This window comes from Xanthomonas chitinilytica, from assembly GCF_026107455.2.
Taxonomy (GTDB): Bacteria; Pseudomonadota; Gammaproteobacteria; order Xanthomonadales; family Xanthomonadaceae; genus Stenotrophomonas; species Stenotrophomonas chitinilytica.
Genome location: NZ_JAPCHY010000016.1, coordinates 1 through 57671 on the forward strand (window position 1 = coordinate 1; position 57671 = coordinate 57671).

41 protein-coding genes (1 of these 41 running past the window's edge) are annotated in these 57671 nt (G+C 68.5%); 14 read left to right on the forward strand and 27 right to left on the reverse strand.

Annotated features, from left to right (window positions below):
- Positions 1–81: 81 nt before the first annotated feature.
- The 15 genes from OK345_RS15675 to OK345_RS15745 all read right to left on the reverse strand — a co-directional run bounded on the left by OK345_RS15675 (position 82) and on the right by OK345_RS15745 (position 26513).
- Positions 82–1821 carry a hypothetical protein gene (locus OK345_RS15675; RefSeq protein ID WP_265128949.1) on the reverse strand — a complete coding sequence of 580 codons (1740 nt, stop codon included), beginning with the start codon at positions 1819–1821 and terminating at the stop codon, positions 82–84.
- Positions 1818–3326, reverse strand: coding sequence for a site-specific integrase (locus tag OK345_RS15680; RefSeq protein WP_265128950.1), 1509 nt, complete (start codon positions 3324–3326; stop codon positions 1818–1820). The genes OK345_RS15675 and OK345_RS15680 overlap by 4 nt, the downstream gene beginning before the upstream one ends.
- 1 nt (position 3327) lies before the next feature.
- Entirely contained in the window at positions 3328–4440 is a 1113-nt protein-coding gene (locus OK345_RS15685) for a tyrosine-type recombinase/integrase (RefSeq protein ID WP_265128951.1), read from the reverse strand.
- A gap of 351 nt (positions 4441–4791) precedes the next feature.
- Positions 4792–5112: a DUF2149 domain-containing protein gene (locus OK345_RS15690; RefSeq protein ID WP_265128952.1), complete on the reverse strand. Its 321-nt coding sequence runs from the start codon at positions 5110–5112 to the stop codon at positions 4792–4794.
- A complete protein-coding gene (locus OK345_RS15695) occupies positions 5112–5588 on the reverse strand; it encodes a MotA/TolQ/ExbB proton channel family protein (protein ID WP_265128953.1) in 477 nt (158 codons plus the stop codon). Before OK345_RS15695 ends, OK345_RS15690 begins: the two co-directional genes overlap by 1 nt.
- Positions 5585–9505, reverse strand: coding sequence for a cobaltochelatase subunit CobN (gene cobN, locus OK345_RS15700; RefSeq protein WP_265128954.1), 3921 nt, complete (start codon positions 9503–9505; stop codon positions 5585–5587). The genes OK345_RS15695 and cobN overlap by 4 nt, the downstream gene beginning before the upstream one ends.
- Before the next feature lies 1 nt (position 9506).
- Positions 9507–11474 carry a TonB-dependent receptor domain-containing protein gene (locus OK345_RS15705; protein ID WP_265128955.1) on the reverse strand — a complete coding sequence of 656 codons (1968 nt, stop codon included), beginning with the start codon at positions 11472–11474 and terminating at the stop codon, positions 9507–9509.
- A gap of 771 nt (positions 11475–12245) precedes the next feature.
- On the reverse strand, positions 12246–12950 hold the full coding sequence (locus OK345_RS15710; protein WP_265128956.1) for a basic secretory protein-like protein: 705 nt from the start codon (positions 12948–12950) through the stop codon (positions 12246–12248).
- Complete coding sequence (locus OK345_RS15715) at positions 12950–16306, reverse strand: GH92 family glycosyl hydrolase (protein WP_265128957.1); 3357 nt, start codon at positions 16304–16306, stop codon at positions 12950–12952. The genes OK345_RS15710 and OK345_RS15715 overlap by 1 nt, the downstream gene beginning before the upstream one ends.
- A 96-nt stretch (positions 16307–16402) precedes the next feature.
- Positions 16403–19084: a beta-mannosidase gene (locus OK345_RS15720; RefSeq protein ID WP_265128958.1), complete on the reverse strand. Its 2682-nt coding sequence runs from the start codon at positions 19082–19084 to the stop codon at positions 16403–16405.
- 128 nt (positions 19085–19212) lie between these two features.
- Positions 19213–20424 carry an AGE family epimerase/isomerase gene (locus tag OK345_RS15725; RefSeq protein ID WP_265128959.1) on the reverse strand — a complete coding sequence of 404 codons (1212 nt, stop codon included), beginning with the start codon at positions 20422–20424 and terminating at the stop codon, positions 19213–19215.
- Positions 20408–21415 carry a carbohydrate kinase family protein gene (locus OK345_RS15730; RefSeq protein ID WP_507232783.1) on the reverse strand — a complete coding sequence of 336 codons (1008 nt, stop codon included), beginning with the start codon at positions 21413–21415 and terminating at the stop codon, positions 20408–20410. Before OK345_RS15730 ends, OK345_RS15725 begins: the two co-directional genes overlap by 17 nt.
- Positions 21412–22704 carry an L-fucose:H+ symporter permease gene (fucP, locus tag OK345_RS15735; RefSeq protein ID WP_265128961.1) on the reverse strand — a complete coding sequence of 431 codons (1293 nt, stop codon included), beginning with the start codon at positions 22702–22704 and terminating at the stop codon, positions 21412–21414. Before fucP ends, OK345_RS15730 begins: the two co-directional genes overlap by 4 nt.
- Before the next feature lie 100 nt (positions 22705–22804).
- The gene (locus tag OK345_RS15740) at positions 22805–23965 is read right to left on the reverse strand and encodes a LacI family DNA-binding transcriptional regulator (protein WP_265128962.1); all 1161 of its coding nucleotides are present in this window, start codon (positions 23963–23965) and stop codon (positions 22805–22807) included.
- 76 nt (positions 23966–24041) lie between these two features.
- Positions 24042–26513 (reverse strand): GH92 family glycosyl hydrolase, encoded by a 2472-nt coding sequence (locus OK345_RS15745; protein ID WP_265128963.1) that lies wholly within the window; start codon positions 26511–26513, stop codon positions 24042–24044.
- A 576-nt stretch (positions 26514–27089) separates the two neighbouring features.
- On the opposite strand from OK345_RS15745, the gene OK345_RS15750 reads away from it, so the two are divergent.
- Positions 27090–30230: a TonB-dependent receptor gene (locus OK345_RS15750; RefSeq protein ID WP_265128964.1), complete on the forward strand. Its 3141-nt coding sequence runs from the start codon at positions 27090–27092 to the stop codon at positions 30228–30230.
- A 287-nt stretch (positions 30231–30517) separates the two neighbouring features.
- Here OK345_RS15750 and OK345_RS15755 read toward each other — a convergent pair whose 3' ends face one another.
- The 9 genes from OK345_RS15755 to OK345_RS15795 form a co-directional block, all read right to left on the reverse strand.
- Positions 30518–31270 carry a copper homeostasis protein CutC gene (locus OK345_RS15755; RefSeq protein ID WP_265128965.1) on the reverse strand — a complete coding sequence of 251 codons (753 nt, stop codon included), beginning with the start codon at positions 31268–31270 and terminating at the stop codon, positions 30518–30520.
- Complete coding sequence (locus OK345_RS15760) at positions 31267–32277, reverse strand: glycosylasparaginase (protein ID WP_265128966.1); 1011 nt, start codon at positions 32275–32277, stop codon at positions 31267–31269. The genes OK345_RS15755 and OK345_RS15760 overlap by 4 nt, the downstream gene beginning before the upstream one ends.
- A gap of 71 nt (positions 32278–32348) precedes the next feature.
- On the reverse strand, positions 32349–33293 hold the full coding sequence (locus OK345_RS15765) for a hypothetical protein (protein WP_265128967.1): 945 nt from the start codon (positions 33291–33293) through the stop codon (positions 32349–32351).
- Between the two features lie 146 nt (positions 33294–33439).
- Entirely contained in the window at positions 33440–34504 is a 1065-nt protein-coding gene (locus OK345_RS15770) for a glucokinase (protein ID WP_306332103.1), read from the reverse strand.
- A 281-nt stretch (positions 34505–34785) separates the two neighbouring features.
- Positions 34786–35181, reverse strand: coding sequence for a fluoride efflux transporter CrcB (gene crcB, locus OK345_RS15775; protein ID WP_265128969.1), 396 nt, complete (start codon positions 35179–35181; stop codon positions 34786–34788).
- A 63-nt stretch (positions 35182–35244) separates the two neighbouring features.
- On the reverse strand, positions 35245–36543 hold the full coding sequence (locus tag OK345_RS15780) for a replication-associated recombination protein A (protein ID WP_425510979.1): 1299 nt from the start codon (positions 36541–36543) through the stop codon (positions 35245–35247).
- A gap of 154 nt (positions 36544–36697) precedes the next feature.
- On the reverse strand, positions 36698–37339 hold the full coding sequence (lolA, locus tag OK345_RS15785; RefSeq protein ID WP_265128971.1) for an outer membrane lipoprotein periplasmic chaperone LolA: 642 nt from the start codon (positions 37337–37339) through the stop codon (positions 36698–36700).
- A gap of 105 nt (positions 37340–37444) precedes the next feature.
- Positions 37445–39367: a DUF3857 domain-containing transglutaminase family protein gene (locus tag OK345_RS15790; protein ID WP_265129004.1), complete on the reverse strand. Its 1923-nt coding sequence runs from the start codon at positions 39365–39367 to the stop codon at positions 37445–37447.
- Between the two features lie 71 nt (positions 39368–39438).
- On the reverse strand, positions 39439–41796 hold the full coding sequence (locus OK345_RS15795) for a DNA translocase FtsK (protein ID WP_265128972.1): 2358 nt from the start codon (positions 41794–41796) through the stop codon (positions 39439–39441).
- Positions 41797–42083: 287 nt separating this feature from the next.
- Between OK345_RS15795 and trxB the strand changes: the two genes are divergently transcribed.
- From trxB to OK345_RS15825, 6 genes are all read left to right on the forward strand, one after another.
- Complete coding sequence (trxB, locus tag OK345_RS15800) at positions 42084–43052, forward strand: thioredoxin-disulfide reductase (protein WP_265128973.1); 969 nt, start codon at positions 42084–42086, stop codon at positions 43050–43052.
- Positions 43053–43076: 24 nt separating this feature from the next.
- The gene (locus OK345_RS15805; RefSeq protein WP_265128974.1) at positions 43077–43265 is read left to right on the forward strand and encodes a hypothetical protein; all 189 of its coding nucleotides are present in this window, start codon (positions 43077–43079) and stop codon (positions 43263–43265) included.
- 11 nt (positions 43266–43276) lie between these two features.
- Complete coding sequence (locus OK345_RS15810; RefSeq protein WP_265128975.1) at positions 43277–44395, forward strand: GNAT family N-acetyltransferase; 1119 nt, start codon at positions 43277–43279, stop codon at positions 44393–44395.
- Between the two features lie 121 nt (positions 44396–44516).
- On the forward strand, positions 44517–45263 hold the full coding sequence (gene aat / locus OK345_RS15815) for a leucyl/phenylalanyl-tRNA--protein transferase (protein WP_265128976.1): 747 nt from the start codon (positions 44517–44519) through the stop codon (positions 45261–45263).
- An 85-nt stretch (positions 45264–45348) separates the two neighbouring features.
- Entirely contained in the window at positions 45349–45567 is a 219-nt protein-coding gene (gene infA / locus OK345_RS15820) for a translation initiation factor IF-1 (RefSeq protein ID WP_005409596.1), read from the forward strand.
- A gap of 254 nt (positions 45568–45821) precedes the next feature.
- Entirely contained in the window at positions 45822–45986 is a 165-nt protein-coding gene (locus tag OK345_RS15825; RefSeq protein WP_265128977.1) for a hypothetical protein, read from the forward strand.
- Between the two features lie 64 nt (positions 45987–46050).
- On the opposite strand, the gene clpA is transcribed toward OK345_RS15825, so the two are convergent.
- Positions 46051–48330: an ATP-dependent Clp protease ATP-binding subunit ClpA gene (gene clpA / locus OK345_RS15830; RefSeq protein ID WP_265128978.1), complete on the reverse strand. Its 2280-nt coding sequence runs from the start codon at positions 48328–48330 to the stop codon at positions 46051–46053.
- A gap of 111 nt (positions 48331–48441) precedes the next feature.
- Positions 48442–48762, reverse strand: a complete 321-nt coding sequence (gene clpS / locus OK345_RS15835; RefSeq protein ID WP_265128979.1) for an ATP-dependent Clp protease adapter ClpS — start codon at positions 48760–48762, stop codon at positions 48442–48444.
- 93 nt (positions 48763–48855) lie between these two features.
- Between clpS and OK345_RS15840 the strand changes: the two genes are divergently transcribed.
- From OK345_RS15840 to OK345_RS15865, 6 genes are all read left to right on the forward strand, one after another.
- The gene (locus OK345_RS15840) at positions 48856–49323 is read left to right on the forward strand and encodes a YbjN domain-containing protein (RefSeq protein WP_265128980.1); all 468 of its coding nucleotides are present in this window, start codon (positions 48856–48858) and stop codon (positions 49321–49323) included.
- Positions 49324–49333: 10 nt separating this feature from the next.
- Positions 49334–49786, forward strand: coding sequence for an NUDIX hydrolase (locus tag OK345_RS15845; protein ID WP_425510980.1), 453 nt, complete (start codon positions 49334–49336; stop codon positions 49784–49786).
- Positions 49783–50919: a tRNA 2-thiouridine(34) synthase MnmA gene (gene mnmA, locus OK345_RS15850; protein ID WP_265128982.1), complete on the forward strand. Its 1137-nt coding sequence runs from the start codon at positions 49783–49785 to the stop codon at positions 50917–50919. The genes OK345_RS15845 and mnmA overlap by 4 nt, the downstream gene beginning before the upstream one ends.
- Positions 50916–51530, forward strand: a complete 615-nt coding sequence (gene hflD, locus OK345_RS15855) for a high frequency lysogenization protein HflD (protein WP_265128983.1) — start codon at positions 50916–50918, stop codon at positions 51528–51530. Before mnmA ends, hflD begins: the two co-directional genes overlap by 4 nt.
- 425 nt (positions 51531–51955) lie before the next feature.
- Positions 51956–53146 (forward strand): methyl-accepting chemotaxis protein, encoded by a 1191-nt coding sequence (locus OK345_RS15860; RefSeq protein ID WP_265128984.1) that lies wholly within the window; start codon positions 51956–51958, stop codon positions 53144–53146.
- Positions 53147–53224: 78 nt separating this feature from the next.
- Positions 53225–53488: a hypothetical protein gene (locus tag OK345_RS15865; RefSeq protein WP_265128985.1), complete on the forward strand. Its 264-nt coding sequence runs from the start codon at positions 53225–53227 to the stop codon at positions 53486–53488.
- 723 nt (positions 53489–54211) lie between these two features.
- Here the strand turns inward: OK345_RS15865 and OK345_RS15870 are convergent.
- On the reverse strand, positions 54212–57004 hold the full coding sequence (locus OK345_RS15870) for a bifunctional diguanylate cyclase/phosphodiesterase (RefSeq protein WP_265128986.1): 2793 nt from the start codon (positions 57002–57004) through the stop codon (positions 54212–54214).
- 144 nt (positions 57005–57148) lie between these two features.
- Here OK345_RS15870 and OK345_RS15875 point away from each other — a divergent pair, with 144 nt between their 5' ends.
- Positions 57149–57671: the start of a PAS domain-containing sensor histidine kinase gene (locus OK345_RS15875; RefSeq protein ID WP_265155152.1), read on the forward strand. It continues 1580 nt past the right edge of the window; 523 of the gene's 2103 nt are visible here — the first part of the coding sequence; it begins with the start codon at positions 57149–57151; the stop codon falls past the right edge of the window.

Genomic DNA, 57671 nt, shown 5'->3' on the forward strand with positions numbered 1-57671 from the left:
GCGACCCAAGAAGGTGCTCGGCGGACTGACCCCGAGCGACTACGCCAGCCAGCTGGCATCCGCTACGATTGATCCCGGACTCTAAACCGCCGTGCTACTGAAGGCGGGGGGACGTCGCAGGTGACGCAGGGTATGGGAGGTGAGTACCAGGTCCTTGTCGTCGTCAGATTGCCCATACCGTTTGAACAGCGTGTCGCGGGACTTCTGCTCGCCGAGGGAAAGATTGACCAAGCTTGTATCGGGCCGACCAACGGAGATGTATCGGGTGACATCGCAGACCCCATTGTTTCGCTCCTCGGCTAGGGACCGTTTCGGATGCAGGAAAAGGAATTCCCAGGAAGCAAAGCTGCGATCGGTCAGACTGAAAAGCTCGGTGTCCGGCAACTTTGAGCTGGCCGCGACACGAAGGTAACTTTCAAGATCTCCGATTCTTACGAAGACCTTGCTCATGTCGCGCTTGCCGTTGGGTGAGACCGCCCTGCCTTCGACGTCTCTCAGCACCAATGCGCCACCATCTTTGCCCTCGAATCCCGCCATCCGGCGAAAGTACATGCGAGCGGTCGCACTCATTTCACCTTGAAGACTGGCATTCAAGCTCTCTTGAACTTTCTGGAGCTCGTCGAAGCAATCAGCGGAATAGTTCTGACGGCACTTCTGCATCCAATACTGTTTCTTGTCCTCGGCCAGGTCTAGCCAGAAGGCGTTTCCGGAAAGGCGAGAGTAGATTTGCGTGGTCGGCACCAGCTCACCGAGCGCAAAGTCTGGCAGAACGCGCCCTGTTTCAGTCTGCTTCCTCAGCGTGCTTCGTAGCGGATTTGTGATTGCCTCAGCACGGGTCAGGGTCTCGCTCACGATCTCCTCGAACATCTGGGGAACGTAGTGAGTCTTGGCGACTAGCACCTTGCTATCGGCATTCTTTGCCTGCTGCTTTTCGGCGAAGTGCCTAATCATGAGCGATTTGGAGTAGCCACCTAGCTCCCCTGCAGGCCGCTGCTTCGAGTCGTAATAGTGCCGGTCCGTCCGCCACTCAGCGGGGAGGAGCGTGGCCTCACCAATTCGGAAGCCCGTCAAGATCATGATGCGAATGGCTGCAAAGCGCAGTTCGTCCATGAAGGTCAGGGGCTGCTCGGTCATAACGATCCGGACCAACTCCCAGAACGCGCGACGTTCTGGCAGGCGCTCAGCGCGCTTGCGATCTTCCAGGTTGTGCCGAATCTCCGCTTGAGAATTGAGAAATTTGGACCGCCGAGTGGCTCTAGGCTGGAGACGTGCGGCGGCGAGGGCAGGGTAGAGCGGCCCCACATCGGCCAAATGGTTGGCATCAAACACCACCTTGGTCAGACCCGCGATCAAGTCTCCAAGCTTGCCCGACGCCTGGATGCTGTTGCCGGTGCGAACCGCGAGAGCCATCTCGTCGACGGTGACACTCCACGGCTCAGCGTCTCCCGCGCATGTAGCGATCACGCGCAAGGGGCGTGCCACATTGTTGGCGATGTGACCGAACGAGTTGCGGCGAACAAACAGCTGTTCCATGACGGCAGCTTTGATGAGGTCTTGCCATGCGGGCGAAAAAGTGCGCGCATGCAGAACCGGTAGCCCGTTCGAAGAGTGGGCTGCGTTGAGCGCATCAAGTGCCGAAGGTTCCGAACTGAAGTGGCGCAAGCGATGCTTGGGTGCAACGCCTCCTGCTAGCGCAGTGAGGTCCCAGTCGTACCCTTTGATCGCCGTGCCGCTCTGGTCCAGAGGAATTCCCCAAGGAACCCCATGCGTCGCGGCCAGTTCCATTCCGAGCTTGATGAAAGCGGAGAAGTGGGGATTCAAGACGGCGTACCTTCGAGCTCAACCACCACTGCCTGAACCTCTGCGATCGTCCGTTCAAGCTGTAGATAGGCCGGCGAAACCGCGTCGCCACGAGACGAGTTGTGGAAAAACCGCGCCACATCCCGAAATTCGGCTAGAACTCTCGAGTGGATCTGAACGTCGTGAATCGGCATGAACTTCCTGCAGCCATAGCAGGACAAGATCGGGTTGTAGGGACACGCAGCCTGCCCGGAGGTGCACCCACCGATCCCCGCGATCGGAACACCGTGTGGCGCTCCGCCTATCTGCTGGGACTCCTTCAATTCAGCGAGCTCTTCTGGACCGATAAACCGATCGTGGGCGATTCGAGCCACGCGTTGATATATCTCGGAGATTCCCAGTGCCTTGTTCACCCGCTCAGCCTGGTTGGCCGATGTTTCGTAGTACACAAGCGCAGTCGTTACATCCGAGTGCCCAAGGAACTCGGCCAGTTCCTCTTGGCTTGCGCCTGCGTCAACGAGGCGTTGAGCGGCTGTGTGCCGCAGATTGACGGCAGTCGCGCCGATCTCGAGAAGGTCACGAAGTAGGGAGCTGATGCGACGACTTGCTTCATTAGCGGATGTGGCGCCGAACACCCTAGCGCCCGCATCATCGCCACCAGCCTGAAAGTGCCGATCGATTTCGACGAAGAGTGGGGTCCACTCGCGTTTCACGCGCCTAAGCAGCGGCTTGGCGGCACTGGAACTCCTCTGCTTCGCCATCCGGAATGTGATATGGACAGACGCGAGCATGCCGACATCTTCTCGACGAACTTTTACGTCACGAAACGTGAGCATTGCAATCTGAATAGGTCGCATTGCGAACTGATACGCACAAAGCAACATCGCTGCGTCTTGCACATCCTCGAGAGCCAGCAACGACATGTTTGCCTGGACCGCCGCCTCATCCAAGAACCGAACTACTGCAGCTTCATCGTCAACCGAAATAAAGGCTTCTCCCGATCGGACGACGGCATACTTGTCCTTGAAGGGTAGGGGCAGAGCAGATATGACATCGTGATAAGAGTCTGACCAGCCATTGATGCGATGTTGGCAGAGCAGCTTGAGGATCGATTTAGCGCAGGAGTAGGCGTCTCTAGGCAAGGTCTTCGCGAGGAGGGCGGTCCATACGGAAGATATTCCTGTGGGTCCAGAGCCCAAAAGCCCAGCAAGATCTTCGTTTCCAAAGTGCTTCCCTCCGAGCGTGTACATTGCGGCGGTTCTCGGCGCGAAGCCCTCTCCAATAATGTGCAGAAATACGTGCTTAAGAAGGGTTCCAAATGCCTCTTCAACCAGAGCGAACTCGATGTTGACAACGCTTCCATTCGCATGAACTGCGAAGCGGTTGGCTGTCGCAGGACTTCGAATGGAACGAGTCGTGTCATCGAAATCGTCGTAGTACCTAATCACGGGCGGCAATGGCGGAAGCTGCGCAGCGACTTCGCTCAGCATTGACGCGTCGAGCCGACGATGATGATCACGTTGCATATCAGGAAGGAATTGCTCTCAGAACCTCTACTCGGTCGTCAAATGCGTTGTTCCAAACCGACGATAGACGGTCTTCGAACACCGCTCTTGCATAGCGAACGGGCATCTGTGATTCTCGCGACCAGCCGAAGAAGGCCCTGAGCTTCTGCAGTGCTTCATCCATTGAGTCCCCATGGTGAAGAAGTTGATTCAGTCGCACTACGGCACACGTATGACGAAGGTCGTGGGGTGTGACTGAATGTTTTCCGCTCCGCTCCTTCAGCTCCCGGAGAACGGAGGGGGGTAGGGCCGCGGAAATTTTCAGGAACATCTTCGTCAAGGATTCAGTGGACAGTGGGCTATCCTGCTGTGTGTTCAGCAGAAAGGCGTGACCTGGCCTACCTCGATAGTTTTCAACATAGGTTTGTACTAACCCCGCGACCGCTTCGCTCACCGGCAGTTGGCGGACAGAGTTCGCCGACTTGATGCTGGGTCTGGAATACCGCGGATCATCGCCGTCATCGGAATACAGGCTCTCTTGCACATTCATCCAGCAGCGAGACCTCTGTTGCCCTTCATCAAATCCGTCCTTGATCACGTCCGCAGTAAGCAACAGGAGCTCGCCGCGTCGAAGCCCCTGATGGAGCATCAACAGGAAGGAAATAAAGGCGAGCCATCGCGTGTGCTGTCGTGCAAAAGGATTGGTAGCCGATGCCGGGTCTAGCATTTCGTAGAGCGCCTTGATCACGCTCGCCGGCAATGAACGGATCTGACTCGGTTGGCGGCTCCTGCGGACGTGGAGCTGCCCATACAGGTGGGATAGGCGATGCAGGCGAGCTTCAATCTGCCGGAGACGGTCGGTTGGCAACGTTGACTTGGACAACCAGGTGACCACGGACCCGACAAATGCTAAGCCGGTGCGCCAACGTGATTCGTCCGCAGGACCAACGGAAGGTTGATTGCGGATCGATATGAACCAGGACTCTAGGATCTCGGCGAGCACGACCTCGTTCAGGTGGCCCAAGGCGTCATCCAGCGCGTGGGCGCCGAACTGACGATCCGCATGGCCGTACAAACTCTCGATGTACCGAAGCTTCTTTACCTGGCTAGATGCGGCGAGGTCATGGTTGGACATCAACGCCCAGACGCTAGCCCAGTAACGAGGCAGCCTGTGAACATCGTCAACGAGTAAGGCGCCCCGTAGTGAGGCTGGAACCTGAGGATCCGTAAGCACGTTGAGCAAAGGCTATTTCCTGTTGAGGAAGCAACACCATATGTACCATCGAACAAAGGCTCTGTTGCGGACGGAAGGCTCCAATCTAGGACTTCCACGCAACACCGGGAGAAGTACTAGATTTTCGCATAATGTATATTATGTCATGTCCATGGCATGCCTTAGCACGTGCCATGCGCTACTACGCCAGCCTGCTCAAGCCGCTGCTGGGCATCGTCTCGCCTCCCCGCGTGTTCCCGCGTCGATTTACATCTACGGCGCGGATTCGGCTTCGGGCACGTAGACCATCCGCCCGTCGTCCAGACGGTACGTGATGCCAGCGCGGACGCCACCGCCTTCGCCCATTTCCCCGGTGGATTCGTAACGGGTCAGCGTTTCGCCATTCTTGACGATCATGCGCATGTTGGCCTGCCCGGGGTTCTCCACCACGACGACGTCGTCCTGCGAGAACGGATTGAGCGGATTGCGCACGATGACGATCATCAGGATGCCGATGACCACCAGGAACAGGTCGACGAGGTTGACCACGGACAGGATCGGGTCGTCGATTTCGTCGTGTTCGAGGAAACGCATCAGCCGTTCTCCCTGCGGCGCTCGATGTCGCGCAGTTCCTGCAGTGCCCAGCGGCGGCGGATGGTGAGGATCAGGAACGTGATGCTGGCCGCGACCAGCGCCAGGATGACCGCCGAGAACGCCACGACCAGGTTCTCGCCGACGCCTTGCGCGTCGTTGCGGGTCAAGGCCAGCAAGGCCGGCCCCATCGGGATCATGGTCGCCACCAGCCCCAGCATCGGTGCGGTGCGCGAAGTGACGCGCAGCCATTCCAGGCGCTTGAGTATCCACAGTTCCAGGTCGTCGCTGTCGCCGCCGACACGGGCATGGTGGATGGCCAGGCGCGACCGGTAGCTGCCGCGCCAGCGCTGCCAGACTTCCAGCAGGAATGCTCCCAGGCTGACGAACGCGTACGCCAGCGCGGCGACGATCAGCAGCAGGACCGGCAGCAGGAAAAGATGGGAAAGGTCGTAGAGGCTGGTTTCCAGAAGATTCATCGCGGGGTTCGCTCTTGGGAAGGCTGTAGGTTGTCGCGCCATTGCCGCCAGGCACCGATGGCCAGGAACAGCGACAGCAGCGCCAGGCCCAGCCAGGTCCGCCATCGTGGCGGCGCGGCATGCCCGGTGGCGGCAACTTCCTGCATCACCCGGCCGCGGACCTGTGGCGCCGGCGTGTCCGGGGGGCTGGACGGCGAAGGCTCGGCCTGCTCCATCGCATCGGCGGCCGCGGCGTCGATCCCGGCCGCGGGCGCGTCCAGCCCGAATCCGCCGGCCGCCGTCGCCTGCCCGGTATCCGGCTTCGCGGGAGTGTTCAACGCCCGCAGGCGCTGCTCCAGTTCGGCGACGGTGCGGTCATCGGCGTGCCAGTAGCCGCGAGCGATGGCTTCGCGCATGCGTTCGATCAGTTGGACCTGCGCAGCGGGATTGTGGCGGTCGAACCATGCATCGATGCCCATGTCGCGGCTGTCGCGGATGTAGGTGTCGTGGATCGCCTGCCACTGCTCGCCGCGCACGCTGGAGGGATCGGTGACCTGCCAGCCGAACAGGTTGTTGACCGCGTTCAGGACTTCCAGCGTGCCCGCATAGCCTTCCTGCTGCATCGCGCCGATCCAGTGCGGATTGAGGTAGCGGCTGCGCAGTTCCCCGGCCAGGAACCGTGCGGCACTGGTGGTCCGGGGCGTTTGTTCGCGCAGGTCGGCCACGTACAGCGACGGGCTGGCGCCATCGAGGTGGCGTACCGCCAGCGACAGGCCACCGAGGTACTCGAACGGATGGTCGGTCGACAGCAGCCCATGGGTATTGGACGAGCGCGCCAGTACCGCCGCCTGCACGCCGCGCAGCTGTTCGGCGAACAGGTTGCTGCCCTGCACCGCCGCGCCCCACTCCCGCGCGCCGTAGGCGTACTGCAGGCGCGAGAGGAATTGTTCGGCCAGCGCGGCATCGCCCTTGTCCTGGCGTTCGTCCAGTACCGCATCGGGCAGTCCGCTGCCGTACTCGCCGGGCGCGTTGCCGAAGATGCGCAGCCGCGCCAGCTGCGCGGCGCGCTCCGGCGCCAGGCCGGCGGCGACAAGTCTGTCCGCGAGCGCCCGGCTGTTGCGCGCCACGGCATTGGCGTCGCCTTCGATGGCGGCGAGCCGGTCGATGGCGTCGGCCAGCAGGCGCATGAAGCCGTCGAACTGGTCGCGGTACACGCTGGTGACCTGCAGCACCACGTCGATGCGCGGCTGCGCCAGTTCGGCGTCGGGCACGATCTCCAGCGCGGTGACGCGCCCGCCCTCGTCCCAGAGCGGCCGCAGCCCCAGCGCATGCAGCACTTCGCTTTCCAGCACGCCCAGGTGGCGGATGGCCTCGGACGACCACAGGCTGAAAGCGAGCTTCTGCGGCATCTGGCCGGCATGCTCGTCGCGGTAGGCCGCCAGCAGCTGGCGCAATGCTTCGGCGCCGGCCTCATAGGCGGCACGGGTGGGAATTTTGTCCGGCTCGAACGGGAACAGGTTGCGGCCGCTGCGTATATCGGGATTGCGTATCGGGTCGCCACCGGCGCCGGGCGCCACGAAACCGCCGGCAAGGCCACGCAGCAACGATTCGATCTCCCGGGTGTCGGCCAATGCGCGATCCAGTTCGATCGCACGCGCCAGCTGCGCGCGCAGCGTCGGGTCGGCGACGTCGTCGAGCGCAACGCCTTCGCGCAGGTGGCGATGCAGCAGGCGGTACGGCCCGCTCTGCTGGAGCTGGCGGAAATCCTCGGCGAACAGCTCCTGCGGATCCAGCCCCAGGGCGCGGTAGTACGGTTCGCCCAGCTGCTGCATCACCATGCCCAGGCGATGCTCCGCCGCCGCCGGCTCGCCGAAGGTGTGCAGGCCCAGCGGCATCGCGCCGCGCGCCAGTTCGTGCAGTTGGTCGTGCAGCGCGCCGAAGAAGGTGGCGAAGTCGGCGTCGATGGCGGCGCGGTCCCAGCCCATGTCGCCGGCGATGCCCGCCGCCATCGCGGCATCGGCGATGGCATCGGCGGTGCGCCGGCGCACCCCGCCCTCGTCCAGCTGCATGTATTCGTGCACCAGCGCATGCAGGTCGCGCAGTTCTTCGTACAGCCCGGCCGGCGCGAACGCCGGGGTCTGGTGGCTGACGATCACCGCGCGTCCGCGGCGCTTGGCCTGCACCGCCTCGCCGACGTTGTCCTGGATGTAGGGATAGAACACCGGCAGGTCGCCGACGGCGAGGAACGGATGGTCGTTCGCCCACAGGCCGCGGTCCTTGCCCGGCGTCCATTCCTGGGTGCCGTGGGTGCCGAAGTGGATCAGTGCGTCGGCGCCGTAGCCCTCGCGCAGGAACTGGTAGGCGGCCAGGTAGTAGTGGCCCGGCAACGAGGCCTGGTCGTGGGTGGCTTCGCCTACCCTGCCCGTCCGCGGCGGCTGCGGCATCAGCAGCAGGTGGCCCAGCCGCAGGCGCGGAATCAGGAAGACCTGCTCGCCGTCGAGGGTGCGTACCGCCGGGTGCGATTCCGGCTCGCCCCAACGCGCCAGCAAGGCGTCGCGCTGCGCGTCGGGCAGGGTCTGCAGCCATTGCCGGTAGCGCCGGACCGGAAAGGCCTCGGCCAGGTCGCGGTCCCGCAGCGAATCCAATGTCTCCGGGCGGTAGTAGCCGCCCAGCATCGCCTGCCCGGCGGCTATCAGCTGCGCCTCGGTCGAAGGCCTGACCTTGTAGCCGGCCTCCTGCAAGCTCCGGCTCAATGCTTCCAGGCTGCGCGGCACGTTCAGGTGCGAGGCGGAGAGGTTGTTCTCGCCGGCCGGGTAGTTCCAGAACATCAACGCCAGCTTCTTCTCCACCGCCGGCTTGTGGCGCAGCGCGGCCAGCCGCGCCAGCTTGGCCGCCAGCGCGTCGACCTGTTCCGGTATCGGGACCTGTTCGCCGCGCTCCACTGCCGCCAGCACCAGCGGGTCGCTCATGCCCCAGCCTTCCGGCACGGCGATGAAGGTGGCGACCAGCGACGTCGGCACGCCGCTGCCGGCGGCGCGCCAGGCAGCGACGCCGCCCTGGCGGTAGTTCAGCGTCTGCAGCACGGGAACGTCCAGCGCCCGGAATTCCTCGCTGCGCGCGCCTCCATTCTGCAGGTGGGTGAGGTTGACGATGGCATCCACCTCGATCCCGTCCAGTGCCCTGCCCAGGCCCTGCGGATCGGCGGCATCGAACCAGAGGCCGAACGCCTGCACGCCATGCGCCTGGCTGCGCGCGATCACCGCGTCCAGCACCGCGGTCTGCATCGACGCCACCGCCCCCGGCGACACGACGACGGCGACCTGCGGCGGGGTCGTGCCGGCGTCGTCACCGCGACCCGCCTGCCAGCGCCGGTAGTCCGCCGCGCTGGCGAACAGCATCGGCGCCTGCGGATGGTAGTAGCCGATATCCGGCATCGGTTGCGGCGGCGGCACGGCGGCGGTGTCTTCGCCACGATGGCGGCGCGCCAGGTAGTCGACCAGACGGCGGAAGTTCGTTTCCCCGCCCGCGGCGTAGTAGCCGGTCAGGCGCCGCGCCACGTCGGCCGGCAGTCCGCCGGATGCCGGCGGTCCGCCACCGATGCGGATCCAGGGCTTGCCGCTGGCGGCCAGCGCCGCACCGACCCGTTCCTGCACCTCGATCGCGTCGGACGGACGCGGCGTGTCCAGGATCAGCAGGTCCGCCGGGTGCAGCCACGCCTCCGGCGCGGCGTCGCCGGCCACCACGACATGCTCGAACACGACGCCGGCTTCGGCTCCCCACCCTGCCAGCCGCGCCGTCTTGCCCGGCAGGACGAAATCGTTGGCCAGCACCTTCACCCGCAGCGGTGCGCTGGTCGATGGAGCTGCCGGTTCGGCCGCCGCCAGCGGCAGTGCCGCCATCGGCAGCCAGGCGGCAAGCAGGAGGAACCATCGCCGCATCTCAGAAGCCCAGGCTGATGCCGACGTTGTAGTAGCGTCCGGTTTCCGGATAGGCGTACAGCGCCGAGCTTTCGTTCAGGCGTTCGTCGCCCAGGTTCTCGATGCTGCCGCGCAGGCTGACACGATCGCTGATGCGGTAGCCCAGGTCCAGCGACCACAGCGTGTAGGCCGGAAGCTCGACCAGTGCCGTGTCGGCGGTCTGCCACTGCGTGCCCTTGTATTCGCTCCGCAGGCCGGCGCGGAAATTCCGGTGGTTCCAGGCCAGCGTGGCGGCTCCGCTGTGGCGCGGGCGCTCGGTCAACGGCAGGCCGGTGCCCAGGTCGCGCGGTTGCAGCCAGGCATAGTTGGCGTCGAAGGAGAAGCCCGCCGGTAGTTCGAGCCTGCCCGACAGTTCGGCGCCGCGGATGCGCGCTTCGGCGACGTTGACGTAGTTGCGCACCTCGCGGCCACGGATGCCGCAATCGGCCACGCAGAGGGTCTGGATCAGGTCCTCCAGGCGGCTCTGGAAGGCCGTGGCCTCCAGCGACCAGCCCTGCCCGCGCCAGCCGGCGCTGACCTCCCAGGTGGTCACGGTTTCCGGCTTCAACCCGGGATTGCCGTAGATGGTGAAGCGCCCGCCACCGCCCACCGCCGAGTACTCGGGCGACAGCTGCTTCAGGCTCGGCGCCTTGAAGCCGCTGCCGACGCCGCCCTTGAGGGTGAATCCCTCGCCGAGGTGATAGACGGTGTAGGCGCGCGGACTCTGGTGCCAGCCGAACTGCTGGTGGTGATCGGAGCGGTTTCCGACCACCAGCGACCAGTCCGCCGTCAGGTCGATCTCGTCCTGCACGAACAGCGCACGCTGGATGCTCCCGGCATGGCCGCTGGCGGCCACCGAGCTGTCGTCCAGCTGCTCGCGCCGCCATTCGCCGCCGATGGTCAGGCGATGGCGTTCGCCCAGGCCGACGCTGGCATGGCCGTCGACCGTGTCTTCGCCCAGGTCCTGCGGCCGCGTGGCTTCGCCGAGGGAGCGGCGGTTGGTCCGCTCCAGCGTCGAGCGATAGGCGCGCAGCAGGCTCTCGCCCCATTGCCAGCGGCCGCGATGCGACAGCGAAGTCTGGGTGCGGTCGACGTGATCGACGGTCTCGTAGACGTAGGGCGCCGCGCCGGCCTGCAACGCATCGCGCCAGCGCTTCTCGTTGCCCTGCAGGTGGCCGAAATCGATGCGCTGGGCCTCGCCGGGCGTCCAGGTCAGCACCAGGTTGCCGCTCCGCGAGCGCCGGCCCTCCTGCTCGGACAGCCGTCGGTCGAGCGGGTCGGCGATGTCGTCCCGGCGCCGGGTTTCGCCGTAGAAGCTGAGCCCCAGTTCGTCCCGGATCAGCGCGCCGCCCGCGTAGATGCCCGCCTGGTAGCTGCCGCCGCCCAGCCCGCCCTCGACCACGCCGCCGTTGTAGGTGGCGCTGCCCTTCCATTCGTCGGTGGCGCGCCGGGTGATGATGTTGACCACGCCGCCCAATGCCTCGGAGCCATACAGCGAGGACATCGGGCCGCGCACCACCTCGATGCGTTCGATGGCTTCGACCGGAATCCAGCCCAGGTCGAAATCGGCATGGGCGATGGCGTCGCTGGCCGCGTTGACCCGGCGGCCGTCCACCAGGGTCAGGGTGTATTCGCTGTCCATTCCGCGGATGCGGATGCCGCGCCGGGACAGGCCGATGCCGCCCACGGTGACGCCGGTCGTGCCGCGCAAGGCGTCGGACAGGTCCTGGATCGGGCGTTGCCCGAGCTCTTCGCGGGTAATGACCGTCATCGACGCGGGGGCGTCGTCCAGTTTCCTTTCGGTCGCCGTGGCGGTCACCACCACCGGCGCGATATCGACGGGTTCCGCGGCGATGCCGCCGGCAAGCAGATGCGGGGCGGGCAAGGCCAGCAGGCCGCCCAGGGCCGCGCTCAGGCGGCGGTGCACGGGAAACCGGGGACGCGCGATCACAAGGACTTCTCCAACGGATGAGGGCGTCTGTCGCGCCCAGGTTGGGATGTATTTAATGTGATGATATAACATTTTATCAAGTCCCTTTTTCCACTTGTGCTCCTGCTCGAAAGGCACGGGATGTCCGTCGGCTTCGAGTCGCCCCTGCATGCATGGCGATGATCGAAAGCGCGGCAGGTGGCAGCTGGAGGGGTGTTGGCAGGGAGCCGGGCAAGAACAGTCCGGCTGCATCAGCGACCTGAGCGCGCTTGAGGAATTTCCTCTGCCGCACCGGCTCTTGCGCCTTGAGCGGCTGCGCGCCGTATTCCAGGGCGCGCTACCCCATGGGGGCTGGCAGCGGCGGGATCATGCGGGTGCAGCCGTTCGGCATGAAAGCGTCCAGTCCGCTGCGATGACGTGCGCTGCCTTACGGGTTGCCGGCACTGGAGGACAGCCGGTCATTGACTGGATTGGGGCTGGATTGGCTACCGTGGCCAGCGGGCAAGCGTGAGAGCCGCCGCTCCCGGCAATCGCATCTGCAGGGGGCTTTTCTGTCTCCACCGATCGAGTTGCGGGTTGCCATCTGCGGAACTCCACCGACGGAACCCGATTCCGTCGCTGCCGACAGTGGCCAAGCCTCATGGGCATGGGAACGGCCAAACAAAACGGCGCCAGCTGTTCGCCAGCACCGGTGCATTCCTGCACGGCTGGATTGCCTGGCCGGATTGGGAGGGGCGCGCCCAGCGCACCGGCAAGGGCGAACCGTTTACCGATCGCCCCCTGAGGGGTGGGTTACGGCGCTGCGCGGGTTTCCCCGGCGTACTCGTCCCACAGCGCCTCCACGTCCTTTCCCGTCGCCTGTCGCCATGTCTTCGACGTGTAGCGTCCCTCGCGCAGGTCCGTGTCGAGCCGCATGACCAGTCCCGGGTGGCGCGATTCGCTCCATTTCAGGAAGGCCGCCGTGACGCGGTAGCCGCTGTCGAAGTTGTGGCCTGACTCGACCCGGGTCGGCAGTGCCCAGCCGCCGGCGGCGTTGTTCAGGCCATAGCGGTCGCGCGCATAGTCGGCGATGCCCTCGACCAGCCACGCCGGCGAATTCTCGTTCGCGTACTCCGGATAGGACTGCACGATGTGCATGGCTTCATGGGTGACCAGGTCGTCGTCCTGCGGGTGGAGCGCCAGCCAACCCGGGTTGATGGTCATCGTTGGCCTGCCTTGCACCCGGTCGACGTAGGCGACGCCTTCGTACGCCGGGTCGATGACGATGTCTATTTCTGCGGGGGCGGAACGATTGAAGTCCGCGCGCTCGCGGAGATAGGCGGAGAAGAATGTGTCGAGGATCCTGTCGCGCACGTCCTGCGTCAGCGAATCCGCGGTGTCGCGATAGTTCACGACGATCCCGTCGCGGGTGAGGGTCGTTTCGCCCGCATCCGCCTCCGTTGCCGCAAGGGTCGTGGCGAGCAGCAACAATGCGAGGGTCGGCAATGGACGGGACATCAGCGCTCCTCGAGCGATGCGGGGACGCGGGGAGCCAGCAGTTCGACCTCGAACAGGTGCAGGCGGCCGGGAGCGTCGAAACGGAAACGGTACTGTTCGTAGCGGCCCGGCGCGGCGACGCGGAACGGGCGTGTCTGCGGCGTCCATCGGAAATCCTCGCCGTCGCGGGAATCGATGGCCTGCCACTGCCCTTCCCCGTTCCGGGCTTCCAGCGTCCATGCCGCGCCTTCCACGGGCTGGCCGCCGGTGGTCAGGGTGTAGTACGTCGCTTCCGCAGCGGCCGCGAGCGTTATCTCCACCGTGGCCGGTTCGCCGCCCAGCAGCGCGCCGGTGGTCGCGTCGTCGTCCACCAGCACCACCGGGGTATCGATGCCGGTGGCCACGATCTTCGCGTCGCGATCGATCAGGTCGACCAGGACCTCGGGGGCCTTGCCGGCGGGCGTCAGCGAAGGCGGCGCGTCTTCCGGGCGCGTTCCCCAGCGGGACGGCTCGGGCCCCATGGTGAATTCGAGGACCGCGCCCGCGGCGACGATGGAATGCGGGATCCACGTCTTGCGCCAGGGCTTGCCGTTAACCTTCAACGACTGGACGTACACGTTCTGCGCCGAGTTGTTGATCGCGCGGACGACGAGCCGCTTGCCCGGGCCGAGCCGGACGCTGGCTTGGTCGAACAATGGCGAACCGATGACGTACTCGGGCGCGCCCATCCGCAATGGATAGAGCCCCAGCGCGGCGAACAGGTACCAGGCGGACATCTCGCCGTTGTCCTCGTCCCCGGGATAGCCCTGGCCGATCTCGCTGCCCAGGTACAGGCGCGAAACGATCTCGCGGGTCAGCTGCTGGGTTTTCCACGGCTGCCCGGCGTACAGGTACATCCACGGGATGTGGTGCGAGGGCTGGTTGCTGTGCGCATACATTCCCAGGCGGACGTCGCGGGCCTCCGTCATTTCGTGGATGACGCGGCCGTAGGAACCGGCGAAGGCATCCTCGGCGGTTTCCTGGGTCGCGAAGAACCGGTCCAGCTTGCCGGCCAATCGTTCCCGGCCGCCGTAGAGCGCGGCCAGGCCATTGCCGTCGTGGGCCGCGGTGAACGCGAAGGTCCAGCCGTTGGCCTCGGTGTAGTCGTGGCCCCATACCCGGGGATCGTAGTCGGCGGCGCCCAGGCGCCATTGCCCGCTGGCATCGCGGCCCTGGAAGAAACCGGTGCCCGGGTCGAACAGGTTGGCGTAGGCGGCGGCACGGTAGCGGAAATACCCGGCCTCTTCCTCGTAGCGGCGCTTTTCCTTCGCGGAGGACGCCTGCCGGGACAGCGCCTGCGCCATGTTGGCGATGCCGAAGTCGTTGAGCGCGCCCTCCATCGTCCACGACAATCCTTCGTGCACGCGGGTGTCGGCATAGCCACGGAAGATCGACTGGGCCAGTCCCTTGCGGCCCACGTGCCGGTCCGGCGCGGCGACCGTCGCGTTGCGCAGCGCCGCATCGTAGGCCTCGGCCGGATCGAAACCGTCGATGCCCTTGAGCCATGCATCGGCGAAGGCCACGTCGGAACTGGTCCCCACCATCAGGTCCGCATAGCCGGGAGAAGACCAGCGCGCCACCCAGCCGCCGGCGCGATACTGCTCCAGGAAACCGTCGACCAGCACGCCGGCGCCCTCCGGGGCGAACAGCGCATAGGCCGGCCAGGTCGTGCGGAACGTGTCCCACAACCCGTTGTTGACGAAGATCCGGCCATCGCGGATGGGCGCCGAACTGCGGGTTTCGTCGCCGCCAACGTTGTCGTCCGACCAGCTCATCTGGTCGGCGTGGCGCCATTGCGGCTGTTGGGCCGTGCCGACGTTCTCGGCGGCGGAATTCGGGTACAGGAACAGCCGGTACAGGTTCGAGTACAGCGTGGTCAGTTGGTCGTCGCTGGCGCCGGTCACCTCGAACCGTCCCAGGATCGCGTCCCACTGCTGCTGCGCGCGCCCGGCGACGCTGGCCACGGTATCGTCGTCGCTCACTTCGAGCGACAGGTTCCGCCACGCCTGCTCGACGGAGATGAGCGATGTGGCGATCCGCATGCGAACGATGCGGGAGTCGCCGACGGCGAACTTCACGTAGCCCGTCGGCCGCCCGGTCTCGATCGTGCCGCTGGCCTGCCAGGGCGCATCGAACCGGGCCACCACGAACATGCGCGTCGCGCCGGTGGACAGGCCGCTGCGCACGTCGGTGTATCCGGACAGGGTCTGCCCGGCCGCATCCAGCCGCAGCCCGCCCCGTCCATCGACGTTGTCGAACAGCAGGTTCGCGTCGCTGCCGTCGGGAAAAGCGAACTCGAACACCGCCGCATGGTCCGTCGGCGCCACGGCGGCAACGATGTCGTTGTCGAAACGCACGCGGTATTCGTAGGGGCGGGCCACCTCCGCGTCGTGCGAGAAGGACAGGCTGCGCTTCTCCCTGTCCGCCACGGGAACCCCGGCATCGGCCGACGGCATCACCTGGAACGTCTGCCGGTCCCCCATCCACGGACTGGGCTGGTGGCTCAGGGCCAGGCCCTGCAGGCGCGGACGGTTGTCGGGGCCGTTGTGTTCGTTCCAGCGGTACAGCCAGCCGAGCGAACCCGCATCGGTTACCGGGGTCCAGAAATTGAAACCGTGCGGCACGGCGGTGGCGGGAAAATTGTTGCCGCGGGAGAAGCGGCCGTTGGCCTGGGTGCCGCGGGTGGTCAGCACCCACTCGCTGGGGCGCTTCCACGCCGGCCGCGGCACCTCCTGCAGGGCGACGTCGTCGATCCAGCCGCGCGCCGGCCGGTTTTCCGGTGGCTGGACCTCCAGCTCGATCGCGACGATGCGGCGGCCGCGCAGGCCAGGCACGTCGGCCAGCCGGACCGCCTTGCGCGCCCATTGCTGCGGGTACAGCGACTTCGATTCGCCCTGTGCCCGGGCGCCGATGCCGAATCCGTGCTGGTCCCTTGCCTGGGTCGAAGACAGGCGCTGACCGTCGTCGAAGACCAGGTCGAGCGAGACATAGGTCGATGCGACGGTATCGCCGTCGACGATCTCGGGAAGCACCAGCCAGGACAGCGTGGTATCCGCCTCGATGCGGACGTCGACATCGAACAGCCGCCGCCGGCCGCTTTCCGTTGCCTCGTACCGCAGCGCCTGCTGCCCGCTGTAGCCGGCATCGGGCTTGGCCGCATACGGTGCGTCCGGGCCGCTGCCGACCTCGACGGCCAGGCTCCCCTGCCCCTGCGCGATGGCCTGCGGCTGCCCGTCCTCGAACGAGGTGTCGAACACGCCAGCCCTGGCCTGGGGCGATCCGACCGCGGCGATGGCCGCGACGAGGAAGGGCGCGATTGCATGGAAGGTCGGGGTCATCGGCCACGGGCTCCGGATCGGGGTGGGAGCGGTCTTGACCACGTACGATCAAGTCCATTGTTTGCTTGCATCGAACCTGCCACCGGTCTTCCTCCTTCAGGGACCGTGCGGTCGCGGGGTATCGGATTGAATGGCATCGGCCAGCGAGCGCACCCGCAGTGCGCCGCGCAGGGATTCCAGGCTGGCGGACGATTGCAGCTGGATCTCGACCGGCTCTCCCGGCAACAGGCCGAGGGCGTTGTCCGACAGGACGACGTCCAGGTTGCCGAAGTCGATCCACACCGCCCGCGCCACCGCCTGCGCGTGCAGCCGCAGGACAGCGCCCTGCTCCGTCGCGACCAGTTCGTGCCGGATCCGCGGGTCCGGCAGCTGCAGTCGCTTGGCCGCGTCGAAATAGACCAGGTGGCGGGAAACCGTCCCGCCGGCCTGGAGCAGTTCGAACACCGCCACGCTGCGCAGCGGATCGGCGGCGCCCAGCAGTTCGTCATCGCTGAAGTCGGCGGCGACCTGGGCCGACAGCGGCGCCAGGGTCGCCGGGCGCCGCAGTTCGCGATGCACGCGGCCGTCGAAATCCATCACCCGCAGGCGCCATTCCAGTTCGAGCGGGACGGCGCGGTCCGACAGCAGGTGCAGGCGGGTGACGCCGTCCCTGCGCAGCGGCGCCACCGCCACCTCGGCGAAGAAGCGCCGGGCATGGTGGTGCAGCGGCTTCCAGCGGCCGTGGTAGTCGAGGTTGGACCAGGAGGCGCCGGGCCAGACGTCGTTGAGCTGCCAGTACAGCGAGCCCATGGTGTACGGGCGCGAGGCGCGGTGGTGCAGCGCGGCCAGTTCGATGCCCTCGGCCTGCATCGTCTGCCCCAGGTAGACGAAGTCGGCGAAGTCGCGCGGCGTGCCGTATTCGCGCTCGATGTACAGCAGCTGGCGCTGGTTGCCGTCGCCGGCCAGGAACTTCTGGTGGGCGCGGATCACCGGGGTGTCGATGCCCTGATCCTGCGGCCGCGCGAAGCCGTCGATGGTGCGCAGCGACGGCCAGGACTGCAGGCCGAACTCGGACATGAAGCGCGGGGTTTCCTCCAGGAAAGCCTGCACCGGCAGCGCGGGCCCGCCCCACACGTCCCAGTAGTGCTTGTCGCCGCGGCGCGAGTCGTTGGCCTTCTCGTCCAAGTCGTTGCCGGGCGAGCTGGACCAGTACGGCACGCCCAGCCCCTCCTCCGCCACCACCCGGCGCAGGTCGTGGCCGAACAGGTCCACGTAGCCCTGCCAAACCTGGTCGGCGAAGACCGGATCGGCCGCCGTCAACTGCCGGCGGTGGCCCCAGTCCTTCCAGGCGGTTTCCTGCTCGTTGTTGCCGCACCACAGCACGATGCTGGGGTGGTGGCGCAGGCGACGGACGTTGTCGCGCGCCTCGGCCACCACGTTGGCGCGGAACGCCGGGTCGTAGCCGGGCTGCATGCCGCCGCCGAACATGAAGTCCTGCCAGACCAGCAGGCCCAGCTCGTCGGCGATCTCGTAGAACGCGTCGCTCTCGTAGTAGCCGCCGCCCCAGTTGCGCAGCATGTTCATGTTGGCGTCGCGCGCGGCCTGCAGCACCTGCCGCAGCCTGGCTTCGTCGACGCGGCTGGGGAAGGCGTCGAACGGGATCACGTTGGCGCCCTTGGCGAAGATGGACATCCCGTTGACGACGAAAGCGAAGCCCTGCCCGCCGTCGTCGTCGGTCTCGCGCCGCAGTTCCACGCTGCGCAGGCCGGTGACGCGTTCGGCCGTGGCCAGCGTGCGGCCGCCCTGCTTCACCCGCAGGCGGAAGCGGTAGCGCGCCTGCTCGCCAAGGCCCGCCGGCCACCAGCGGCGCGGCCGCTCGATCACGGTGCGCAGGTCCACCTGCTGGATGCCGGCCCGCAGCTCGACGAAGCGCCGCAGCCGATCCACGCGGCGGCCGTCGGGATCCAGTACGTCCAGTTCCAGCTGCGCGTGGCCGGGTCCTTCGCTTTCGATCGTCGCCCGCGTCTTCAGTTCGGCCCAGTCGGCATCCAGCGCCAGCGTATGCACCGCCAGGTCGGTCGTCCGCAGCCGTTCCCACGATTCCAGCCGCACCGGGCGCCAGATGCCGGCGGTGACGTAGCGCGGGCCCCAGTCCCAGCCGAAGTGGTAGCCGGGCTTGCGCACGAAGTTGCCGACCATCGCCTCCTTCGGTTCGTCGCCATAGGGCGAGGGATAGTTGCCGGCGATCTTGTGCGGCATTACCTGCACCTGCGGCAGCAGGCGGCGGATCGGCGAGTGGAACACCACCCGCAGTTCGTTGCCGCCCGCGCGCAGCCGCCCCTGCACCGGCACCCGCCAGGTGCGATGGCTGTTGTCGGCCGACAGCAGCGGTTCGCCGTTCAGGTGCACCTCGGCGAAGGTGTCCAGGCCCTCGAACACCAGCTCGGCGCGCGGGCGCTTGAGCGTGGCGGCATCGACATCGAAGCGGCTGCGGTATTCCCATTGCGCCAGTCCGATCCACTGCAGGCCCGCCTCCGGCGCGCCGACGTACGGATCGGGGATCAGCCTATGCGCCAGCAGGTCGGTATGGACGACGCCGGGCACGGTCGCGCTTCGCCATTGCGTCGCCGCATGCTGCGTGGCCGCCTGCGCGTCGTCCGGCGCCAGCCGGAATTCCCAGTTCGTGGCCAGGTCCTGCACGTGCATCGCCATGGCCGGCGCCATCGCCAGCCACGCCAGCAGCGCCAGGCACCGCCATCGCCAGTCGCGCCGTCGCGCCACGGTGCGGTTCTCCTTCATCGCCACGGAGCTCCCGCGGCGGCGACTCCGCCGGCGCCGGCAGCCAGCGCCACGCAGCCGCCCTGCTTCGATTCGAATGCCTGGCGATGGCGACCCATGCTTCGCACTCCGTTACCCTCCCCGTGGCGTCAGCGCGCCGTGGCCGGCCGCACCACGTTGAGCACTTCGTGGCAGGCGCCCATGGTGTGGTAGTCGGTCTTGCCGGCCGGGCTCTTCTCGTTGGAGTACTTGCGGTTGTCGGCATCGAGGATGCGATACCACGCGCCGTGCTCGTGATCGACCATGTGCTTCCACGAATACGCCCACAGCCGGTCGTACCATTCCCAATAGCCGGCCTCGCCGGTGCGCTGCGCCAGCAACGCGGCCGCGGCCAGCGACTCGGCCTGTACCCAGAAGTACTTGTCGTCGTCGCACACCCGGCCGTCGGGGTCGAAGCCGTAGTACAGCCCGCCGCGCACCGCATCCCAGCTACGCGCGACCGCGGTGTCGAACAGGTGGCGCGCGGTCGGCAGCAGCCAGTCCGCGTCGACGTGCCGGTCCAGGATCAGCAGCAGCTTGGCCCATTCGGTCTGGTGGCCGGGCTGGAAGCCCCAGGGACGGAACAGGTGCTTGGGATCGTCGCGGTGGTAGTCCCAGTCGACGTTCCAGTCGCGGTCGTAGTGCTCCCACACCAGTCCGTCCGCCTTGGCCGCCTGGCGGCGGGTCATGTGCTCGGCCAGCAGGAGTGCGCGCTCCAGGTAGCGGCGTTCGCCGCTGGCCTCGAATGCGGCCAGCATCGCCTCGCACATGTGCATGTTGGCGTTCTGGCCGCGGTAGCCGCTGAAGTTCCAGTCCGCGTCCGCTTCGTCCTTGTACAGGCCGTGCTCCGGCTCCCAGAAGCGCCGCTCCAGCAGTTCCCAGGTCTCGTCCATCCAGCCGCGCGCCTCGGCGATGCCGGCCTTCAATCCGCACGAGTACGCCAGCAGCACGAACGCCACGCCGTAGCAGTGGTTCGTGCCGTCCTCGACACGGCCATCGCGCAGCGTCCATGCGTAGCCGCCGCTGGCGGGGTTGCGATGCGCCTCGCGCAGGTAGCGCAGGCCGTGCTTGACCGCCTCCAGGTACTCCGGGTTGCCGAACTCGCGGAACGCCATCGCGTAGTTGAAGACGAAGCGCGTGCTGCTGACCAGGTGGCGATGGCCGGCGTCGTAGACGCGGCCGTCGTCGAGGAAGTAATGGAAGAAGCCGCCCTGCGGATCGATCGCGCGCGGATGGTAGAACGCCATCGTGGCGGCGATGTGGTCGCGCAGGAACTGCGGCGAGCGGAAGTCGGGCATGGAGGCATCAGGCTGAATGTTCATATCGCTCCTGCAACAGGTTCTGGACTTCGGTCAGCGTCGGCATCGCCGCGAACGCGCCCTTGCGGGTCACCGCCAGCGCGCCGACCGCCGCGCCGAAGCCGATCGCGTCGGCCACCGCGTCGGGCTGCGCCGCGAAGCCGGCGAAGGCATCGCCGTCCCCGCCGCGCGCGGCGATGCGGAACAACAGCCCGCCGACGAAGGCGTCGCCGGCGGCGGTGGTGTCCAGCGCCGATACGCGGAAGCTGTCGATGCGCCCGCCTCCGCCCCCGCGCAGGTGCCAGTGGATCGGCGCGGCCCCGTCGGTGACCACCAGCAGCCGCGCGCGGCCCTGCCACAGGCGTTCCAGCACCGCCGCCTCGCCGCCCAGCGGCGCCGCCAGGTAGTCCAGTTCCTCGCGCGAGAGCTTGACCAGCTCGGCCTGCGCCAGCGCCTGCCACAGCCGCGGCGACGGGTCCTCGTGGTGCGGCCACAGCGCCGGCCGCAGGTTGAGGTCGATGCTGACCAGCGCTCCGGCAGCGTGCGCGCGGCGCATGCCCTCGTAGGTGGCCGCGGCGATCTCCGCCTCGGTCAGGCTGTTGGAGCAGACGTGGAAGGTGCCGGTGCCGTCGAAGCAGGCCGGCCGGAAATGTTCGCCGCGGAACAGCAGGTCGGCCGCCGGCGGCCGGTAGAAGCTGAAGCTGCGCTCGCCGTGCGCGTCCAGCGCGACGAACGCCAGCGCGGTCTTGGCCGCGTCGGTGCGGACGATGCAGTCGGTGGCCACCCCGGCCGCGGCCAGGCTGTCGAACAGGAAATCGCCGAACATGTCCTGCCCCAGCATGCCGGCGAAATGGACGTCGGCGCCCAGCCGCGCCGCCGCCACCGCGACATTGGCCGGCGCGCCGCCGGCGTACTGCAGGAACGAGCGCGGCACCTCGGGCGAGGCCGGCGCCTGCGCCAGCAGATCGATCAGGGCTTCGCCGAAACAGACGATCTTGCGCATCGACGGCCTCATCCCTTCCGCTCCGCCAGATGCGCCGGCAGCCGCGAACCGGAGCAGCCGTACCAGACGATGTAGCCGTAGCACAGCACCGGCAGCAGGAACGACAGCTGCACGCCGATGCGGTCGGCCAGCACGCCCTGCAGCAGCGGCACGATGGCACCGCCGACGATGGCCATCACCAGCAGGCTGGAGGCCTTCTCGGTCATCGGTCCCAGCCGTTCGATGCCCAGGGTGAAGATGGTCGGGAACATGATCGAGTTGAACAGGCCGATGGCGATCACGCTCCACATCGCCAGCGGACCCTGGCTGGACACGGTGACCAGCAGCAGCGCCGCGGCCACCGCCGCATACAGCGCCAGCATCCGCCGCGCGTCGAACCTGACCAGCAGCGCCGAGCCGATGAAGCGGCCGACCATCGCCCCGCCCCAGTACAGCGACAGGTAGCCGGCGGCGCTCGCCTCGGACAGGTTGCCGATGTGCGGCTCGGCCAGGTAGTTGATCAGGAAGCTGCCGATCGCCACTTCCGCCCCCACGTACAGGAAGATCGCCAGCACGCCCCAGCGCACGTGGCGCAGGCCCAGCACCTCGCCGAAACCGTGCCGGCGCGTGTCGGCCTGCTCGGTGGCCTCGACCAGCGGCGGCAGCCGGAACAGCCACACCATCAGCGCCAGCGCGAACAGGGTCAATGCCAACCCCAGGTACGGCAGCTGCACCGCCTGCGACTTGGCCTGCAGGTAGATTTCCTTCTGCTCCGGCGCCAGTGCCGCCAGCTGTTCGGCGCCCAGCACCGCGGCCGACAGGATCAGCATGCCGCCGATCCACGGCCCCACGGTATGCCCCAGCGAGTTCAGCGCCTGCGCCAGGTTGAGCCGGCTGGCCGCGGTCTGCGGTGCGCCGAGCAGGCTGACGTAGGGATTGGCCGAGACCTGCAACAGCGTGATGCCGCTGGCCAGCACGAACAGCGCGCCCAGGAACAGGTTGTAGGAACGCACCTGCGCCGCCGGCAGGAACAGCAGCGCGCCGACGCCGGCCACCAGCAGGCCGATCACGATGCCGTGCTTGTAGCCGACCTTGGCCACCACCCGCCCGGCCGGCAGCGACATCACGAAGTACGCGCCGAAGAAGGTGAACTGGATCAGCATCGTGCGCGTGTAGTTCAGCTCGAACAGCGCTTTCAGGTGCGGGATCAGCACGTCGTTGAGGCTGGTCAGGAAGCCCCACATGAAGAAGATCGCGGTGGCGACCGTCAGGGCGACCTGGGTGCGGACCACGCGGGGGGCGGTCGAGGCGGTAGTGTTCATCGGGCGATGGGAACCGGAAGAAGGAAGGGAATCGTGGAGAGCGCCGCCCGGGAACGTCGTTCCGGCGAAGGCGGAAACCCGCTGCGTTCGGTCATGCGGGTCATCGCAGCGGCGCCCCGCTGCTTTCGCGCACCTGCAGCCGCACCGGTGCGATGGTCCGGGCGGGAGCCGCGCCGGGGTCGTCGAGCCGCTGCAGTACCAGTTGGGCCGCCTGGCGCCCGCGCTCGCGCGGATCGGCCACCAGCGTGGTCAGCGGCGGCGTGGTGACCGCGGCTTCGGGGATGTCGTCGAAACCGGTCACCGCGAAGCCCTTGCCGGGCTGGATGCCGCGCGACATCAGCCCCAGCATCAGGCCCAGCGCGACGGTGTCGTTGTAGCAGACCGCCGCGGTGGGCGGCACCGCGTCGCCGAACAGTTCGCCGGTGCGCGCGGCGGCCTCCAGCCGGTTCGGCGCCGACTCGACCAGCCATCGTTGCTCCACCGCCAGCCCCGCGTCCGCCATCGCCCGTGCGTAGCCGGCGCGACGCTGGCGGCACGAGCTGGAATCGGCATGGCCGCCGTAGAACGCGATGCGGCGGTGCCCCAGCCCGATCAGGTGCTCGGTGGCCAGCTGCGCGCCGCGCTGGTTGTCCATCCCGAGGAAATCCCAGTCGTCGGTGCCGGCCAGTTCGCGGTTGAACAGCAGCACGTTGGCGCGCGGGTCCAGCACCTTGTGCAGTTCGGCCGCATCGCTGCCCTCGGCCGGCGACAGGATCATGCCCGCCGGGGTGTGCTCCATCAGCGAGGCCAGCACCGCCTGCTGCCGCTGCGGCGACTCGCCGGTGCTGCCGAGCAGGGTCACGTAGCCCTTGTCGCCCAGCGCCTCGTCGACCCCGGCGGCGAACTCGGCGAAGAACGGGTTGGCCAGGTCGTTGATCACCAGCGCCACGCTGGAGGAGGTGCGCCGGCGCAGGTTGGCCGCGCCGCGGTTGTAGACGTAGCGCTGGCGCTTGAGTTCGGCCTCGACCCGGGCGCGCGTGTCCGCATGCACCAGCGGGCTGCCGCGCAGCACCAGCGACACGGTCGCGCGCGAGACGCCGATGGCGTTGGCGATGTCGGTAACGGTGACCACGCGCTGGCCGTCGCGCTTGCGTTCCGGCGCGGCCGCCTGGTCCTTGGTTTTGGCCTTGTCTTCGGCCCTGCTCCCGGGCTTGGCCGGTGCCGGCGACCCGGGCTTGGCCTTGCGCGCGGAAGGCGCGCTGGAAGGACGCTTCTGGCTCATGTGGATCGATCCATTCCGATGGAGGCCGCCAGCCTAAACGATCGCATCGGGGCCCAAGCCATTGGCGAGCGACGGATCATTGCCCGCCCCACGACAGCTGCGCCGCGCCGGCCGCGCACGGCGCTGCCGGCAGGTCGCGCGGCAGCGTGCCCCAGCCCTGCTGCGGCGGCGTGTCGGTCAGGTCGAAGCGCAACGTGCCGCCCTGCCGCAGGCGCTCCCAGTCCAGCCACACCGCCGCGTGCGGCTGGCCCTGCAGCGACACGCCGCGCACGTACTGCACCCTGTCGCCGCTGGCCTGCGGCGCCTCGATGCGCAGCGAGCGGCCATTGCCCAGGTCCACGTCGACGCGGGCGAAGCGCGGCGCGTGCAGCAGGAACTGGCCGGTGCCGGGCACCGCCGGGTACAGCCCCATGGCGCTGAACAGATACCAGGCCGACATCGTGCCGAGGTCGTCGTTGCCGGTGACGCCGTTGGGCGCGTTGGTGAACAGGTGCTGTGCCGCGCGCAGCACGGTGGCGGTCTTCCACGGCTGGCCGATCAGCGTGTACATCCACGGCGCGTGCAGGTCCGGCTCGTTGTTGGGGTTGTAGCGGAACTGGTTGTAGTAGCTGTACGGCCCCACCACCCATTCCTTGCGCGCGGCATTGGCCGGATCGGCGACCAGCGCGTCGTAGGCGAAGAAGGCATCCAGCCGGCGCGCGGCTTCGTCGCGCCCGTGCATCGCCTCCACCAGCCCCGGCACGTCCTGCTGTGCCAGCCACTGGTACTGCCAGGCGGTGCCTTCGTGGAAGCCGTGGTGCGAGCGCGGGCTGTAGCGGCCGTCGGCCGGTGCGTACCACTGGCCGTCCCCGGTGCGTGGGCGCGGGAAGCCGCTGAAGCCGGCTTCTTCGTCGCGCACGTCGGCATCCCACAGCGTGCGCCAGTTGCGGCCGCGCCGGTTCAGCACGGCGGCATCGTCGCCATGGCCCAGCGCGCCGGCCATCAGCGACAGCGAACAGTCGGCCAGCGCGTATTCCAGCGTGGCCGAGCCGCCGTGATGCGGGTCCACGTCCATGCCCTTGGACGGGAACGCGCGGTCGTACTGCACGAAACCGTGCTGCAGGTAGTTCGGGTTGCCGGAGCGGCCGGCATGGCGCGAGTTCAGCGGCGGCACGTCGAAGGCGTTCTCGCGCAGCGCGGCGTAGGCTTCGGCCTCGCGCCCGGCCAGCGCGCCGAAACGCCACAGGTCGACCAGGAACGGCGTCACCGGGTCGCCGGTCATGATGTTGGTCTCGAAACTGGCATAGCCCCAGCGCGGCAGCCAGCCGCCCTGCTCGCGGATCGCCAGCAGCGAGCGCGCGATGTCGGCGGCGCGCTGCGGCCGCAGCAGCGCGAGCAGCTGGTTCTGCGAGCGATAGGTGTCCCACAGCGAGAAGTACTCGTAGTAGGTCCAGTCCTCGGCGCGGTGGATGCGGTCGTCGTAGCCGCGGTAGCGGCCGTCGGCGTCGCTGCCGGTCAGCGGCTGCAGCAGCGCGTGGTACAGCGCGGTGTAGAACACGGTGCGATCGTCGGCGCTGCCGCCCTGCACGCGTACGCTGGCCAGTTCGCCGTCCCACGCCGCCTGCGCGCGCTTGCGCATGGCGTCGAAACCGAGCAGGCGGCCGCCCTGCATGCCTTCGCTGCGCAGGTTGTTGCGCGCGCCCTCGGCATCGACGTGCGAGATCGCCGAGATCGCGGTGACCGAGCGGTCCTTGCCCAGGTCGAAGCTCAGCCAGGCGCCGTTGGGCTTGGCCTCGCCCTCCATGCTGTGGCGCGCGCCGGCGATGCCGCCGCCTTCGCCCCAGGTGCCGAACGCCTTGAACGGGCGGTCGAACTCGATGCGGAACCAGGTGGTGTACTGGTGGCCGCCGCAGAAGCTCTTGGTGACCAGCTTGCCCTCCACCGCGCGGTCGCCGACCACGTCGACGACGCTGCCGGTGACCGAATGGCGCTCGTTGGCCTGGCCCACGTTGACCAGCACATGGCCCTCGCTGGCGGCGGAAAAGGTATAGCGCTCGGCCGCGGCACGGGTCAGCGCGGTGGCCTCGGCGTCGATGCCGCCGTAGTCGGTCAGCCGCACCCTGTAGTAGCCGGCCTGGCCGACTTCGCCTTCGTGCCGGTAGCGCGAGCCGTAGCGCTTGTGGTCGAAGGCCTTGGCATCGGCGGTATCGAAATCGCCGCCGGGGCCGATGCGGCCGGTTACCGGCAGCACCGAGACCTGCCCGCCCTGCTCCCAGCAGCCGGCGCCGGACACGAAGGAATGACCGAAGCCGCGGATCTGCGGATCGTCGTAGCGCCAGCCCGAATAATGCGAACCGATCGGGCTGACCTGGATCAGGCCGAACGGCGCCGACGCGCCGGGGAAGGTGTTGCCGTCGTCCTTGCTGCCGATGAAGGTGTTGACCTCCGCGGCAAGCGCGGGCGCGGCGGCCTGCGCCAGCGGCGCGAACGACAGCGCCAGCAGGCAGGCCAGGCCCGCCAGCGGACGGCGGACGGAATCGAGGGCGTTGGCGGACGGCATTCGGCTCATGCGATGGATCCTGTGGGTCGATGTCGGTATGGCGCAGGGGGGTGGTCGGAACCGGGCCGTTGGTGCTCCGCCCCTTCCCCGGCGGGCACGCCCTTCCGTGTTCCAGATCCGCGTCCGGGTGGATTTAGATCGATTCAAGTAGAGCACGGGATTTTTCGCAGATGCATTCTGCAGTGCAGCATTTCCGTGCCGCCGCAACGCCCGCCCCCCTTCGGCGGGCCTGCACGTTTGCGATGACGGGCGGCTTGCACAGGCTCCCGCCCCCTGCGCGTGGCGCCGCGGATGCGGCATCGCCCGGCTCAGGCTTCGACGCCCGCGCCACCCTGTCCATATTGCGCAGCAGCATGCGTGGCTTGCCGGGGCGTGCTAAAAACTCCGCGCCAATCGTTTGGATCGATCCAACCCGGAGTGGTCACGGTTGTCGGAAGCGGGAGTTGCCGGCTCGCCACGCGATGTACGAGGCGCGCAAAGATGCCTCGGTGGCCGAGGCGAGCGAGGCGGATCGGCCTCGATTGTTTAGATCGATTCAATTTTCCGGGTCAGCTACTGATTCAATCCAGGATGAGGGAGAGTGGAATGAAACAGATGTCACGCATGCGCGGTCGCGACACATTGTCGGCGGCCATCGCGATCGCGTTGGCCGCCGCGATGGCGCCGTCCAGCGTTCTTGCGCAGCAGGCCAGCACGCCGGCGGCGTCGCCCGATGCCACCACGCTGGACAGCATCACCGTCACCGGCTATCGCTACGCCATCGAGAAGAGCCTGCAGCAGAAGCGCGACGCCAACGCGGTGGTGGAAGTGATCACCGCCGAGGACGTCGGCAAGTTCCCCGACAAGAACGTGGCCGACGCGCTGCAGCGCGTGCCGGGCGTGATCATCAGCCGCAGCGGTGGCGAGGGCAAGAACGTCAGCGTGCGCGGCCTGGCCTCGGACCTCACCCTGACCCAGTTGAACGGCAACTACATCGCCTCCTCGGAAACCAACAACGAGGCCTCGCGCTCGTTCAACTACGTGCTGATGCCGTCGAACATGCTGTCCAGCGCCGAGCTGTACAAGACGCCGGAAGCGCGCATCGACGAAGGCGGCATCGGCGGCACGGTGATCCTGCGCACGCGCCGGCCGCTGGACATGGAGGCCAACTCCGGCTTCGCCTCGGTCGAATACACCAGCTCGGACACCAGCAGCGGCGTCGATCCGCAGGCCTCGGCGATGTATTCGTGGCACAGCAAGGACGAACGCTTCGGCCTGCTGGTCGGCGCGACCAAGCAGACGCGCACCAACCGCAGCATGGAGGTGAGCACCGAGGACTGGCAGTGGTACAGCGATCGCGTCGATGCCAACGGCAACATCATCGACGATTTCGTCTGGAACGTCCCCGGCACGACCCGCCATCCGCCGGTCGACGTCAACGGCAATCCGCTGCCGGACGCCTCGCGGTTCTGGGGCGCTTCGGGCATCTACGACCAGAACGGCGGGCATTATTCCGGCTTCTTCATGCCCACCTCGGTCAACTTCGCGGTGCGCGACGAGAAGCGCGAGCGCACCGGCGGCCAGCTGACGTTCCAGTTCAAGCCGGTCGACAACGTGACGATGACCGCCAACTACTTCCGTTTCGAACTGCAGGGCAACTACACCCAGAACATGCTCAAGGTGCCGGAGTGGAACCTGGCGCGGGTGGCCGGCGACGGCAACTGGGCCGGCGGCCGCCTGCTCAACGGCTTCAACTTCGATCCCAGCGGCACCATCGTCACCGGTGCCGAGTACGAGATGCTGGCCGGCAAGGCCTACTACTGCAGCGAGGACGAAGCCGCGGCGGCCGGCATGGCGCCGGGCGGCTGGGGCCCGGACGACTGCACCATCCCCACCCCGCAGCTCACCGGTACCTACAGCCGCGAAAAGACGCTGTCGCAGACCGGCGACCTGAGCATCGACTGGGACATCAGCCCGCTGTGGAAGGCCTCGTTCAACGGCGGCCGCACCTGGTCCGAGGGCGGCCCGTCGATGAGCTTCCGCATGTCGGCCAAGCCGCGCCGCCAGGTCGATGGCGCCTGGCAGGCCGGCAACCGCTACACCGCGTGGGACCTGACCGGCACGCCGTCGGTGACGTTCTCGCCGGACCTGCAGGACCAGCTGATGGCCGGCATCGCCGAGATCGACACCGGCTCGACCGATTCGTCGTGGATGCAGACCAGCGTCAGGCAGAACCACTTCCAGGCCGACATCACCAAGCTGTTCGAGGCCGGCTGGCTCGACTCCATCCAGTTCGGCGCCAAGTACAGCGACAGCAGCATCCATCGCAACACCGGCAATACCTACTGGGTGTGCCAGGGCGCCGACCCGGGCGACTACAGCAAGCGCTACCAGGCCGGGTGCGATTCCACCGCCGGCATCGCGCAGCCGGGCTTCTTCCTGTCCCGGCCGCTCGGCGACATCGCCGGCGGGTTCGATGCCAACGTGTTTCCCGGCATCAACTACCCGGCCTACATCGAGTACCTGAACGAACGCTACGGCAGCATGCAGAACCGCCGCGAGGACGACTTCGTCTACAACGTCGGCGAGAAGGTGCAGTCCGGCTACTTCCAGGCCAACTTCCGCACCGAGCGCATGCGCGGCAACGTCGGCCTGCGCGTGGCCCGTACCCGCCAGCATGCCGAGTCGAGCGACGCGGTCGAGCGCTTCAACGACTACTTCGCCGACAACAGCAGCGGCTCGCCGATGGCCTGCACCGACCCGGCCGCCGCCGCGCTGCTGGGTTCCAACAGCGGCTACAGCTGCGAAAGCGGCTTCGTGCGGTTGCCGGACGCACTGGCCCGCGAGAAGAGCTACGAGCTGGCTTCGCTGGACAAGACCTACACGGACATCCTGCCCAGCTTCAACATCGCCTGGGACATCACCGGCGACCTGGTGCTGCGCGGTGCCGCGTCCAAGGTCATCGCCCGCCCCAGCTACACCAGCATCGCCTACCCCGGCGGCCTGAACTACTACAGCGACGAGTACAGCGACGACCGCCGCGTCGCCGGCGGCGCGCCCAACCCCGGCTGGTACGGTTCGGGCAGCAACAAGGGCCTGCAGCCGTTCGAGGCCATCCAGTACGACCTCAGCCTGGAGTGGTACTTCAAGCCGGGTGCGGTGGCCGGCGCGGGCGTGTTCCGCAAGGACGTGAAGAACTTCACCGTGCCGGTGGTGCGCGACCAGCAGATGGTGGTCGGCGGACAGTCGGTGACGGTGCAGGACTACTCCACCCAGGCCAACGGCCGCGACGGCGTGTCGCAGGGCGTGGAGGTCTATGGCCAGTACACCTTCGACTTCGGGCTGGGCTTCCAGGCCAACTACACCTGGAACGACACCAACCTGGCGTCGGTCGAGATCGACGGCGAACGGATCGGCTCCTCGCCTCTGGTCGGCAGCGCCAAGAACCAGGCCAACTTCACCGTGTTCTACGAAGCCGCCCGGTTCATGGCGCGCGCCTCGTACAACCGCCGCGGCGAAGTGGTGGGCGGCCTGAACAACGGCTTCACCATCTACACCGAACCCTACGACCAGCTGGACCTCAACGCGGCCTTCAACATCCGCGACGACCTGACGCTGAGCGCCTCGGTATTGAACGCCACCAAGTCGGAGCAGCGCGCCCACCTGGGCAACGACACCAAGGCCCGTTTCTATTCGAATTCCTATTCCGGCCGCCAGCTGTACCTCGGCCTGACCTGGAACTTCTGACCCGCGTCCCACCGGACGACCCGACGGCAGTCGCGCTGGTACAGGCGGCTGCCGTTTTTTTGGGGACCCTGTTCCGAGGCGCGCTTCCGGAGGGCTCGACGCCGCTCGAAAAGGTCGCGACTGACGTCGCTCCTACAACGCCTCCCCGCTCCTTGTAGGAGCGACGTCAGTCGCGACCGCCGGGGCATGGTCCGTCCCCCGGTGAATCCCAATCCCCGTGGGAACTGTTGGAGCGGACGATAGCGTTCTGACAGAACCGCATCGAGCGACACGGTCTCCCGTGCCCTTCAGTCCACGCGGTCCAGCGCCTGCCGCAGCGCCGCCACGATAGCGGCATCGGACTGGCTCCAGTCCGGCTGCAGTCCCGCCAATGCCGGATTGCGATGGCGCATCGCCGAACGCCGCAGCGCCTTGGCCGAGGCATGCAGTTCGCGGCAACCGCTGCGGACGGCGAGCGTGGCGATGTTGCCCGGCTCCAGTCCGGCACCGGCCATCATCGCGATCCGGCCTCCCGCCTGCGCGACCAGTGCGGCCAGCGTGTCGGCACCGGCGGACGCGGCGGCCTGTCCGCCGGAACTGAGGATGCGCTCGCAGCCCAGCGCCACCACCTGCTCCAGCGCGGCCGGCAGTTCGCGGGCGGCATCGAAGGCGCGATGGAAGGTCGTCCCTAACGGACCCGCCGCGGCGACCAGTTGCCGGCACAGCGCCATGTCCACCGCGCCGTCGGCATCCAGCGCGCCGATCACCACGCCGTCGCAGCCCAGGCGGACGCACAGCTCGATGTCGCGCAGCATGACCTCGGTCTCGGCCGGGCCGTACAGGAAATCGCCCGGGCGCGGCCGGATCAGCACGTACAGCGGGATCCGCAGCCGCTCCCGCGCCAGCGCCAGGGTGCCGTAGGACGGCGTGGTGCCGCCCTCCCCCAGGTTCCCGCACAGCTCCACCCGGTCCGCGCCGCCCTCCTGCGCGGCCAATGCCGAGGCCAGCGAGTTGGCGGCGATCTCCAGCAGCGGCCGGCCCGGGGAGCGATCCGTGCTCACGTCTGCGTGCTGGCGTAGACGGAGCCCGATTCGTGCAGCGCGTCCTGTCGCTGCGCATCGCACACCGCATAGACGAAACCGCGATGCAGCGCGAACGCGCCCACCTCGCCGTGCCGGTTCAACGCCAGGAAGCACACCTGCAGCGACTTGCTGGCTTCCGGCCGCTTGCGCACCACACGGTCGATCGCCTCGCGGCAGGCGTCTTCGGGCGAGCGTCCCTGCCGCATCAGTTCCACCACCAGGAAGCTGGCGGCGTTGCGGATCATCTCCTCGCCCACGCCCGAGGCGGTGGCCGCGCCCACGTCGTTGTCCACGTACAGGCCGGCGCCGATGATCGGGCTGTCGCCGACCCGGCCGTGCATCTTCCAGGCCATGCCGCTGGTGGTGCAGGCACCGGCCAGCTTGCCGTCGCGGCCGATGGCCAGCAGCCCCAGGGTGTCGTGGTTCTCCGCGTTGCCCGGCAGCTGGCGGCGTTCGGCATTGATCTGCGGCCGGTACTCGGCGGTTTCCCGCCATTCGCGCCAGGCCTGCTCCGCCTGCGCGGTCAGCAGGCGGCGCTTGCGGAAGCCCTGCTGCAGCGCGAACTGCTGCGCGCCGGCGCCGACCAGCATCACGTGCGGCGTCTCTTCCATCACCTTGCGCGCCACCGAGATTGGATGCTCGATGTCCTCCAGCGCGGCGACCGAACCGCAGCGGCCGTCGCCGTCCATGATGCTGGCGTCCAGCGTCAACACGCCGTCGCGGTCGGGATTGCCGCAGCGGCCGACCGTCGGGTTGCACAGCTCGCCTTCGGCCCAGCGGGCGCCGGCCTCCACCGCATCCAGCGCGGAGGCACCGTCCTCCAGTACCTTCCACGCGGCCTGGTTGGCCTGCACGCCGAAGTCCCAGGTGGACACCACGCGCGCGCCGGAAGCAACGGCCTGGCCGGCCAGCGCACGCGATGCCGGCAGCGCCGTGGCGCCGGCCAACAGCATCGAGGCCTGCAGGAATCGTCTGCGTGAACTCATCGGTGTTCCCTCTTGCGGATCAGGGCAGACAAGGAAGGCTTCCGGTCTGGAGCGGTGGCAATCCCAACGCTTCATGGCGCCAGACCAGTTCGGGATAGGGCGAGCGGGACGAGCCGGCACTGCCGCTCACCCGCCCGAACAGCACGCAGGCGCGCCGCAGGCGGACGATCGACCAATCCGCCTTGGTCTCGAAGGGTCGTGGAACGCGCCCTCCGCGGGAGTCGCCAGTTCCTGCCATTTCGCGGACACGAATGTCCTGGCCTTTGCAGCGTGTCCGCGCTGTCGTATTCGGCCCTGAACCGGCCCGAGTCCAGCCTCGGATCGCGTACGTGCAGGAAGAACTGGGCCAGGCTTTCCTGCGGTTCCAGTTCGCGGTCGATGGCGTCCAGGATGCCGCGGATGTCGTCGCGCGATGCCGCGCCACTGCCGCCGGGCGCGGCCCGCATCGCCGACAGGACGCGCGTGTCCGGCGCCAGGAAGAGATGGGGCGAGCGGAACAGCAGCGCCTCGCGATATCGTCCGTGCCACATGGATTGTCCGTGCCACATGATGGGAGCGGGGCCTTCGGCGGGGACATAGCCGGCCTCGCTCCACCTCCGCTGGAACGCGGCGTCGTCGGCGTCCTGCAACTGGAGGATGGCCGGAAACAGCGGCGAATGGTCCGGATTGGTCAGGGTGGCCAGCCGCTGGATCTGCCCAGCCGCGACGCCTACGCTCTCGTAGGGACTGCCGACGCCCTCTTCCCCGGCAGGCAGATCCGGCAGCCACGCGTGCCAGGCCAGCTGCCGCGCATGCCAGGCCAACTGCTCCGGGCCGATGCCCCGGGCGGACAGCAGCGCCGCGTCCACGTAGTCCACTACGGCGTACTGCAGCGACCTGCCGTTGTCGTCCACCAGCGGCAGGTGGTCGATGACGGTGCGGATCTCCGCGGTGGGCCGGCCCGCTTCGCTGCCCTGGGCGCAGACGGGCAATACCAAGGCGATGGCGAGCAAGGCTGCGGCGATTCTTGCGGCCATGGGCTTCCTTGCGTTGGTGTGGAGTCGATCGGGGGCTGCCTTTTTTGCCGGCTTGCCGTTCCCGGATGTGGCGACCGGACCGCAGTGGCCGCGCGCGGCGGCACCGTCCAGCGGCATCGCAGCCGGCGGGAACCGCCTGCACGGACTCATCGGCATTCCCCGTGCCCGGTATCCGTCGCTTCCGCGTTCGACCGTCCTTCCGCATGCCAGGCGGCTGCCCCCAGCACGCCCAGCTGGCCGTGATCGACGCGCCATACCGGCACCTGGCGCAGCGCCTGCGACAACGCGCCCTTGGCCAGGTAGCGCTGCAGGAAATGGCCGTCGTGCAGCTGTCCGGCGATGTGGCCGGTGATGCCGCCGGTCAGGTACACGGCCTTGGCGCCGAAGGCGATGGCCAGGTCGCCGACCAGGCTGCCCAGCCAGCCGCAGAACACGTGGATGCTCTCCGCGGCCAGGGCATCGCCGCCCTGGCGGGCGGCTTCGATCAGTTCGGCCGGGCTGCGCCAGCACGGCGTCGTTCCGCGCAGCTCGCACAGGCAGTCGTAAAGGTTCACCAGGCCCGGACCGGAAAGCACGCGTTCGTTGTCCACGTGCGCATGCCGCCGCATCAGCAGCCGCAGGATGTCCAGTTCCAGCGCGTTGCCCGGCGCCAGCGCCGAATGCCCGACCTCGCTGGGCAGGACCGGGCGCGGCCCGCCTTCCAGCCGCAGTGCCGCGCCCAGGCCGGTACCGGGCCCGAGGACCAGCGCCGGCCAGCGATGCACGTGCGGACCGTCGCCGGCCAGGCGGCTCATCGTGCCCGGGTCCGCATGCGGGATCGCATGCGCCACCGCGGCGAAGTCGTTGATCAGTTCCAGCGCGTCGAGGCCGGCTTCGCGCCGGGTCGCCTCGACCGATACCGGCCATGCGAGGTTGGTGTTGAGCAGGCGGTCGCCTTCCAGCAGCCCGGCGATCGCGACCACCGCGCTTTTCGCGGGCGGGACGGCCGGGTCGGCCGCCAGCGCGGCGGCGTACCCGCGCAGGATCGCGGCCAGGCTCGGATGGTCGGCGCAGGCGTAGCGGCGGAAATCGCGTATCGCCGGAGGCGTCCCCGGCTGCAGGGGCGTCCACGCCAGGCGGGCATAGGTGCCGCCGACGTCGGCGACGATGACCGCGCGACCCGTCGCGGGAGCGGTCGGCGGGCCGGCCGGACAGGGGGCCGTTCCGGCCATCGGATCGTTCATCGCCCTGCCCGCCTTGCCCGCATGTGTTCGAATCGCCCCAAGCATCGGGCCGGCATCATGCGGCATCGAACGCGGCTTTGGAAAGCGGCGGCATCCCGCTTCTTCAAGCCGGCACCTGCCGCGGACGGCATGGACGCCAGCCCATCGCGCTCATCGGACAGCGAACCGGCCGGGTAGTCATCGTTTCCCCGCGCTGCCGGGGCATGAACAACGGCGCGGCTTCCGCCGAGAACATGGAGAACAACACTCACCGCCATCGCTCGACGCGCCTAGCGCATGGTCTCGGCTAGGCGGGCGCCCAGCCAGACCAGCACCATTCCCGCCGCCAGGGTGATGCCCAGGTACACGGGAATCATCGGGCTGCGACCGGTCCTGGCGAACACCAGCGATTCCATCATCAGCGAGGAGAACGTGGTCAGCCCGCCCATCACGCCAACGATCAGGAACGCGCGCCAGTAGATCGCGCTGCTGCCGCGGCCTTCCAGCCAGACCAGCAGGAAGCCGGCGCCGAAGGAGCCGACCAGGTTCACGGCCAGCGTGCCCCACGGGAACCCGGCGCCGAAGCTGCGCAACATGCTGGCGCCCACCAGGAACCGGAGCGTCGCGCCCAGGGCACCGCCGGCCATCACCAGTCCGATCTGCTGCCAGAGGATGCCTGGGCTCATGGAAGGGACCGTCCCGTAGTCGCGGATATGGAATTCGCTGCCATCGTGCGTGGAGGATATCCGTCAGCGGCCCTTCCCGGCCCGCGCCTGCTCGCGCGCGGCACGCAGGCGATCCAGCTTCTCCTTCAACTTGATCTCCATGCCGCGCTCCACCGGGCGGTAGTAGACGCGTTCGCCCATGGCGTCCGGGAAGCCGGTCTGGTCCAGCGCGATGCCGCCCTCGGCATCGTGGTCGTACTGGTAGTCCTTGCCGTAGCCCAGCTCCTTCATCAGCCTGGTCGGCGCGTTGCGCAGGTGCAGCGGCACCTCCTGGGTGCCGGTCTCGCGCACCTCGGCCTTGGCCTGGTTGAACGCGGCATAGCCGGCGTTCGACTTGGCGGTGCTGGCCAGGTACAGCACCAGTTGCGCGAACGCCAGTTCGCCCTCGGGACTGCCCAGCCGCTCGTAGATGTCCCACGCTTCCAACGCCATGGTCTGCGCGCGCGGATCGGCCAGGCCGATGTCCTCGATCGCCATGCGCGTGAGCCGGCGCGCCAGGTAGGCCGGGTCGCAGCCGCCGTCGAGCATGCGCGTCAGCCAGTACAGCGCGGCGTCCGGGTTGGAGCTGCGCACCGACTTGTGCAGCGCCGAGATCTGGTCGTAGAACTGCTCGCCGCCCTTGTCGAAGCGCCGGGTGCGGTCGGCCAGCACCTGCAGCAGGGTCTGCGGGGTGATCCGGCCGCCCTCTCCCGTCGCCAGCTCGGCGGCGATCTCCAGCAGGGTCAGCGCCCGGCGCACGTCGCCGTCGGCGGCGCCGGCGATCTCCTGCAGCGAAGCGTCCTCCACCTCGATGCCCTCGCCGCCCAGCCCGCGTTCGTCGTCCTGCAGGGCGCGCCGCAGCGCCTGCACGATGTCGTCGGCCGAGACCGCCTCCAGCACGTGCACGCGGCAGCGCGACAGCAGCGCCGAGTTCAGCTCGAACGACGGGTTCTCGGTGGTGGCGCCGACGAACAGGATGGTGCCGCGTTCGATATGCGGCAGGAACGCGTCCTGCTGGGCCTTGTTGAAACGGTGCACCTCGTCCACGAACAGCACCGTGCGCCGGCCTTCGACGAAGCGCTGCGCGGCCTCGGCCAGTACCTGGCGCACTTCCGGCAGGCCCGAGAGCACGGCGGAAATGGCGCGGAACTCGGCATCGGCATACTGCGCCAGCAACAGCGCCAGCGTGGTCTTGCCGCAACCCGGCGGCCCCCACAGGATCATCGAATGCACGCGCCCGGACTCGATCGCCCGGCGCAACGCGGTGCCGGGGGCGAGCAGGCGTCGCTGCCCCACCATCTCGTCGACGTTGCGCGGGCGCATGCGCTCGGCGAGCGGGCGCATGCCCTCCCGGTCCACGCTCAGCAGGTCGGGAGTATCGAAGGAGGAGGTTCTGGATCTGGCCACCGCGCCATTCTATCGCGGCGGCCGGCGGCGTCGTGGCGGGATCCGGTCGCGACCACCGGGAGCACCGCCCCCGGTCCCGTCGGAGCGGTCCTCAGCGCTCGCCCACCACGTCCACGTTCTTGTCCGGCACATAGCGGAAGGTATCGGCGGCGAACGCAGGGTTGCGCTTCCAGCCGTTGAAGTCGATCACGGTGCGCTGGCCGACGGCATCGAGCACTTCCATCCGCCCCAGCCCGTCCTTGCCGAAGCCGAGCGCGGCGTACTGGAAGCTGGCCTCGGTGTCGACCTTCGGGGTCAGCGACAGCCAGTGCATGCCGTCGCGCACCGCCGCCTCCTCGCTCACGTCGTACTGGCGGTCGAGCAGGTCCGGGTCGATCAGTGCGGTCAGCGGGCTGTTCTGCTCCTCCTCGCCCTGCGCACGCACGGTGGCCTGCTCCAGGTCCGGCTCGTACACCCACACCTTGCTGCCGTCGGCGACGATCAGCTGCGGATGCGGCTTGATGTATTCCCAGCGGAACAGCCGCGGCGCCGACAGCGCGACCCGGCCGCTGGAGGTTTCCTTGAGCTTGCCGCGCGGGTCGAACACCTGCTGCGAGAACTGGCCGTCCAGCCCCTTCAGGCCGCTGGTGAAGGCCTTCAGTTCGTCGCGGCCGCCGGCATCGGCATGGCCGGACGCAAGGCTGGCGACGGCCAGGGTGGCGGCGATGAGGCTATGGCGAAGGAATGCGGGCATGGTCGTGGTCCGGAGCGTTGTCGAAGACTGGCGGCAAGTGTGCCGCGTGAAAACTGAATGGGCGATCAGGCGCGCAGGGCGCCCTGCGCGGCCGTTGCGCGGCGTTCATGGCGTCTGCACGTTGCGCAGGTCGCCATACACCACCTGGCCGCGGAAACCGCGCCGGACCTCCTGGTACAGCTCGCGGAACTGCAGGTAGTCCTGCGGCTGGCACAGCTGGTCATCGCCGCGGATCGCCTGCTGCTGCAGCCGGTGTACGGCGGTGATGGTCTGCCCTTCGCGCTGCCAGCGCACGTCGTAGCGGCCGGCGGTGTTGCTGAAATGCACGTTGCGCGGGATGGCGATGATCGGCACGCCGTCGGGGAACGTCAGCCGGTAGGTTTCCTCGCGCTGGCTGCCGGTGCAGTAGAACGGGGTTTCGTTGTGCGCGGCCGAGGTACGCGCATACAGTCCACGGAACGACTCGGCGCCGGGAATGTCCGGCAGCAGCATCCCGCCGACGGTGTCGAAGTCGACGTAATCGCTCGCCTGGAAGCGGTAGCCGTAGTTGAACGGCGTCGACAGGTCCTGCGGCTGGCCGGCCAGTTCCAGCCGGCCGCGGCCGTCGAAACCGGACGCGGCCATGATCGATTCCTCGACGCGGCTGCGATTCTGCGCATTGAGCCGGGCGAACGTCCCGCGCAGGGCGATCTCGGCGGTATCGCCGAGGAACGGGCGGGTATCGCCGGTCAGGTCGCCGTTGTGCGAGAACTCGAATTCCACCTCCACGCGCTGGCTGTTGCGCGCCGCGTCGTTGGCTGGCGTCCGCGCCAGGCGGCCGTCGGCGGTGTGCACCACCGGCGCGCCCAGGTCGCCGGACGGCAGCTGGCCGAAACGCGCATGCGGACTGGTCGAATCCAGGTACAGGTCGAATTCGGGCAGGTAGTTGATGGCGTGGTTGAAGCGCCCCAGTACCGGCACCGGCGGCAGCGTCGGCCCGCCGGAGGCGCCGATCAGCACGGGGGTACTGGCGATGCCCCTGGCCGCCAGCAGCGCCTCGAGGATCGCCACGTGGTCCTTGCAGTCGCCGTAGTGGTTGTCGAGGACGTCCTGCGCCGGATTCGGCTCCAGCCCGCCGTTGCCCAGGTACACCGCCACGTAGCGGATGTTGCGGGCGACCCATTGGTACAGCGCCGACGCCTGCTCGCGGCGATCGTCGATGCCGGCGGTCAGCGTCTCGGCCAGTTCGCGGATGGCCGGGGTGACGGTGGCGGCCTGCGCGCCCTTGACGTGGTAGGCCTGTCCCAGCTGCGACCAGCTGCCATAGGTACTGGCCATGATGGTGGGACTGAACTCCCAGGCGGCGGCCGTCCAGTTCTGCGACTTCATCGGCTCGGCGCGGCGGTGGCGCCATTCCCAGCGCGCCTTGCCGCCGCGTACCTGCGGCCGGGTGCCGCCCTCCACGCCACGGGCGTGGACGTGCATCGGCAGGTCGGCCGGCGCGGTCAGGGTGACGCGGGCGTCGTCGTGCTGGACGAACACGCTGAACACTTCCCACAGCCCGAAGTAGCCGGGGAAGTACGGCTGCTCCTGGGTCCTGCGGGTGCGATAGACCAGCCGCGTGCCCGGCGACAGGTTGGGGAACACCAGCACGCGCACCTTGCGGTCGGCGTACATCGCGGCCGAGGCGCTGGAATAGCTCTCCTGGGTGTAGATGCGCTCGGCCGGTACGTCGCGGCGTTGGCCATCGGGAGTGATCGTGTAGGCGGCCAGCACTTCCAGCGTTTCCATCTTCTCGCTGTAGCTCAGCCGCACCTGGCTGAACTGGTCCACGCCGGACTTGGTCTTGAGCAGGACCTCGTATTCCTCGTCCTGGACGTTGCCGGCGTCGGCCCGCACTTCGTAATCGGCGCGGTAGCGGACGATGCTGTAGTGGTTGCTGGGCTCCTGCTCCGCTTCCGTGGCGGCCGGCAGGACCGGCAACGGCAGCCCGGAGGTCTGTGCGTGCAGGCCGGCGCCGGACAACAGCGCCGCCAGCAGGAAAAACATGCGTGTCACGGAGACTCTCCTGCAGCCGGCCGCTGCCATCGATGCGATTCGCGAAAGACCCTGCCCGCCGCCTACTTCGGCGGCGGCGGCGCCAGTACCGTGCGGTCGCCGTTGTGTTCGGGCGCACTGACCACGCCGGCCGCCTCCATTGCCTCGATCAGGCGCGCGGCGCGGTTGTAGCCGATCTTGAGCCGCCGCTGCACGCCGGAAATGGAGGCGCGGCGGGTCTCGGTGACGATGCGCAGCGCCTCGTCGTACAGCGGGTCGGATTCGTCGCCGCCACCGCCGTTGCTTTCCGGCAGGCCGGTGGCGCCGACCACGGTACCGTCGCCCATCATCTGCACCTCGTCCAGCACGCCCTCGATGTAGTCGGCCGGACCGCTGGCCTTGAGGTGCTCGACCACGCGGTGCACTTCCTCGTCGGAAACGAAGGCGCCGTGCACGCGGTCGGGCATCGCCGTGCCCGGCGGCAGGTACAGCATGTCGCCGTTGCCCAGCAGCGCCTCGGCGCCGGACTGGTCGAGGATGGTGCGCGAGTCGATCTTGGAGCTGACCTGGAAGGCGATGCGGGTCGGGATGTTGGCCTTGATCAGGCCGGTGATGACGTCCACCGACGGCCGCTGGGTGGCCAGGATCAGGTGGATGCCGGCCGCGCGCGCCTTCTGCGCCAGGCGCGCGATCAACTCTTCCACCTTCTTGCCGACGATCATCATCATGTCGGCGAATTCGTCGATGAAGATGACGATGAACGGCAGCGTCTCCAGCGGCCGCGGCGCCTCGCCCAGCTCGGGGTTGGGCTTGAACAGCGGGTCCATCAGCGGCTGGCCGGCGTCGATGGCGTCCTTGACCTTCTTGTTGAAGCCGGCCAGGTTGCGCACGCCCACCGCGCTCATCAGCTTGTAGCGGCGCTCCATCTCGGCCACGCACCAACGCAGGCCGTTGGCGGCCTCCTTCATGTCGGTGACCACCGGCGCCAGCAGGTGCGGGATGCCCTGGTAGACGCTCAGCTCGAGCATCTTCGGGTCGATCATCAGCATCCGCAGTTCCTTCGGCGAGGCCTTGTACAGCAGGCTCAGCACCATCGCGTTGACCGCCACCGACTTGCCCGAGCCGGTGGTGCCGGCCACCAGCAGGTGCGGCATCCGCGCCAGGTCGGCCACGGTCGGGCGGCCGGCGATGTCCTTGCCCAGCGCCAGGGTCAGCGGGCTGGCGGACTTGTCGTATTCCTTCGAGCGCAGCAGCTCGGACAGGAAGATCATCTCGCGGCTGACGTTGGGGATCTCCAGGCCGATCACCGACTTGCCCGGGATCACGTCGACCACGCGCACCGACTTGACCGACAGGCCGCGGGCGATGTCCTTGTCCAGCGAGCTGATCTGGCTGACCTTCACCCCGGGTGCCGGCTCGATCTCGAAGCGGGTGATGACCGGGCCGGGATAGGCGCCGACCACCTGCGCCTCGATGCGGAAATCCTTGAGCTTGAACTCGATCTGCCGCGACAGGGTCTCCAGCGTCTCCTCGGAGTAACCCTTGGCCTGCGGCTTGGGATCGTCCAGCAGCGCCAGCGGCGGCAGGTCCGAACCGTCGCCGTTGACGCCCTGGAACATCGGGATCTGGGTTTCGCGCTTGGCCCGCTCGCTCTTCTCGATCACCGGCTCCGGGCGCGGCTCGATGCGCACCGGCTCGCGCCTGGCACGCACCTCCGCGTCCACCTTGCGCACCTCCTCGCGCTCCTCGCGCAGGGCGCGGGTCTGCTGCCAGCTGGCGGCCTGTTCCTTCTTCCGGTCCAGCAGCGGCCCCAGTGCCAGCACCCACTTGCCGATCCGCTCCATCACCGCGAACCAGGACAGGCCGGTGGCCAGGGTGATCGAGGTCAGCAGCAGCACCAGCACGAACAGGTTGGCGCCGAGGCGGCCGAAGCCGGCCTCCAGCGAACTGCCCACCAGCTTGCCGAGGATGCCGCCGGCGACGGCCACGTCGCCGGTGAACAGGCGCAGGTGCAGGAAGCCGGTGGCGGCGATCAGGAAGCCGACCAGCCCGACCAGACGCAGCGCCGGGTCCAGTTCCCCCTCGCCCCGGTCCTCGCGCTTGAGCCCGAACAGCGCCATCCAGGTGACCGCGCCCAGCACCACCGGCAGCACGAAGGCGACATGGCCGAACAGCTGCAGCAGCACGTCCGCGATCCAGGCGCCGACGCGCCCGCCCATGTTGTGGATCGGCGCGACCACGCTGCCGGTCTGCGACCAGCCCGGATCGTTGACCGAATAGGTGAACAGGCTGGCCAGCAGGTACAGCAGCAACGGGGCGATGGCGATCAGCGCCAGATCGCGCCATAGCCGCTGCCGCCGCGGATTCTCCGCGGTTGCCGGCTTGCGCGCAGCGGACTTGCCGCTGGGGGACTTGCCACGTTCCGGGACCTGTTTCGCCACCTTTGACCAGACCTTAGAAATACACGGTTAGTGATTGATATTAAACGACAGATCGCCGGGTTTCATCCGCGCTCGATCGATCCGGTGCAACGCATGCCCGGCCCAGACGAAAAAACGCCGCAGGGCGGCGCAGGGCTGTGTCGAAAACCGTCGCGGACGACGTGTGCGGGTCGCGCAGTTCCATCCGCGTGCCTTGATTCGACCTGGTCCGACCGCCACTCTATGACCTCGCTGAACGACGCGGAGCGCCGCGATCGTGCCGTCATTCCACCTCTTCGCGAGTATACATGAGCCCTTCTGCCGCCAATCCGACCAAGCATTCCCGCCTGTTGATCCTGGGCTCCGGCCCGGCCGGCTGGACCGCCGCGGTCTATGCCGCCCGCGCCAACCTCAAGCCGCTGGTGATCACCGGCCTGCAGCAGGGTGGCCAGCTGATGACCACCACCGAGGTGGACAACTGGCCGGGCGACGCCCACGGCCTGATGGGCCCTGACCTGATGGCGCGCATGCAGGCCCACGCCGAGCGCTTCGACACCGAGGTGGTGTTCGACCACATCCACACCGCCGACCTGTCGCAGCGGCCGTTCCGGCTGGTCGGCGACAGCGCCGAGTACACCTGCGACGCGCTGGTCATCGCCACCGGCGCCACCGCCAAGTACCTGGGCATTCCGTCCGAGGAGGCCTTCAAGGGCCGCGGCGTGTCCGCCTGCGCCACCTGCGACGGCTTCTTCTACAAGGACCAGGACGTGGTCGTGGTCGGCGGCGGCAACACCGCCGTGGAAGAGGCGCTGTACCTGTCCAACATCGCCCGCAAGGTCTACCTGGTGCACCGCCGCGACACCCTGCGCGCGGAGAAGATCATGCAGGACAAGCTGTTCGCCAAGGTCGAGGCCGGCAAGATCGAGACCGTCTGGCACCACCAGGTGGACGAGGTGCTGGGCAACGACGCCGGCGTCACCGGCGTGCGGGTGAAGTCGGTGGTCGACGGCAGCACCCGCGACATCGAGGCCCATGGCTTCTTCGTCGCCATCGGCCACCACCCCAACACCAGCCTGTTCGACGGCCAGCTGGCGATGAACAACGGCTACCTGGAGATCCGCTCCGGCCTGGGCGGCAACGCCACCCAGACCTCGGTGGAAGGCGTGTTTGCCGCCGGCGACGTCGCCGACCAGCATTACCGCCAGGCGATCACCTCGGCCGGCTTCGGCTGCATGGCCGCGCTGGACGCCGAGCGCTTCCTCGACCAGAACGGCTGACCGCGGCGGCCGCCGGCCGGGCGCATGGACGGGGTACCGATCAAGCCGCTGCCGTTCCACGGCAGCGGGCTGGCGTGGCCGGTCGTCGCCTGGCGGCCGCGGCGGTTCCGCCAGGCGCGCGGGCGCATCGTCATCGCGGGGCTGCTGGCGCCCGGCCTGCCGACGCGCCTGTTCAATCCTCCCTCCATCGACGTGCTGCGGCTGCGCCCGTAGCATCGGGTGCGATGTCGCCGATCCGCTTTCTGCCCTCGCTCGCCTCGGTGCCTCCCGCCGCATGGGACGGATTGCACGATGGCGCCAACCCGTTCGTCTCCCACGCATTCCTGCACGGGCTGGAGGCGCACGGTTGCCTGCGCCCGGACTGGGGCTGGACGCCGCACCACGCCACCTTGTGGGACGGCGAGCGGCTGCTCGCCGCGGCGCCGGGCTACCTGAAGGAGAACTCGCACGGCGAGTTCGTGTTCGACCACGCCTGGGCCAACGCCCATGCGCGTTACGGATTGGCTTATTTCCCCAAGTGGCTGGGGGCGGTGCCCTACTCGCCGGTCACCGGCCCGCGCCTGCTGGCGCGCCGCCAGGCCGACCGCGAACGGCTGCTGCAGGGCATCGCGCAGGCCACCGCGGCCGACGGCCTGTCGTCGGCGCACATCAACTTCCATCCGCGGGAAGAGGACGCGACGTTCGGCGAGGACTGGCTGCTGCGCCACGACGTGCAGTTCCACTGGCACAACCCCGGGGACTGGCGCTCGTTCGACGACTTCACCGCGGCGATGGACCACAAGCACCGCAAGAACATCCGCCAGGAGCGCGCCAAGGTCGCGCGCGCCGGCATCGGCTTCCGCGTCGTGCACGGCGACGAGGCCGGCGACGCCGACCTGCAGGCGATGCACCGCTTCTACCTGCAGACCTTCGTCGAATACGGCAACGCGCCGGCGCTGACGTTGCCGTTCCTGCGCCACCTGGCCGCCACGATGCCGCGCAGCCTGGTGCTGTTCCTGGCCATGCACGAAGGCCGCCCCGTCGCCGGCGCGCTGTGCCTGCGCGGCGCCGACACCCTGTACGGACGCTACTGGGGCGGCATGGCGCTGCCCGGGCTGCACTTCGAGACCTGCTACTACCAGGGCATCGAATACTGCCTGCGCGAAGGCCTGCAGCGCTTCGAGCCCGGCGCCCAGGGCGAGCACAAGATCGCCCGCGGTTTCCTGCCGCACCCGGTGCGCAGCCGCCACTGGATCGCCGAACCCGGGTTCCGCATGCGGCTGGAGGAGTGGTGCCGCGAAGAACGGGCGGCGGTGGCGCGGTATGCGCAGCAGCTGGCGGCGCACTCGCCGTTCAAGCCGTAGAAACCGCTTCCGCGCCTCCTGCAGGAGCGACGTCAGTCGCGATGAGGCTTTCCCGGGAAGGCCCGGTCGCGACTGACGTCGCTCCTACAGGAAAAGCGCATATGTACGGATAATGCGGCGCATGAGCCGCCTCCCCTTCCTCCTCGATGCTGCCCCGGACGCTCCGTTCCCGCCGGCCGGGCTGGCGCTGCGCGAGCCCGACGGCCTGCTGGCGGTGGGCGGCGACCTGTCGCCGGTGCGCCTGCTCAATGCCTATGCCGGCGGCATCTTCCCCTGGTTCTCGGAAGGCCAGCCGATCCTGTGGTGGTCGCCGGACCCGCGCATGGTGTTCGACACCGCCGGCGTGCGCCTGTCCTCGCGCTTCCGCCGCACCTTGCGCGGCTGCCGCTGGCAGGTCCGCGCCGATACCGCGTTCGCCGACGTCGTCCGGGCCTGCGCCGACAGCCCGCGCCCCGGCCAGGACGGCACCTGGATCACCGCGGAAATGCAGCAGGCCTACCTCCAGCTGCACCGGCTGGGCCATGCGCACTCGGTGGAGGTGTTCGACGATGATCGGCTGGTCGGCGGCATCTATGGCGTGGCGATCGGCCGCCTGTTCTTCGGCGAGAGCATGTTCAGCGCCGCCAGCGGCGGCTCCAAGGTGGCCTTGGCGGCCCTGGCCCGGCGCCTGCACGAATGGGGCTGGCCGCTGATCGATGCCCAGGTCGAGAACGACCATCTGCTCTCGCTCGGCGCCCGCCGCCTGCCGCGCGCCGGGTTCCTGGCCGAGGTCGGGCGGCTGGTGCGCATGCCGGAGGCCGTGGGCGGCTGGACGCTGCGTTTCGGGGTATTGGCGGCATCCGCGCTGGCCGATCCCGGCCCCGATTAACACAAACTTTGCATCAGGCGCCGCAGGCGCGTAAAATGCCCGCTCTTAAGGCCCTCGGGCCGCTTGCAGAACCGCACAGGACTACATGTCGAAAGACGACTCCATCGAGTTCGAAGGCACCGTCAGCGAGACGTTGCCCAACACCACCTTCCGGGTACGGCTGGAAAACGGGCATGAAATCATCGCCCACATCTCCGGCCGCATGCGCAAGAATTACATCCGCATCCTGACAGGCGACCGCGTCAAAGTCGAAATGACGCCCTACGACCTGACCAAGGGGCGGATCACCTACCGCATGAAGTAAGCGGCAAACGGGTGTTCAAGCAGAAGCCAGCCCTTGTGCTGGCTTTTTTGCGTGCCTGCGCGGCGAGGCCGTGCCGCTGGTCATCATGACCTGATCCCCCCTGCCCCGGGTCACGGGCACTTCCTGCAGGTTCCAGCCGCGGTTGTCGTCGATAACGTGGGGCCCGGCTCAATCCCGGGCCGCCGACGCACATCTTCCTGCTGCGCAACGGCGACCAGCACTACAGGATCAACTTCCGCAACGCCTGCTCGTCCGTGGCCACTTCGTCGAAGATCGGTTTCGGCACCGACGGCGCGGATGGCGACGTGCTGTGCGCCGACCGCACCCGGGTGGTCACCCGGCAGGACAGCTGCGCCATCGCCAGCGTCGAGCCGATCGACGGCAGCGAGTTCGCCCGCCGCGCCCGCGCGCGGCGCTGACCGCCGGCCAAACGAGAAGAGGCGGCCAGGGCCGCCTCTTCGCCGCTCCTTCCGGAAAGCCGGCTCAGACCGTGGCCGGCAACAGCTTCTCCGGCTCGGCCTGGGTCTCGACCACCAGCTCGCCGTCGCGCACGTCGATGCTGGCCTTGCCGCCGTTGACCAGCTTGCCGAACAGCAGCTCGTCGGCCAGCGGGCGCTTGATCCGGTCCTGGATCACCCGCGCCATCGGCCGCGCGCCCATCAGCGGGTCGAAGCCGTGCTGGGCCAGCCAGTCGCGCGCGGTCGGCGTGGTCGACAGGCTGACGTGCTTCTCCTGCAGCAGCATTTCCAGCTCGATCAGGAACTTGTCCACCACCCGCAGGATGTGCTCGAAGGCCAGCGGCTGGAACTGCACCACCGCGTCCAGGCGGTTGCGGAACTCCGGGGTGAAGCTCTTGCGGATCACCTCCATCGCGTCGGTGGCATGGTCCTGCTTGGTGAAGCCGATCGAGCGCCGCGACGCCTGCGCGGCGCCGGCGTTGGTGGTCATCACCAGCACCACGTTCTTGAAGTTGGCTTCGCGGCCGTTGGTGTCGGTGAGCACGCCGCGGTCCATCACCTGCAACAGGATGTTGAAGATGTCCGGATGCGCCTTTTCCACCTCGTCCAGCAGCAGCACGCAGTGCGGGGTCTTGACGATCTTCTCGGTCAGCAGGCCGCCCTGGTCGAAGCCGACGTAGCCCGGGGGGGCGCCGATCAGGCGGCTGATCGAGTGCGGCTCCATGTACTCGGACATGTCGAAGCGCACCAGCTCGATGCCCAGCTGCAGCGCCAGCTGCTTGGTCACCTCGGTCTTGCCGACGCCGGTGGGGCCGGCGAACAGGAAGTTGCCGATCGGCTTGTCCGGGTTGCCCAGCCCCGAGCGCGCCAGCTTGATCGCCGAGGCCAGGGTCTCGATCGCCGGGTCCTGGCCGAAGATCACCATCTTCAGGTTGCGCTCCAGGTGCTGCAGCACGTCCTTGTCGGTGGCGCTGACCTGCTTGGCCGGGATCCGCGCCATCTTGGCGATGATGGTCTCGATCTCCTCGATGTCGATCAGTTCCTTGCGCTGGTCCTGCGGCAGCAGGCGCTGGCGGGCGCCGGCCTCGTCGATGACGTCGATGGCCTTGTCCGGCAGCAGGCGGTCGCCGATGTGCTTGACCGACAGGTCGACCGCCGCCTGCAGCGCGTCGTCGGCGTAGGTCACGCTGTGGTGCGCCTCGTACCTGGGCTTGAGGCCCTGCAGGATCTCGTAGGTCTCGCCCACGGTCGGCTCGACGATGTCGATCTTCTGGAAGCGGCGGGCCAGCGCCCGGTCCTTCTCGAAGATGCCGCGGTATTCCTGGAACGTGGTCGAACCGATGCAGCGCAGCTCGCCCGAGGCCAGCGCAGGCTTGATCAGGTTGGAGGCGTCCATGGTGCCGCCGCTGGCCGAGCCGGCGCCGATGATGGTGTGGATCTCGTCGATGAACAGCACCGCGTTGGGGACCTTCTTCAGCGCCCCGATCACGCCCTTCAGGCGCTTCTCGAAATCGCCGCGGTACTTGGTGCCGGCCACCAGCGCGCCCAGGTCCAGCGAGTAGATCACCGCGTCGGCCAGCACCTCGGGCACGTTGCCCTCGACGATGCGCCGCGCCAGCCCTTCGGCGATGGCGGTCTTGCCCACGCCGGCCTCGCCGACGTAGAGCGGGTTGTTCTTGCGGCGGCGGCACAGCACCTGGATGGTGCGCTCGATCTCGTCGCGACGGCCCACCAGCGGGTCGATGCGACCGGCGTGCGCCAGCTCGTTGAGGTTGCTGGTGTACTCGGCCAGGGCATCGCCCTTGGTCTCGCCCTCGGCGGCCTCGGCCCGGCCCTCGCCGTCGGCCTGGGGCGGCGTCTCGCCGTCCTCGCCCAGCTTGGCGATGCCGTGGGACAGGTAGTTGACGATGTCCAGCCGGGTCACGTCCTGCTGGTTGAGGTAGTAGACCGCGTGCGAGTCCTTCTCGCCGAAGATCGCCACCAGCACGTTGGCGCCGGTGACCTCCTTCTTGCCCGAGGACTGCACGTGGTACACGGCCCGCTGCAGCACCCGCTGGAAGCCCAGGGTGGGCTGGGTGTCGCGGCCGTCGTCCTCGGCCAGGCGCGAGACCGAGGCCTCCACCGCCTGTTCCAGGTCGTGCCGCAGGCGCTCGACGTCGGCGCCGCAGGCCTTGAGCACGGCCTGGGCGGACGGGTTGTCGAGCAGTGCCAGCAGCAGGTGCTCGACCGTCATGAACTCATGCCGGGCCTCGCGGGCGCGCTTGTAGCACTGGCCGATGGTTTGCTCGAGGTCTTTGCTGAACATGGGGAACTCCGGCGGCTGTTGCCAACAATATGCGGGCTGCGGCGTGATTTTCCACAACCCTATCGGATCACTGCGTTCAGACTGCGTTAGTACGCGCCGGCCCCGCCCGGCTCAGACCTGCTCCATCGTGCACAGCAGCGGGTGCTGGTTCATGCGCGAGAACTCGTTGACCTGGGCCACCTTGGTCTCGGCCACCTCGCGGGTATAGACCCCGCAGACGCCGCGGCCCCGGGTATGGACGTGCAGCATCACCTGGGTGGCCTTGTCCAGGTCCATGGCGAAGAAGCTCTGCAGCACCGTCACCACGAAATCCATCGGCGTGTAGTCGTCGTTGAGCAGCATCACCTGGTAGAACGGCGGCGGTGCGACCTCGGGCTTGCCGGTCTCTACCAGCACGCCATGTTCGTTGTCTTGATGGGTCTTGTGGGGCATCTTGCAATTATACGGCTCCGTCCCGCCGACATTGGACGACAGCGCCGCCGCCCCGCACAATCTGCGGATATTCCGCTTCCTGCATGGGGAAAAATGAAGAAGACCATCATCGCCGCGCTGCTGGGCGGCACTCTGGCCGCCAGCGCAATGGCCGCCGCGCCGGACCCCGCCGTCGGCCGTCTGCTCGACAGCCTCGAATACAACTACGAGATCGACGACGACGGCGATTACAAGATGGTGTTCGACATGGAGGACGAGCGCTCGCAGCTGGTGTTCGTGCGCTCCCAGGTGGAGGAGTACGGCAGCCACCGCGTGCGCGAGGTATGGTCGCCGGCCTACCGTTCGCCGGGCCCGCAGCTGCCGGTGCAGGTGGCCAACCGCCTGCTGGAAGACTCCAACAACGCCAAGCTCGGCGGCTGGGTGAAGCAGCAGGACATGGCCATGTTCGTGGTCAAGCTCGATGCCGGGGCCTCGGCCGAGGTGCTGAGCGACGCGATCGAGGCGGCGATCCGCTCCGCCGACGCGATGGAGCTGGAGCTGACCTCGAAGGACGAGTTCTGAAGTGAGCGCGATCCCGTCCCGGCGCTGGCTGCCGCACGTCACCGTCGCCACCGTGGTGCCGCGCGACGGGCGCTTGCTGCTGGTGGAAGAGACCATCGATGGCCGGCAGGTACTCAACCAGCCGGCCGGCCACCTGGAAGCCGGCGAGAGCCTGCTGCAGGCGGCGGTGCGCGAGACCCGCGAGGAAACCGGCTGGGACGTGCGCCTGACCCACTACATCGGCACCTACCAGTGGACCGCCGGCGACGGTACGCCGTTCCTGCGCTTCGCCTTCGCCGCCGAACCGCTGGCGCACCACCCCGCCCAGCCGCTGGACGAGGGCATCGTGCAGGCGCTGTGGCTGGCGCCGGCGCAGCTGCAGGCCGAGTCCGCGCGCCTGCGCAGCCCGCTGGTATGGCAGGTGGTGGCCGACTGGCTGGGCGGCCAGCGCCACCCGCTGTCCCTGCTGAGGCAGGTCGCATGAGCCGGGTACGGATCGTGGTGGGCGTCTCCGGCGGCGTGGATTCGTCGGTGGCGGCGCTGCGGCTGGTGCAGCAGGGCGAGGCGGTGGCCGGCCTGTTCATGCAGAACTGGGCCGACGACGGCTCGGGCGAGTGCCGCGCCGAGGACGACCGCCGCGACGCGGTGGCGGTATGCGGCAAGCTCGGCATCCCGTTCCATTTCCGCGATTTCTCCAGCGAATACTGGCAGGGCGTGTTCGAGCACTTCCTGGCCGAGTACGCCGCCGGCCGCACCCCCAACCCGGACGTGCTGTGCAACCGCGAGGTGAAGTTCAAGCATTTCCTGGATGCGGCGCGCGAGCTGGGCGCCGAGCGCATCGCCACCGGCCACTATGCCCGCATCGACCGGCAAGACGGCCGCTGGCGGCTGCTGCGCGGGGCCGACCGCGGCAAGGACCAGAGCTACTTCCTGCACCAGCTGGGGCAGGAACAGCTGGCGGCGACGCTGTTCCCGATCGGCGGGCTGCAGAAGGACGACCTGCGCCGGATCGCCCGCGAGGCCGGCCTGCCGACCCACGCCAAGAAGGATTCCACCGGCATCTGCTTCATCGGCGAGCGCGACTTCCGCCAGTTCCTCTCGCAGTACCTCCCCGCCCGCCCCGGCGAGATCCGCGACCCGCAGGACCGGCGCATCGCCGAGCATCCGGGCGTGTTCTATTTCACCCTGGGCCAGCGCGAGGGCCTGAACATCGGCGGCGTCCGCGGCCGCCCGGCCGCCCCCTGGTACGTGGTCGGCAAGGACGTGGCCGGCAACGTGCTGTACGTGGACCAGGACCACGACAGTCCCTGGCTGCAGTCCGGCTGGCTGCGTTCGGAAACGGCGCACTGGATCGCCGGTGCGCCGCCGGCGACGCGTTTCGAGTGCACCGCGCAGACCCGCTACCGCCAGCCCGACGAGCCGTGCACGGTGCAGGTGGGCGACGACGGCAGCGTCGAGGTGCGTTTCGCGCGCCCGCAGCGGGCGGTCACGCCGGGGCAGTCGCTGGTGCTGTACGACGGCGAGCAATGCCTGGGCGGGGCGGTGATCGCCGCCACCGATGCGCCGCTGGAGCGGCGCCTGGGCACCCCTACTTTCCCTTCAGAGATATCCCGATGAGTTTTTCCCTCGACGACCGCGTACTGGCACTGGCGGGCATCGCGCAGGCGCTGCAGCAGGTGCGCCGCATCGCCGAAACCGGCCATTCCGAAGCCGCCGTGGTCCGCACCGCGATGGACAGCGTGTTCCGCATCGACGCCGACTCGCCGGCGGAGGTGTTCGGCGGCGCCGGCAACCTCGCCCCCGGGCTGCGCCTGCTGCAGGGCTATTTCCGCAACCAGAACAAGGACGAGGCGCTGCCGCGGCTGGCGCTGGCGGTGCTGCAGCTGGAGCGCCGCTTCGTGAAGGAAGGCGCCACCGTCGACAAGGTCGCCGCCGGCATCGAACGCGCCGCCGCGCAGGCCCGCGAACTGGGCGACAGCGCCCACCCGGACGTACTGGCGGCGATGGGCGGGCTGTATGCCGACACCATCAGCCAGTTGCGGCCGCGGGTCATGGTCCAGGGCAACCCGCACTACCTCGGCCAGGCCGGGGTGGTCGCCGAGATCCGCGCCCTGCTGCTGGCCGCGGTGCGCTCGGCGGTGCTGTGGCGCCAGGTCGGCGGCAACTACTGGGACTTCCTGTTCGCCAAGCGCGGCATGGTCGAAGCGGTGGAGCGGGCGCTGGCGTAATCGCGCGCTGGGGCCGGCGGCCGGCCGGGGCGCTGCCGTTCCTCCCGCTGCGGCTGGCGTACCGGAAAGAACCTGAGCGCCGGGCCCGGGGGATGCGGCCGGCGCCAGGCAACCGGCGCGGCACTGGATGACCAGTCTGCCGGCCGTTGCAACACACTTCCCGCCTGTTCATGGGAAACGGCACGCCTGCCTCCGGGCCTCGCGCGGTTCCGGCGCTCCCGATCGGCGCGTACGGCCACTGGGGGGGCGCGGCGACGGGCTTTCCACGCCGCGCGTCTTTTCCCCGGCGAAAGTCGCCGGGTGACCAGCGCCTTGCGCCGTCGTGAAGTACCTCCGCCTGTGCGGGGAGGACGGGTTTCGCTGGACGCTCTAAAGACCCCGGGGGTACGGCCGATACTGCATTCGTGACTCTCCCGAGAACATCCATGTACTCACGCATCGCTATCCGTCTGGCAGCCCCCCTGGCCATGACCTTCCTCGTCCTCTTCGCGGTCGGGTTCGAGTGGCCCGTCGCGGTTCGCTGGGCCATCCTGACCACGATGACCCTGAGCTGGCTCGTATTCGCCTACTGGTGCGTGCGCAGCCAGACCCAGCGTTCGCCCGAGCATGCGCGGATCCTGCGCGAGCAGGACCAGCTGCTCAACGAGCTGCGCAGCTTCGTCGGCAACGAGATCGACGGTTCGCGCAGCGAGATCGAGCGCGCCCGCGAACTGATCCGTCAGGCGGTGGGTGGACTGGGCAGCAGCTTCGATGCGATGAACCGCAAGTCGCGCCAGCAGAGCCAGGCGCTGGCCCGCATCGTCGACCGCGCCGGCGAGGAAGGCGGCGCCGGCGTCGATGTGGCCCGTTTCGCCCAGCACGCCAGCCAGCGGATGGAGCAGCTGGTGGAGGCGCTGGAACAGGTCAGCGGCCAGAGCAGCACCACGGTGCAGCACATCGACCAGATGGCGCAGCACCTGGACGGCATCTTCGCGCTGCTGGAGGACGTCAAGTCGATCGCCGACCAGACCAACCTGCTGGCGCTGAACGCGGCCATCGAGGCCGCCCGCGCCGGCGAGGCGGGCCGCGGCTTCGCGGTGGTGGCCGACGAGGTGCGCAACCTGTCCGAGCGCTCCACCACCTTCAACGAGCAGATCCGCAAGCTGGCGCACAGCTCCAAGGACGCCATCGCCAAGGTGCGCGAGACCGTCTCGCACATGGCCTCGCGCGACATGGACCGCTCCCGCGAAGCCCGCCAGGAAGCGGCGGCGATGCTGGACAACGTGGCGGCGATCAACAGCTCGCTCGGCGACGGCATGCGCGAGATCTCCGAATGCGGCCGTGCCATCGACAGCAGCGTGGCCGAGGCCGTGCGCGCCCTGCAGTTCGAGGACATCGCCACCCAGGCCCTGGGCGGGGTGCACACCCACCTGGATCGCCTGAGCGAGATCAACCGCGAGGCGGTCGCGCTGCAGGAACTGCTGCATCGCAATGGCGGCGTGTTCGACAGCGAGCTGGCCACCGCCCTGCAGCGCATGGGCAGCCGCCTGCGCGAGATGCGCAGCGAGTGGGAGCGGCCGCCGCACAAGCCGGTGAGCCAGCAGACCATGGGCGCCGGCACCGTGGAGCTGTTCTGATCCCACGGCCGCCAATGCATTGACGAAGCCCCGGCGCGAGCCGGGGCTTTTCTCGTACTGCCGCTTCGCCGATCCCCGATGTCCCTGACCTCCCCCTCCAACGACGACGACATCGCCCCCCTCCTGCCCGGAACCCAGGAGTCGCCGGCGGCATCCCCCGCGCAGGCGACGCGCCTGGCGCCGGGTGGCGTGCTGCAGCGCCTGGAAACGATGGCGCAGGCCGAGCTGGCGCAACTTGCCGCGCGGCCGCCGACAACACGACCGATCGACGATCCGATGCTGGCGGGGCTGGCCTGGGACCTGGGCCTTTGCGGCCGGGACGCGCTGCGCGGCGAGGATTGAGGCGGGCGCGGCGGAACGGAGGCCGGGGCATCCTTCCCTTCCTCCTGCAGCGACCGGCACCGGGGCAAGTCGCCGGCGACGATGGTTGCCAGTCGATGGCGGTTTCGGCGGCGGAGACGGCGCCCGTGCATTTCGCTGGGAACGACCGCCTGGAGTAATGCGGGCAGCAGCTGCCGGGCCGTCCATGGCAGCAAAGACCGGGAAGAGCCGGGGCGTGGACCTCCCCCGCGCCCCTTGCCCGTGGAGGAACGGTAGCCTGGAAGGACTCTTCACCGGGAGCGCTCCCCGGGGGATCCCGCCACCGTCCGGAAAGCTCGCGACGTGCGTCGCTCCTGCAATGTCCCGGCCGTGTTCCCGGCTATTTGCAGGAGCGATGCACGTCGCGACCGATGGTGCGCCAATCGCCAGGGAAAAACCGCGGCAACCGGAGACGAAGCCCCCGATCGACCGGCAGGCGGCGCTCGGCAGCGCCGACCGGCATGACTGGAAGCCGATCTGCATGACAGAAGCGGCCCGCCGGCGAACCACGGACCCGGACTGGCGCAGGCACGCGAATGCCGACCCAGGAGCCGCCCACGCCACATCGGCCGGCACAGGCCGGCACCCGCTCATGGGCCGAAGGAGAACGATGGGACAGGGTCGCAAGCCGCGGCGCCCCGCCCCGCACGGCAGGACCGGGGGACCGGAGATCGCGCGACCGGCAGCCGGCCGGGAAGCGCAGGATCAGCCGCGGGCGGCGAGTACCGCGACCGGCGCGGCCGGCCGCACCGTGGAGTCCGCCTGGCCCTGGCGCAGCCATTGCGCCAGGTCGCGCGGCGGCAGCGGCCGCGAGTACAGGTAGCCCTGGATCTCGTCGCAGCCCTGGCGGCGCAGCATCGCGTCCTCCTGTGCGGTTTCCACGCCCTCGGCCACCACCTGCATCCCCAGCGCATGGCCGAGGTGGACGATGGCCTGGGTGACCTCGGCGGTGCCGGCATCGTGCAGCATGCCCTGCACGAAACTGCGGTCGATCTTCAACCGCTGTACCGGGAAGCGGTTGAGGTAATGCAGGTTGGAGAAACCGGTGCCGAAGTCGTCCACCGCCAGCGGCACGCCGTGCTGCTCGAAGGTATCGAAGCAGTGACGCAGGGCATCGGTGTCGCGGATCAGCGCCGATTCGGTCAGCTCCAGCTCCAGTCGCTGCGGTGGCCAGTTGTGCCGGCGGCAGATGTCGATCACCCGTTCGGCGAAGCCGCGGTCGCGCAGCTGCACCGCCGACACGTTCACGGCGATGCGGTCGAATTCCAGTCCGGCCGCGCCCCAGGCCGCTGCCTGGCGGCAGGCCTCGGCGATCACCCAGTCGCCGATGCGGACGATCTCCCCGCATTTCTCGGCGATGGGGATGAACTCGGCGGGGCTGCAGTCGTCGTGCCCCGGCCGGTTCCAGCGCAGCAGCGCCTCGATCGCCGGCAGTTGCCCGGCGTCGATGTTGACCAGCGGCTGGTAGACCAGGGTGAACTCCTCGCGCTCGAGCGCGCCGTGCAGCGCGTGCTCGATCTCCAGCCGCCGCTGGATGCGCACCAGCGCGTCTCGGCTGTAGTACTGGCAGGTGTTGCGGCCGGCTTCCTTGGCCGCGTACATCGCCGCATCCGCGGCGCGCAGCAGCGATTCGAAATCCTGCCGGCCCTCCTCCTGCAGCGCGATGCCGACGCTGGCGCCGACCTTCAGGGTGGCGTCGCCGCGATGCAGCGGTTCGGCCAGCGAGGCGATCAGCTTGCGCGCCACGTGCCCGGCGTCCTCGGGAGCCGCCAGGTCGCGCAGGATCACCAGGAACTCGTCGCCGCTGAAGCGGCCGAACAGGTCGTTGTTGCGCAGGTTCTGGTGCAGGCGCGCGGCCGCCGCCTTGAGCAGCATGTCGCCGGTGGCATGGCCAAAGGTGTCGTTGATGCTCTTGAAGCCGTCCAGGTCGATGAACAGCATCGCCAGGGTGCTGCCGCGCGCCTGCGCGTCGGCCATGGCCTTGCCGGCCTGTTCGCGCAGCATCATGCGGTTGGGCAGGCCGGTCAGCAGGTCGTAGTGGGCCAGCAGCTCGATGCGCTCGTTGGCCTCGCGCTCGCGGGTGATGTCGCGGAACAGCACCACGAAGCGTTCGGGCAGCCCGTCGCGCCGGTCCAGTTCGATCAGCACCTGGACCCAGATGCGGTCGCCCGAGTGCCGGTAGAAGCACAGGTCCAGCTGCTCGGGCAGGCCGCCGCCGGCGATCCGCACCAGCGCCGCCTCGAAGGCGTCGCGCGAATCCGCGGTATACAGCGCCAGCGCCTGATCCAGGGTGACCGGTTCCTTGCGCAGGCCGTGGATGCGGTAGCACTCCTCGGTCCACTGCATGCGGCGGGTGGCGACCTCGATCTCGCAGCCGCCGATCCGGCCCAGCGCCGAGACCCGGTTGAGCAGCTCGGTACGCCAACGGATCAGGGCATCGGTCTGGTGCTGTTCGCTGACGTTCTGCACCTGCCCCACCACCCGCTGCATGCGGCCTTCGGCGTCCAGCAGCGGCTGCATCCATACCCGCAGGTACAGGGTGAGGTCGCTGTCGCCGAGCAGTTCCAACTCCAGGCTGCACGGCTTGCTGTCGTGCTGGATCCGCTGCCAGGCGGCCTGCAGCTGCCGGCGCGAGCCGCGACCCAGTCGCCGCAGCCAGCCGCGGCGCTGCACCAGCTGCCCCGGTTGCAGGCCGATGGCCGCGTGCAGTTCCGGCGACCACCAGAAGCGGTTGCCGGCACGCTCCCAGCCCCAGCTGCCCATACTGGCGATGCGTTGCGCCTGCCCCAGCTGCATCTGCTGGTCGCGCAGGCGCTCTTCCATCTGTTTCTGCTGCTGGATGTCGGTATGGGTACCGATCATCCGCAACGGCTGCCCGTCGACGGTGTGGGCGACCACCCGGCCACGGTCCAGGATCCAGTGCCAGCTGCCGTCGTCCAGGCGCAACCGGTACTGGCAGCTGTAGGCGCCGCTCCGACCCTGCAGGTGGGCCTGGATCGCCTCGCGCATGCCGGGCTGGTCGTCCGGGTGCACCCGCTCGAACAATTCGCCGGTACTGAGCGTCGGCCACTGCTCCACTTCGCCGGGCAGGCCGTGCCAGCGGCGCGAGCGGAATATGGTGTCGCCGGGGATGTCCCAGTCCCACAGTCCGTGCCCGGCGCTTTCCAGCGCGATTTCCCAGCGGCTGCCGGTATGGCCCGGCGGTTCCGGGACGCTGAAGGTATACGCCAGCACCTGGCCGTCCTCGCCCCTCACCGCACGCAGCCAACCTTCGCAACGGCCGCTGTCGCCGCCGGGCAGGCTGCAGGCGGCCATGCCGTCGGCAGCCGCCAGCGACCTGGCCCCATCCAGCAGTCCGCAATAGGCGGCAGCGGTTTCCGGCAGCCCCAGAGCGCTGGCAAGCGGATTGGCGGCAAGCGGCCGGCCGGCACTGTCCAGGATCAACAGGGCCGAGTTCAGCGGATGCTGCAACAGACTTGCGATTACGCCCTGATCCACGCGATGGAACTCCGATCACCCACCCGATTTCCGGGAACTCAGGTATTAACGGCGGCGCCCGCATTTAATTGAACGGCGATGCCGTTCGTGCGGGCGTTGCCGCTAAGATGGCGGAGCGCCCAACCGTCATGCAGCCACCGGACCATGCTCCCAGACAGCCGTCCTGCGCCATCGTCGACCCCGGATGTTCCGTTCGCCCGCACGCTGAAGCGCGGCATGTGGCGCATCGTCGCGCTGTACGTGTCGCTGGGTCTGCTGTGGATCGTCGGCAGCGACGCGCTGATCGGCCGCTTGTCGCCCGACCTGGTCGCCGCCACGCGGTTGCAGACCTTCAAGGGCGCCGCCTTCATCCTCGCCACCGGCGGCCTGCTGGCGCTGCTGCTGCAGCCGCTGGTGCGCGGGGTGGTGCGGGCCCACGAGCGGCTGGCCAGCACCGCCGCCAACTACCGGCAGATGTTCCAGGGCAATGCCGGCCCGATGCTGGTCTACGACCTGGCCACGCTGCGGGTGCTCGACGTCAATCCGGCGGCAGTGGCGTTCTTCGGCTGGTCGCGCGACGAGTTCGTCCAGCTCTCGCTCGAAGCACTGTGGCCCGAAGGCCCGATGGAGGAGCTGGACCAGATCGTCGCCGGGCTGCGGGAACACCCGGAGGAGACCTGCATCGTCA

Excerpts from the sequence above, each read along its gene's own strand:
- OK345_RS15680 (WP_265128950.1), bottom strand. The coding sequence starts at position 3,326 with ATGCAACGTGATCATCATCGTCGGCTCGACGCGTCAATGCTGAGCGAA.
- OK345_RS15685 (WP_265128951.1), bottom strand. The coding sequence starts at position 4,440 with ATGTCCAACCATGACCTCGCCGCATCTAGCCAGGTAAAGAAGCTTCGG.
- OK345_RS15690 (WP_265128952.1), bottom strand. The coding sequence starts at position 5,112 with ATGCGTTTCCTCGAACACGACGAAATCGACGACCCGATCCTGTCCGTG.
- OK345_RS15695 (WP_265128953.1), bottom strand. The coding sequence starts at position 5,588 with ATGAATCTTCTGGAAACCAGCCTCTACGACCTTTCCCATCTTTTCCTG.
- cobN (WP_265128954.1), bottom strand. The coding sequence starts at position 9,505 with ATGCGGCGATGGTTCCTCCTGCTTGCCGCCTGGCTGCCGATGGCGGCA.
- OK345_RS15710 (WP_265128956.1), bottom strand. The coding sequence starts at position 12,950 with ATGTCCCGTCCATTGCCGACCCTCGCATTGTTGCTGCTCGCCACGACC.
- OK345_RS15715 (WP_265128957.1), bottom strand. The coding sequence starts at position 16,306 with ATGACCCCGACCTTCCATGCAATCGCGCCCTTCCTCGTCGCGGCCATC.
- OK345_RS15720 (WP_265128958.1), bottom strand. The coding sequence starts at position 19,084 with ATGAAGGAGAACCGCACCGTGGCGCGACGGCGCGACTGGCGATGGCGG.
- OK345_RS15725 (WP_265128959.1), bottom strand. The coding sequence starts at position 20,424 with ATGAACATTCAGCCTGATGCCTCCATGCCCGACTTCCGCTCGCCGCAG.
- OK345_RS15730 (WP_507232783.1), bottom strand. The coding sequence starts at position 21,415 with ATGAGGCCGTCGATGCGCAAGATCGTCTGTTTCGGCGAAGCCCTGATC.
- fucP (WP_265128961.1), bottom strand. The coding sequence starts at position 22,704 with ATGAACACTACCGCCTCGACCGCCCCCCGCGTGGTCCGCACCCAGGTC.
- OK345_RS15740 (WP_265128962.1), bottom strand. The coding sequence starts at position 23,965 with ATGAGCCAGAAGCGTCCTTCCAGCGCGCCTTCCGCGCGCAAGGCCAAG.
- OK345_RS15745 (WP_265128963.1), bottom strand. The coding sequence starts at position 26,513 with ATGAGCCGAATGCCGTCCGCCAACGCCCTCGATTCCGTCCGCCGTCCG.
- OK345_RS15750 (WP_265128964.1), top strand. The coding sequence starts at position 27,090 with ATGAAACAGATGTCACGCATGCGCGGTCGCGACACATTGTCGGCGGCC.
- OK345_RS15760 (WP_265128966.1), bottom strand. The coding sequence starts at position 32,277 with ATGAGTTCACGCAGACGATTCCTGCAGGCCTCGATGCTGTTGGCCGGC.
- OK345_RS15765 (WP_265128967.1), bottom strand. The coding sequence starts at position 33,293 with ATGGCCGCAAGAATCGCCGCAGCCTTGCTCGCCATCGCCTTGGTATTG.
- OK345_RS15770 (WP_306332103.1), bottom strand. The coding sequence starts at position 34,504 with ATGGCCGGAACGGCCCCCTGTCCGGCCGGCCCGCCGACCGCTCCCGCG.
- crcB (WP_265128969.1), bottom strand. The coding sequence starts at position 35,181 with ATGAGCCCAGGCATCCTCTGGCAGCAGATCGGACTGGTGATGGCCGGC.
- OK345_RS15780 (WP_425510979.1), bottom strand. The coding sequence starts at position 36,543 with ATGCGCCCGCTCGCCGAGCGCATGCGCCCGCGCAACGTCGACGAGATG.
- lolA (WP_265128971.1), bottom strand. The coding sequence starts at position 37,339 with ATGCCCGCATTCCTTCGCCATAGCCTCATCGCCGCCACCCTGGCCGTC.
- OK345_RS15790 (WP_265129004.1), bottom strand. The coding sequence starts at position 39,367 with ATGTTTTTCCTGCTGGCGGCGCTGTTGTCCGGCGCCGGCCTGCACGCA.
- trxB (WP_265128973.1), top strand. The coding sequence starts at position 42,084 with ATGAGCCCTTCTGCCGCCAATCCGACCAAGCATTCCCGCCTGTTGATC.
- OK345_RS15805 (WP_265128974.1), top strand. The coding sequence starts at position 43,077 with ATGGACGGGGTACCGATCAAGCCGCTGCCGTTCCACGGCAGCGGGCTG.
- OK345_RS15810 (WP_265128975.1), top strand. The coding sequence starts at position 43,277 with ATGTCGCCGATCCGCTTTCTGCCCTCGCTCGCCTCGGTGCCTCCCGCC.
- aat (WP_265128976.1), top strand. The coding sequence starts at position 44,517 with ATGAGCCGCCTCCCCTTCCTCCTCGATGCTGCCCCGGACGCTCCGTTC.
- infA (WP_005409596.1), top strand. The coding sequence starts at position 45,349 with ATGTCGAAAGACGACTCCATCGAGTTCGAAGGCACCGTCAGCGAGACG.
- clpA (WP_265128978.1), bottom strand. The coding sequence starts at position 48,330 with ATGTTCAGCAAAGACCTCGAGCAAACCATCGGCCAGTGCTACAAGCGC.
- clpS (WP_265128979.1), bottom strand. The coding sequence starts at position 48,762 with ATGCCCCACAAGACCCATCAAGACAACGAACATGGCGTGCTGGTAGAG.
- OK345_RS15840 (WP_265128980.1), top strand. The coding sequence starts at position 48,856 with ATGAAGAAGACCATCATCGCCGCGCTGCTGGGCGGCACTCTGGCCGCC.
- mnmA (WP_265128982.1), top strand. The coding sequence starts at position 49,783 with ATGAGCCGGGTACGGATCGTGGTGGGCGTCTCCGGCGGCGTGGATTCG.
- hflD (WP_265128983.1), top strand. The coding sequence starts at position 50,916 with ATGAGTTTTTCCCTCGACGACCGCGTACTGGCACTGGCGGGCATCGCG.
- OK345_RS15860 (WP_265128984.1), top strand. The coding sequence starts at position 51,956 with ATGTACTCACGCATCGCTATCCGTCTGGCAGCCCCCCTGGCCATGACC.
- OK345_RS15865 (WP_265128985.1), top strand. The coding sequence starts at position 53,225 with ATGTCCCTGACCTCCCCCTCCAACGACGACGACATCGCCCCCCTCCTG.